The organism is Bacteroides sp. HPS0048, from assembly GCF_964240755.1.
GTDB lineage: Bacteria > Bacteroidota > Bacteroidia > Bacteroidales > Bacteroidaceae > Bacteroides > Bacteroides nordii.
Genome location: NZ_CAXSVC010000016.1, coordinates 1 through 57,671, shown reverse-complemented (window position 1 = coordinate 57,671; position 57,671 = coordinate 1). Strand labels below are relative to the sequence as shown.

The 57,671-nt window shown below is 40.9% G+C and carries 52 protein-coding genes and 1 tRNA gene (1 of these 53 running past the window's edge); 28 read left to right on the top strand and 25 right to left on the bottom strand.

Annotated features, from left to right (window positions below; genetic code table 11):
* Positions 1–397 carry the 3' portion of a Crp/Fnr family transcriptional regulator gene (locus ACESQI_RS13720; RefSeq protein WP_373126369.1) on the top strand. The gene continues 287 nt to the left of window position 1, outside the view, so the window shows 397 of its 684 coding nt (coding positions 288–684); its start codon lies off the left edge, out of view; it ends in the stop codon at positions 395–397.
* Between the two features lie 68 nt (positions 398–465).
* Here the strand turns inward: ACESQI_RS13720 and guaA are convergent, their stop codons facing one another.
* Positions 466–1,989 carry a glutamine-hydrolyzing GMP synthase gene (gene guaA / locus ACESQI_RS13715; RefSeq protein ID WP_196039916.1) on the bottom strand — a complete coding sequence of 508 codons (1,524 nt, stop codon included), beginning with the start codon at positions 1,987–1,989 and terminating at the stop codon, positions 466–468.
* Positions 1,990–2,064: 75 nt separating this feature from the next.
* Positions 2,065–2,508, bottom strand: coding sequence for a large-conductance mechanosensitive channel protein MscL (gene mscL / locus ACESQI_RS13710; protein WP_196039915.1), 444 nt, complete (start codon positions 2,506–2,508; stop codon positions 2,065–2,067).
* Positions 2,509–2,645: 137 nt separating this feature from the next.
* Here mscL and gap point away from each other — a divergent pair, with 137 nt between their 5' ends.
* The 7 genes from gap to ACESQI_RS13675 all read left to right on the top strand — a co-directional run bounded on the left by gap (position 2,646) and on the right by ACESQI_RS13675 (position 10,233).
* Positions 2,646–3,647: a type I glyceraldehyde-3-phosphate dehydrogenase gene (gap, locus tag ACESQI_RS13705; protein ID WP_002559487.1), complete on the top strand. Its 1,002-nt coding sequence runs from the start codon at positions 2,646–2,648 to the stop codon at positions 3,645–3,647.
* Positions 3,648–4,084: 437 nt separating this feature from the next.
* Positions 4,085–6,211, top strand: a complete 2,127-nt coding sequence (locus ACESQI_RS13700) for a M3 family metallopeptidase (protein ID WP_373126336.1) — start codon at positions 4,085–4,087, stop codon at positions 6,209–6,211.
* An 8-nt stretch (positions 6,212–6,219) separates the two neighbouring features.
* On the top strand, positions 6,220–6,729 hold the full coding sequence (locus ACESQI_RS13695; RefSeq protein WP_025866498.1) for a DUF4847 family protein: 510 nt from the start codon (positions 6,220–6,222) through the stop codon (positions 6,727–6,729).
* 13 nt (positions 6,730–6,742) lie between these two features.
* The gene (locus tag ACESQI_RS13690) at positions 6,743–7,168 is read left to right on the top strand and encodes a dCMP deaminase family protein (RefSeq protein WP_007484284.1); all 426 of its coding nucleotides are present in this window, start codon (positions 6,743–6,745) and stop codon (positions 7,166–7,168) included.
* 89 nt (positions 7,169–7,257) lie between these two features.
* Positions 7,258–9,003 carry a S41 family peptidase gene (locus ACESQI_RS13685; RefSeq protein ID WP_007484283.1) on the top strand — a complete coding sequence of 582 codons (1,746 nt, stop codon included), beginning with the start codon at positions 7,258–7,260 and terminating at the stop codon, positions 9,001–9,003.
* Entirely contained in the window at positions 8,915–9,448 is a 534-nt protein-coding gene (locus tag ACESQI_RS13680) for a 5-formyltetrahydrofolate cyclo-ligase (protein ID WP_373126334.1), read from the top strand. Before ACESQI_RS13685 ends, ACESQI_RS13680 begins: the two co-directional genes overlap by 89 nt.
* The gene (locus tag ACESQI_RS13675; protein ID WP_278599288.1) at positions 9,445–10,233 is read left to right on the top strand and encodes a histidinol-phosphatase; all 789 of its coding nucleotides are present in this window, start codon (positions 9,445–9,447) and stop codon (positions 10,231–10,233) included. The genes ACESQI_RS13680 and ACESQI_RS13675 overlap by 4 nt, the downstream gene beginning before the upstream one ends.
* Before the next feature lie 237 nt (positions 10,234–10,470).
* On the opposite strand, the gene ACESQI_RS13670 is transcribed toward ACESQI_RS13675, so the two are convergent.
* Positions 10,471–10,869 (bottom strand): response regulator, encoded by a 399-nt coding sequence (locus tag ACESQI_RS13670; protein WP_007484281.1) that lies wholly within the window; start codon positions 10,867–10,869, stop codon positions 10,471–10,473.
* 210 nt (positions 10,870–11,079) lie between these two features.
* Between ACESQI_RS13670 and ACESQI_RS13665 the strand changes: the two genes are divergently transcribed.
* From ACESQI_RS13665 to ACESQI_RS13640, 6 genes are all read left to right on the top strand, one after another.
* The gene (locus tag ACESQI_RS13665) at positions 11,080–12,717 is read left to right on the top strand and encodes an ABC-F family ATP-binding cassette domain-containing protein (RefSeq protein WP_373126331.1); all 1,638 of its coding nucleotides are present in this window, start codon (positions 11,080–11,082) and stop codon (positions 12,715–12,717) included.
* 274 nt (positions 12,718–12,991) lie between these two features.
* Entirely contained in the window at positions 12,992–13,396 is a 405-nt protein-coding gene (locus ACESQI_RS13660) for a DUF6769 family protein (RefSeq protein WP_182416590.1), read from the top strand.
* A gap of 121 nt (positions 13,397–13,517) precedes the next feature.
* On the top strand, positions 13,518–14,750 hold the full coding sequence (locus ACESQI_RS13655; RefSeq protein WP_044094898.1) for an efflux RND transporter periplasmic adaptor subunit: 1,233 nt from the start codon (positions 13,518–13,520) through the stop codon (positions 14,748–14,750).
* Between the two features lie 175 nt (positions 14,751–14,925).
* Complete coding sequence (locus ACESQI_RS13650; RefSeq protein ID WP_373126329.1) at positions 14,926–18,072, top strand: efflux RND transporter permease subunit; 3,147 nt, start codon at positions 14,926–14,928, stop codon at positions 18,070–18,072.
* A gap of 9 nt (positions 18,073–18,081) precedes the next feature.
* Complete coding sequence (locus ACESQI_RS13645) at positions 18,082–19,260, top strand: TolC family protein (protein ID WP_195660982.1); 1,179 nt, start codon at positions 18,082–18,084, stop codon at positions 19,258–19,260.
* Positions 19,261–19,353: 93 nt separating this feature from the next.
* Positions 19,354–20,169, top strand: coding sequence for a hypothetical protein (locus ACESQI_RS13640; protein ID WP_002559474.1), 816 nt, complete (start codon positions 19,354–19,356; stop codon positions 20,167–20,169).
* 39 nt (positions 20,170–20,208) lie between these two features.
* On the opposite strand, the gene ACESQI_RS13635 is transcribed toward ACESQI_RS13640, so the two are convergent.
* On the bottom strand, positions 20,209–21,723 hold the full coding sequence (locus tag ACESQI_RS13635) for an rRNA cytosine-C5-methyltransferase (protein ID WP_195660983.1): 1,515 nt from the start codon (positions 21,721–21,723) through the stop codon (positions 20,209–20,211).
* A 5-nt stretch (positions 21,724–21,728) separates the two neighbouring features.
* Positions 21,729–22,295 (bottom strand): ORF6N domain-containing protein, encoded by a 567-nt coding sequence (locus tag ACESQI_RS13630; protein WP_122200907.1) that lies wholly within the window; start codon positions 22,293–22,295, stop codon positions 21,729–21,731.
* Between the two features lie 109 nt (positions 22,296–22,404).
* On the opposite strand from ACESQI_RS13630, the gene ACESQI_RS13625 reads away from it, so the two are divergent.
* The 6 genes from ACESQI_RS13625 to ACESQI_RS13600 all read left to right on the top strand — a co-directional run bounded on the left by ACESQI_RS13625 (position 22,405) and on the right by ACESQI_RS13600 (position 27,070).
* Entirely contained in the window at positions 22,405–23,040 is a 636-nt protein-coding gene (locus ACESQI_RS13625; protein WP_025866503.1) for a DUF6249 domain-containing protein, read from the top strand.
* Positions 23,037–23,585 carry an RNA polymerase sigma factor gene (locus ACESQI_RS13620; RefSeq protein WP_025866504.1) on the top strand — a complete coding sequence of 183 codons (549 nt, stop codon included), beginning with the start codon at positions 23,037–23,039 and terminating at the stop codon, positions 23,583–23,585. The genes ACESQI_RS13625 and ACESQI_RS13620 overlap by 4 nt, the downstream gene beginning before the upstream one ends.
* Entirely contained in the window at positions 23,569–23,898 is a 330-nt protein-coding gene (locus tag ACESQI_RS13615) for a DUF5056 domain-containing protein (protein WP_002559469.1), read from the top strand. The genes ACESQI_RS13620 and ACESQI_RS13615 overlap by 17 nt, the downstream gene beginning before the upstream one ends.
* A gap of 427 nt (positions 23,899–24,325) precedes the next feature.
* Positions 24,326–25,600, top strand: coding sequence for a cardiolipin synthase (gene cls / locus ACESQI_RS13610; RefSeq protein WP_002559467.1), 1,275 nt, complete (start codon positions 24,326–24,328; stop codon positions 25,598–25,600).
* Positions 25,601–25,661: 61 nt separating this feature from the next.
* A complete protein-coding gene (locus ACESQI_RS13605) occupies positions 25,662–26,456 on the top strand; it encodes a thymidylate synthase (protein WP_373126326.1) in 795 nt (264 codons plus the stop codon).
* 122 nt (positions 26,457–26,578) lie between these two features.
* On the top strand, positions 26,579–27,070 hold the full coding sequence (locus tag ACESQI_RS13600; protein WP_278511588.1) for a dihydrofolate reductase: 492 nt from the start codon (positions 26,579–26,581) through the stop codon (positions 27,068–27,070).
* An 18-nt stretch (positions 27,071–27,088) separates the two neighbouring features.
* Here ACESQI_RS13600 and ACESQI_RS13595 read toward each other — a convergent pair whose 3' ends face one another.
* The gene (locus tag ACESQI_RS13595) at positions 27,089–27,568 is read right to left on the bottom strand and encodes an Lrp/AsnC family transcriptional regulator (RefSeq protein ID WP_007484264.1); all 480 of its coding nucleotides are present in this window, start codon (positions 27,566–27,568) and stop codon (positions 27,089–27,091) included.
* 150 nt (positions 27,569–27,718) lie between these two features.
* Here ACESQI_RS13595 and ACESQI_RS13590 point away from each other — a divergent pair, with 150 nt between their 5' ends.
* Together ACESQI_RS13590 and ACESQI_RS13585 are read left to right on the top strand one after the other, a co-directional pair.
* Positions 27,719–29,002 carry an IgA Peptidase M64 gene (locus ACESQI_RS13590; protein ID WP_373126324.1) on the top strand — a complete coding sequence of 428 codons (1,284 nt, stop codon included), beginning with the start codon at positions 27,719–27,721 and terminating at the stop codon, positions 29,000–29,002.
* A gap of 25 nt (positions 29,003–29,027) precedes the next feature.
* Positions 29,028–29,570 carry a GNAT family N-acetyltransferase gene (locus ACESQI_RS13585; RefSeq protein WP_025866508.1) on the top strand — a complete coding sequence of 181 codons (543 nt, stop codon included), beginning with the start codon at positions 29,028–29,030 and terminating at the stop codon, positions 29,568–29,570.
* Positions 29,571–29,659: 89 nt separating this feature from the next.
* Here ACESQI_RS13585 and ACESQI_RS13580 read toward each other — a convergent pair whose 3' ends face one another.
* The 9 genes from ACESQI_RS13580 to ACESQI_RS13540 form a co-directional block, all read right to left on the bottom strand.
* Positions 29,660–30,124 (bottom strand): biopolymer transporter ExbD, encoded by a 465-nt coding sequence (locus ACESQI_RS13580; protein ID WP_002559461.1) that lies wholly within the window; start codon positions 30,122–30,124, stop codon positions 29,660–29,662.
* The gene (locus tag ACESQI_RS13575) at positions 30,124–30,717 is read right to left on the bottom strand and encodes a biopolymer transporter ExbD (protein ID WP_002559460.1); all 594 of its coding nucleotides are present in this window, start codon (positions 30,715–30,717) and stop codon (positions 30,124–30,126) included. Before ACESQI_RS13575 ends, ACESQI_RS13580 begins: the two co-directional genes overlap by 1 nt.
* Before the next feature lie 36 nt (positions 30,718–30,753).
* Positions 30,754–31,239, bottom strand: coding sequence for a hypothetical protein (locus tag ACESQI_RS13570; protein WP_002559459.1), 486 nt, complete (start codon positions 31,237–31,239; stop codon positions 30,754–30,756).
* 6 nt (positions 31,240–31,245) lie between these two features.
* On the bottom strand, positions 31,246–32,052 hold the full coding sequence (locus ACESQI_RS13565; protein ID WP_002559458.1) for a MotA/TolQ/ExbB proton channel family protein: 807 nt from the start codon (positions 32,050–32,052) through the stop codon (positions 31,246–31,248).
* An 85-nt stretch (positions 32,053–32,137) separates the two neighbouring features.
* Positions 32,138–32,225, bottom strand: a tRNA-Ser gene (locus ACESQI_RS13560).
* Between the two features lie 121 nt (positions 32,226–32,346).
* Entirely contained in the window at positions 32,347–33,123 is a 777-nt protein-coding gene (locus tag ACESQI_RS13555; protein ID WP_002559457.1) for a TatD family hydrolase, read from the bottom strand.
* Between the two features lie 12 nt (positions 33,124–33,135).
* The gene (locus tag ACESQI_RS13550) at positions 33,136–33,837 is read right to left on the bottom strand and encodes a hypothetical protein (RefSeq protein WP_025866509.1); all 702 of its coding nucleotides are present in this window, start codon (positions 33,835–33,837) and stop codon (positions 33,136–33,138) included.
* Positions 33,838–33,853: 16 nt separating this feature from the next.
* Entirely contained in the window at positions 33,854–34,828 is a 975-nt protein-coding gene (locus ACESQI_RS13545; protein ID WP_025866510.1) for a polyprenyl synthetase family protein, read from the bottom strand.
* A gap of 86 nt (positions 34,829–34,914) precedes the next feature.
* Positions 34,915–35,601, bottom strand: coding sequence for an energy transducer TonB (locus ACESQI_RS13540; protein ID WP_002559454.1), 687 nt, complete (start codon positions 35,599–35,601; stop codon positions 34,915–34,917).
* Positions 35,602–35,743: 142 nt separating this feature from the next.
* Between ACESQI_RS13540 and porQ the strand changes: the two genes are divergently transcribed.
* The 4 genes from porQ to pfkA all read left to right on the top strand — a co-directional run bounded on the left by porQ (position 35,744) and on the right by pfkA (position 39,439).
* A complete protein-coding gene (porQ, locus tag ACESQI_RS13535; protein WP_002559453.1) occupies positions 35,744–36,682 on the top strand; it encodes a type IX secretion system protein PorQ in 939 nt (312 codons plus the stop codon).
* Between the two features lie 16 nt (positions 36,683–36,698).
* The gene (cmk, locus tag ACESQI_RS13530; RefSeq protein ID WP_195348487.1) at positions 36,699–37,388 is read left to right on the top strand and encodes a (d)CMP kinase; all 690 of its coding nucleotides are present in this window, start codon (positions 36,699–36,701) and stop codon (positions 37,386–37,388) included.
* Between the two features lie 93 nt (positions 37,389–37,481).
* Complete coding sequence (locus tag ACESQI_RS13525) at positions 37,482–38,360, top strand: 4-hydroxy-3-methylbut-2-enyl diphosphate reductase (RefSeq protein ID WP_234130764.1); 879 nt, start codon at positions 37,482–37,484, stop codon at positions 38,358–38,360.
* Positions 38,361–38,458: 98 nt separating this feature from the next.
* The gene (gene pfkA / locus ACESQI_RS13520; RefSeq protein ID WP_002559450.1) at positions 38,459–39,439 is read left to right on the top strand and encodes a 6-phosphofructokinase; all 981 of its coding nucleotides are present in this window, start codon (positions 38,459–38,461) and stop codon (positions 39,437–39,439) included.
* 174 nt (positions 39,440–39,613) lie between these two features.
* Here pfkA and ACESQI_RS13515 read toward each other — a convergent pair whose 3' ends face one another.
* The 3 genes from ACESQI_RS13515 to ACESQI_RS13505 form a co-directional block, all read right to left on the bottom strand.
* Complete coding sequence (locus tag ACESQI_RS13515) at positions 39,614–40,957, bottom strand: citrate/2-methylcitrate synthase (protein WP_234130763.1); 1,344 nt, start codon at positions 40,955–40,957, stop codon at positions 39,614–39,616.
* A 22-nt stretch (positions 40,958–40,979) separates the two neighbouring features.
* Positions 40,980–42,176 carry an NADP-dependent isocitrate dehydrogenase gene (gene icd / locus ACESQI_RS13510; protein ID WP_002559448.1) on the bottom strand — a complete coding sequence of 399 codons (1,197 nt, stop codon included), beginning with the start codon at positions 42,174–42,176 and terminating at the stop codon, positions 40,980–40,982.
* A 63-nt stretch (positions 42,177–42,239) separates the two neighbouring features.
* Positions 42,240–44,495: an aconitate hydratase gene (locus ACESQI_RS13505; protein WP_234130762.1), complete on the bottom strand. Its 2,256-nt coding sequence runs from the start codon at positions 44,493–44,495 to the stop codon at positions 42,240–42,242.
* 217 nt (positions 44,496–44,712) lie between these two features.
* Between ACESQI_RS13505 and ACESQI_RS13500 the strand changes: the two genes are divergently transcribed.
* On the top strand, positions 44,713–46,620 hold the full coding sequence (locus tag ACESQI_RS13500; protein ID WP_373126317.1) for an AAA domain-containing protein: 1,908 nt from the start codon (positions 44,713–44,715) through the stop codon (positions 46,618–46,620).
* 78 nt (positions 46,621–46,698) lie between these two features.
* Here ACESQI_RS13500 and ACESQI_RS13495 read toward each other — a convergent pair whose 3' ends face one another.
* The 6 genes from ACESQI_RS13495 to ilvD form a co-directional block, all read right to left on the bottom strand.
* Positions 46,699–48,552, bottom strand: coding sequence for an LruC domain-containing protein (locus ACESQI_RS13495; RefSeq protein WP_278508841.1), 1,854 nt, complete (start codon positions 48,550–48,552; stop codon positions 46,699–46,701).
* Between the two features lie 258 nt (positions 48,553–48,810).
* Positions 48,811–49,857 (bottom strand): ketol-acid reductoisomerase, encoded by a 1,047-nt coding sequence (gene ilvC, locus ACESQI_RS13490; RefSeq protein WP_002559445.1) that lies wholly within the window; start codon positions 49,855–49,857, stop codon positions 48,811–48,813.
* 64 nt (positions 49,858–49,921) lie between these two features.
* Positions 49,922–50,665, bottom strand: coding sequence for an acyl-[acyl-carrier-protein] thioesterase (locus ACESQI_RS13485; protein WP_278508833.1), 744 nt, complete (start codon positions 50,663–50,665; stop codon positions 49,922–49,924).
* Complete coding sequence (ilvN, locus tag ACESQI_RS13480) at positions 50,658–51,227, bottom strand: acetolactate synthase small subunit (protein WP_278508835.1); 570 nt, start codon at positions 51,225–51,227, stop codon at positions 50,658–50,660. Before ilvN ends, ACESQI_RS13485 begins: the two co-directional genes overlap by 8 nt.
* Before the next feature lie 120 nt (positions 51,228–51,347).
* The gene (gene ilvB, locus ACESQI_RS13475) at positions 51,348–53,042 is read right to left on the bottom strand and encodes a biosynthetic-type acetolactate synthase large subunit (protein WP_002559442.1); all 1,695 of its coding nucleotides are present in this window, start codon (positions 53,040–53,042) and stop codon (positions 51,348–51,350) included.
* 87 nt (positions 53,043–53,129) lie between these two features.
* On the bottom strand, positions 53,130–54,929 hold the full coding sequence (gene ilvD / locus ACESQI_RS13470) for a dihydroxy-acid dehydratase (RefSeq protein ID WP_368107651.1): 1,800 nt from the start codon (positions 54,927–54,929) through the stop codon (positions 53,130–53,132).
* A gap of 470 nt (positions 54,930–55,399) precedes the next feature.
* Between ilvD and ACESQI_RS13465 the strand changes: the two genes are divergently transcribed.
* Positions 55,400–55,975, top strand: a complete 576-nt coding sequence (locus ACESQI_RS13465) for a peptidylprolyl isomerase (protein WP_002559440.1) — start codon at positions 55,400–55,402, stop codon at positions 55,973–55,975.
* Positions 55,976–56,068: 93 nt separating this feature from the next.
* Here the strand turns inward: ACESQI_RS13465 and ACESQI_RS13460 are convergent, their stop codons facing one another.
* Positions 56,069–57,355: a serine dehydratase subunit alpha family protein gene (locus ACESQI_RS13460; RefSeq protein ID WP_002559439.1), complete on the bottom strand. Its 1,287-nt coding sequence runs from the start codon at positions 57,353–57,355 to the stop codon at positions 56,069–56,071.
* Between the last annotated feature and the right edge of the window lie 316 nt (positions 57,356–57,671).

Below are 57,671 nucleotides of genomic sequence, written 5' to 3'. Positions count from 1 at the left end.
TTCATCTTACATAGCTCATACGGAGTCACACACCATAAGCATCAGCAAAGCATTTGTTCTTTCCGGTCTGCTCAAATATGAAATATTCCGTCTCAACTACATGAATTTCATCAGCAACCGGGCTCAAAATCTCTACGGCCGTTTGTGGGATGAAGCATATACGGATATAGAAGATAAGATTATTCATTTCATACTAGTCCATGCGGAAAGGATGCAGGGAGAGAAAATCATGAAAATAAAAATGGATGATTTTGCCCGCTGTGTAGATGATACACGATTAAATGTATCCAGAGTTCTGAATTCCTTGCAGGAACAGAAGTTATTGGAACTGCATAGAAAAGAAATTATCATTCCGGATGCTGCATTATTGGCGGAATGGAATGAAAAAAGAAAATAACGGCTAAAAAAGTGGCCTCAACCTTTAAAAGTTGAGGCCACTTTTTTAGCACGGAGAAATTATTTTCATCACTCCCATTCTATAGTTGCCGGTGGTTTGGAACTGATATCATAAGTTACACGATTCACACCCTTCACCTTATTAATTATATCATTAGAAACTTTTCCTAAGAACTCATAAGGCAAATGTGCCCAATCAGCCGTCATTGCATCGGTAGATGTCACAGCACGCAGTGCAACAGCTCTTTCATAAGTACGTTCATCTCCCATTACACCTACAGACTGAACCGGAAGCAAGATAACACCTGCCTGCCATACCTGATCATACAATCCCCAATCTCTTAATCCTTGAATAAAGATATCATCGGCATCCTGCAAGATAGATACTTTTTCCGGAGTTATATCACCTAAAATACGCACAGCCAATCCAGGTCCGGGGAATGGATGGCGCGTAATCAAATGCTCAGGCATACCCAATTCGCGACCTACACGACGAACTTCATCCTTAAACAAAAGACGAAGCGGTTCACAGAGCTTTAAGTGCATTTTTTCAGGCAATCCACCTACATTGTGATGGCTCTTGATAACTGTACCTGTGATAGACAATGATTCGATGCAGTCCGGATAGATTGTACCCTGTGCCAGCCATTTCACATCTTTAATCTTATGTGCTTCTTCATCAAATACATCGATAAAGCCTTTACCTATGATCTTCCGTTTACCCTCCGGTTCAGTTACGCCCTCCAATTCTGCAAAGAACTTAGCACTGGCGTCCACACCAATCACATTAAGACCAAGGCATTCATAATCGTGCATTACGTTTTTAAATTCATTCTTACGAAGCATGCCGTGATCTACGAAGATACAAGTAAGGTTCTTACCGATCGCTCTATTCAATAATACGGCAGCTACTGACGAATCAACACCACCACTTAAGCCAAGCACTACCTTATCATCACCCAACTGAGCTTTCAGTTCGGCTACTGTACTTTCAATAAACGAAGCCGGAGACCAATCTTGCTTACAACCACAAACATCTACTACAAAGTTCTTCAGCATCTGTGTTCCATCTTCACTATGAAATACTTCCGGATGAAATTGTACACCCCATACCTGTTCTCCCTCAATCTGATAAGCAGCTATTTCTACTTTATCAGTAGAAGCTATTTTCTTGAAGTTGGAAGGAATAGCCGTAATGGTATCTCCATGGCTCATCCATACCTGAGTACCCTCTTTCACTCCTTTGAACAACACGTTGTCTTTGCAGAAAGAAGCCAGGTGGGCACGACCGTACTCACGCGTACCTGCCGGTTCTACTTTTCCGCCATTCGTATAAGCCATAAACTGTGCACCATAGCAAATGCCCAAAATAGGATATTTACCCCTTATCTCGCTCAGGTCTACCTTGAATGCATTTTCGTCATATACTGAGAAAGGGCTTCCGGAAAGGATAACACCTTTTACACTTTCATCTCCTTTGGGGAACTTGTTATAAGGAACAATTTCACAATACGTATCCAGCTCGCGTACACGACGGCCAATAAGCTGTGTAGTCTGCGATCCGAAATCAAGGATTATTATTTTTTCCTGCATATAAATGGTTGGATTTTGAATAAATGATCTGCAAAAGTATAAAAAACTATGCAACCTACTTGAACAATAGTCTATTTATTTTCCTTTTTGCTCCTTCAGCAAGTCACGTATTTCAGTCAGTAACACCTCTTCTTTTGTAGGAGCCGGCGGTGCAGGAGGCGTTGCAGGAGCAGCTGCTTCCTTCTTTGTGGTCAGTTTGGTCAATAACCGTATAAATAAGAATATAGAAAAAGCAATTATCAGAAAATCAAAAGTAGCCTGCAGGAAGTTTCCATAATTCAACGTCACAGCAGCAATTTCTTTTCCATCTACCATTTCGGCAGGCTTCATCACCCACTTCAAATCTGTAAAATTTACCCCACCAACCAATAATCCGAGGGGAGGCATTATGACATCAGCCACCACTGATGACACTATTTTACCAAACGCTCCACCGATGATAACACCGACGGCCATATCAATCACATTTCCCTTCATGGCGAAAGCCTTAAAGTCCTGTAAAAAAGTACTCTTTCCCATCTTTTTTTATATTTAATATTAATTTCATGTGCGAATATAAAAACATTTTCTTACTTTTGCACCGCATTTAGAAAAGAAATGCAAGTTCAGAAATATATTTGAACAAATATTATAAAACCCTTAAAAGTTTAAACAAAATGATTAAAGTAGGTATTAACGGTTTCGGCCGTATCGGACGTATGGTGTTCCGTGCTGCAGTTAAGAACTTTGGTAACGATATTCAAATCGTAGGTATCAATGACTTGTTGGATGCTGATTATTTGGCATACATGTTGAAGTATGACTCAGTACACGGTCGTTTTGATGGTACTGTAGCTGTAGAAAACGGTGCTTTGATTGTAAACGGTAACAAAATCCGTTTGACTGCAGAGATGGATCCTGCTAACTTGAAATGGAACGAAGTTGACGCTGACGTTGTTGTTGAATCAACAGGTTTCTTCCTGACTGACGAAACAGCTCGCAAACATATCCAGGCTGGTGCTAAGAAAGTAATCATGTCTGCTCCTTCTAAGGATGCTACTCCTATGTTCGTATATGGTGTTAACCACGATACTTATGCAGGTCAGGACATTATCTCTAACGCTTCTTGTACTACTAACTGCTTGGCTCCTATCGCTAAAGTATTGAACGACAAGTTCGGTATCGTTAAAGGTTTGATGACTACAGTTCACGCTGCTACTGCTACTCAGAAAACAGTAGACGGTCCTTCTAAGAAAGACTGGAGAGGTGGTCGTGGTATCCTTGAAAACATCATCCCTTCTTCAACAGGTGCTGCTAAAGCTGTAGGTAAAGTATTACCGGTATTGAACGGTAAACTGACTGGTATGGCATTCCGCGTTCCGACTTCTGACGTTTCTGTAGTTGACCTGACAGTAGTTCTGGAAAAACCTGCTACAGTAGAAGATATCAACGCTGCTATGAAAGAAGCTTCTGAAGGCGAATTGAAGGGTATCCTTGGCTATACTGACGATGCAGTTGTTTCAACTGACTTCCGTGGTTGCGCTATGACTTCAATCTTCGATTCTAAAGCTGGTATCTCTTTGGATTCTAACTTCGCTAAAGTTGTATCTTGGTATGACAACGAGTGGGGTTATTCAAACAAAGTTTGTGAAATGGCTCGCGTTATCGCTAAGAAATAATCATTCACAATATGATTCAAGTAAAGCTGTTTCGGTTTCCGAAGCAGCTTTTTTTTATATATTCATTTTTGATCCGAAATGAGCAAAACTCACCACAGAGTAACACAGAGTTCCACAGAGTAGTATTTATCTGATGAAACGCAGATTAAAAGGCTGTAGTTCTTTATCATACATTTGTTTCCCTTTACGAAAATCTGCGTTAATCTGTGTTTCAATAAAGATTTAAACTCTGTGGAACTCTGTGTTACTCTGTGGTGAAATCATTCAGAAAAAACTAAAACGCCCTCTATTAATTAACAAAATTATATTAATCTGCGAAATAATCCTTATTCACTAATACTTTGTTAAAAAGCAGATCATTCCTACTGTAAGTATCCACTATTTTAGTAATTTTGTAACTCATAAGTATAAACCAAATCATTCATAATCCGGCTTATATGAAGAGACTAAACGTAATATTGATTTTACTTTGCATTATTATTAATATGATGAACGCCCAAAACCCTTTTTTTGAAAAGTATACTACACCGTATGGAACTGTCCCATTCGATAAAATAAAAACAGAACATTACGAGCCTGCCATCCGTGAAGGAATCCGTCAGCAGGCAGCTGAGATAGATGCTATCGTTAATAACCCGGAAGTACCGACTTTTGCCAATACAATACTGGCATACGAAAAGTCAGGCGAACTATTGGATCGTGTAACAACTGTATTCGGTAATCTACGCAGTGCAGAGACGAACGATGATCTGCAAATACTGGCGCAGGAGATGATGCCACTTCTTAGTGAACACAGTAACAATATCAGTCTGAATGAAGAATTATTTAAACGTGTAAAAGCTGTCTATAACCAAAAAGAGCAATTAAACCTAACTCCGGAACAAACCAAGTTACTCGAAAACATATATGACGGTTTTATCCGCCGGGGAGCCAATCTGCAAGGAGAAGCCAAAAAGCAATACCGTCAATTAACAAAAGAATTGAGTAGCCTTACATTGCAGTTCAGCGAAAACAACCTGAAAGAGATAAATAATTATCAGCTTGTGCTTACAGACAAAGCACAACTTGCCGGACTCCCGGAAAGTGCCATAGAAGCAGCAGCTGAAACAGCCAAAGAAAAAGGTGTAGAAGGCTGGGTATTCACTCTACAGGCACCAAGTTACATCCCTTTCATGACTTACGCCGACAATCGTGATCTGCGCCATGAGCTTTATATGGCTTATAATACCAAATGTACCCACAACAATGAGTACAACAATATCGATATTGTAAAGAAGCTCGTTAATACCCGAATGGCTATCGCACAATTGCTGGGATATGAAAACTTTGCCCAATACACTTTGAAAAAGCGGATGGCAGAAGACAGCGATGCGGTTTACAACCTGCTCAACCAACTTTTAGAGGCGTATACTCCTACTGCAAAGAAAGAATACCAGGAAGTACAGGAGCTGGCACGCCAGGAACAAGGTGCAGAGTTCACCGTTATGCCTTGGGATTGGAGCTACTATTCTAATAAACTAAAGGATAAGAAGTTCAATATCAATGAAGAAATGTTGCGTCCTTATTTTGAACTGGAAAAAGTAAAAGAAGGAGTATTTGGCCTGGCAACCCGCCTGTATGGAATTACCTTCAAAAAAAATGCCGATATTCCGGTTTATCACAAGGATGTGGATGCCTATGAGGTACTTGACAAAGACAATAAAACGCTCGCTATACTTTATACAGACTTCCACCCACGTACAGGAAAACGTGCAGGTGCATGGATGACCGAATATAAAGGCCAATGGATAGACGATAAGACAGGAGAAAACAGCCGGCCGCATGTGTCTATCGTGATGAACTTTACAAAACCAACAGGAAACAAACCCGCCTTACTGACTTTTGACGAAGTGGAAACATTTCTCCACGAATTCGGGCACAGCCTGCATGGCATGTTTGCAAATTCTACTTACGAGAGCCTCAGCGGCACCAGTGTTTATTGGGACTTTGTAGAATTACCTTCACAAATTATGGAAAACTTTGCTATCGAAAAAGAGTTCCTCAATACGTTTGCCCAACACTATCAGACGGACGAAAAGTTACCCGAAGAACTGATAAAACGGTTGGTAGATGCCTCCAATTTCAATGCTGCCTATGCTTGTCTGCGTCAGGTTAGTTTCGGTTTGTTGGATATGGCATGGTATACCCGTAATACTCCTTTTGAAGGAGATGTGAAAGAGTACGAACAACAATCATGGGCCAAAGCACAAATATTACCGGTTGTGAAAGATGCCTGTATGAGTACACAGTTCTCACACATCTTTGCCGGAGGATACTCTGCCGGATATTACAGTTATAAATGGGCGGAGGTATTGGATGCGGATGCTTTCTCGTTGTTTAAACAGAAAGGTATATTTAACAGGGAAGTTGCCGAATCATTCCGCAACAATATTCTGTCAAAAGGTGGAACGGAACATCCAATGATACTCTATAAACGCTTCCGTGGACAAGAGCCTACAATTGACGCATTGCTCATCAGAAATGGCATTAAAGAAAACACTGGAAATAAAAAAACTGAAGATTAGAAACCAAGATGAAGAAACAAATATTGAAATATATCGGAATATTGTTTGCAATCATGCTGATTCCGGCTTTAAGCGGATGCAATGATACGGATGATGTGCAAAAGATATTCACAGGGAAAACATGGAAGATGACCTATATCACCAAAAAGGGTGAACATAGATGGTATACTTTTCCGGGAGTAGACGAAAAGAACTATTTGTCTTATGATCCAACCACCGGAACAAGGGCATTCCGGATAACTTTCACAGGCAGTACAAGTGAAAACAGAATCAATGGTGATTTCAACGGTTCCGGTTCTGTGGTTATGAACGGTACATGGGAAGCAAATGGCGAAAAACAAACTTTCCGAACAACTGTAAAAGATAAAAGGGTAACCGATTCGAATGACAAATTGGGGCAGTTCATCATCGAAGCAATAACCAAAGCAACCTCCTATGAAGGAGATGAATACAATTTGTACCTCTATTTTGAATATAATACAGAAACTCTGTGCATTACATTTGCACCCGAAAGATAAAACACATACGATAATGGATAAACAATCAGAATTAGATAAACGTTATATACGTATGGCCAGCATCTGGGCTGAAAATTCGTATTGCCAACGGCGTAAAGTAGGAGCATTGATTGTCAAGGACAAAATGATCATTTCCGACGGATATAACGGAACGCCTTCCGGCTTCGAGAATGTCTGTGAAGATGAAAACAATGTCACAAAGCCCTATGTGCTTCATGCTGAAGCAAACGCCATAACCAAAATAGCACGTTCTAACAACAGCAGTGATGGTGCTACCATGTACGTCACGGCCTCTCCTTGTATTGAATGTGCTAAACTCATCATTCAGGCAGGTATCAAACGAGTGGTTTACTCCGAGCATTATCGTCTGGAAGATGGAATTGAATTACTCAAACGGGCCGGAATAGAAGTCATATTTGTGACAACCGACCACGAGTAACAGCAACAAAAAAAGAAAAAACAGCAAACCACAGTTATAGCATAGCTCCCCGTAGCTTGCAACTACTAACTAATAACTAATAAAAAAGCATGAGTACAAAAAACTCTTCCCGTTTTACCCCTGTCATCATTGCTATCAGCGTAGTAATCGGAATCCTCATCGGAACGTTCTACGCCAAACATTTTGCAGGCAATCGCTTAGGCATTATCAACGGATCATCCAATAAGTTGAATGCTTTACTCCGTATTGTTGATGACCAATATGTAGATACGGTGAACATGACAGACCTTGTAGAAAAAGCAATGCCTCAGATTCTGGCTGAACTTGATCCGCATTCAACCTACATTCCAGCACAAAATCTGGAAGAAGTAAACTCTGAATTGGAAGGAAGTTTTAGTGGAATAGGTATCCAGTTTACAATACAATACGATACCATACATGTAAATGCCGTTATTCCCGGCGGACCTTCCGAAAAAGTAGGACTAATGGCAGGTGACCGTATTGTAACCGTAGATGATAGCCTCTTTGTTGGAAAAGAAGTTACCAACGAACGGGCCATGCGTAAACTGAAAGGACCGAAAGGCAGTCAGGTTAAATTAGGCATTAAGCGTGCAACCGAAAAAGACCTGATCAATTTCACGATTACCCGTGGCGATATCCCGCAGAACACAATAGATGCCGCATACATGCTGAACGATGATTTTGGATATATCCAAATCAGTAAATTCGGACGCACGTCGCACGTAGAATTATTAAATGCTCTCGCACAACTGAATCATAAGAATTGCAAAGGACTTATCATAGATCTTCGTGGAAACACCGGAGGATATATGGATGCTGCCACACGAATGGTAAATGAGTTTCTGCCGCAAGGAAAATTGATTGTTTATGCACAGGGACGTAAATACAAACGTCTGGATGAAGTTGCTAACGGAACAGGAAGTTGCCAGAATCTCCCATTGGTTGTTCTTGTGGATGAAGGATCGGCTTCTGCCAGCGAAATTTTCTCGGGTGCTATTCAGGATAACGACCGTGGAACCATCGTAGGACGTCGTTCATTCGGTAAAGGACTGGTACAGCAACCTATCGATTTCAGCGATGGTTCTGCTATTCGTCTAACAATTGCCCGTTACTACACCCCGTCAGGACGTTGTATACAGCGCCCATACGAAAATGGAAAAGACCGCAATTATGAAATGGATTTGTACAACCGTTATACACACGGAGAGTTTTTCTCACGTGACAGTATAAAACTGGACGAATCACAGCGCTACTCAACCGGGTTAGGACGCCCTGTATACGGTGGTGGCGGTATTATGCCAGACGTATTTGTGCCACAAGATACTACCGGTGTCACCTCCTACTTGTCTACTGTACTAAACAAGGGGTTAACTATCCTCTTTACATTCCAGTATACAGACAACAACCGCGAGAAACTGAGCAAATACGATACTGAAGAATCACTCGTAAACTACCTGCGTCAGCAAGGACTTGTTGAACAATTCGTTCGTTATGCCGAAACAAAAGGCGTTAAGAGAAGAAATATACTTATTCAGAAGTCATATAAACTACTGGAAAAGAATATCTTCGGAAACATCATTTACAATATGTTGGGAAAAGAAGCTTATATCAAATATTCCAACCTGACAGATCCGACTGTAAAGAAAGGATTGGATTTGCTGGAAAAAGGCGAAGCTTTTCCCAAAGCACCGGAAATAGTTGAAGAACCGGAAATCAAGAAAAACGATGAAGGAAAGAAAAAAAGAACTGCGCAAGCTGATAGCGCAAGAGAAAACCCGGTATTGCGACTCTACGCTGAAGGCACTCTCTGCTGATATTTTAGCTAACCTGGAAAGTCATCCGGTTTTCCAGGCAGCAAACACCATACTACTCTACCACTCCTTGAAGGATGAAGTCCAGACCCATTCCTTCATAGAGAAGTGGAGTGAAAGAAAAAGGATTATATTACCTGTCGTCGTTGGAGATTATCTGGAACTACGACTTTATACAAGCCCCCAGGACCTGATTATTGGTTCTTATGGTATTGCCGAACCTACCGGAAAATTGTTCACCGACTATGATTCCATTGAACTGGCAGTAATTCCCGGTGTTGCTTTTGACCAGACCGGACATCGGTTAGGAAGAGGTAAGGGTTATTACGACAAACTCCTCCCCCACGTTACAGCCACAAAACTTGGAATATGTTTTCCCTTTCAATTGCTTGAAGAGGTACCTGCAGAGCCGTTTGACATCTGCATGGATGAAATTATAACAAAATGAAAACTAATTACCACACCCATACTACCCGCTGCCACCATGCGACAGGGAGTGACGAAGAATTTGTTTTAAGTGCCATCAAAGGAGGTTATCAGATAGTAGGGTTCTCAGACCATAGTCCGTGGAAGTATCATACGGACTATGTATCAGATATCCGGATGACTCCTGAAGAATTCCCTGAATATGTAGAGAGTATCCGAAGCCTACAAGAAAAATATAAAGACCGGATAAAGATACATTTAGGATTGGAATGCGAATATTTTCCTGAATACATACATTGGCTGAAAGAACTGATAAAAGAATACAAGCTCGATTTTATCATCTTTGGCAATCATCATTTCCACACAGACGAAAAATTTCCCTACTTCGGACGTAACACTACCACACCAGACATGCTCGAACTCTACGAAGAGAGTGCAATCGAAGGAATGGAAAGTGGTCTGTTTGCTTACTTGGCCCACCCTGATCTTTTCATGCGTTCTTATCCGGAATTTGATTCCCACTGTAAATTAATTAGCCGGCACATTTGCCGCACAGCTGCCCGGCTTAATATCCCTTTGGAATATAATATAGGAATGATGGACCACAACCAGGCTTTTGGCACTCTGACCTATCCACACCCGGAGTTTTGGCATATTGCTGTTAACGAGGGTTGCACAGCCATTATTGGAGTAGATGCACACGACACTAAATCACTGGAATATTCAGGATATTACGATCAGGCTTGTGAAAACCTGAAACTATTGAAAATAAAAACAATTGATACACTTCCCTGCTTGAACGAATGAGTTATTCAGTGAAAAGAATACGTCCATAACTCTCTAATAATCAAGGCTTATAAGAATGTACATTTTTACATAACAAGAGAGTACATTCTTGTTATACCAAAGTGTACAATATTGTCATGCATAAGTGTACAATCTTATAAAACATGAGCTACAAGTGAATGCATACCATTCTACCTGTAGCTCATATTTATAATGCAAGTTATAAAATTCAGCTGCCTATAAGGCAAGTCATTTCAGTTACCACTTCAAATCCGGGAAATAACTCGTCAGGCAATTCCTCAAAATACTCAATGTAATGGGTTTCACCAATACCTCTGTTGCTCCACATTTCATTGCATTTTCTTTATCGGAACTGAATGCATATGCAGTCTGCATTATGATAGGTATTTTCTGATCCTCTTTACGAATAATCACTGTGGCATCCAAACCAGTCATTATCGGCATTTTAATATCCATAAGTATCGCTGCAGCTTTGCCACGATTCTCATTGAACAACTTCACTATTTCCTCTCCGTTCTTAGCCCACAGGATATCACATTTTTTTCCTATGATAGCCTTTATCAATTTGAAATTACTGTCATCGTCTTCTGCCACCAGTATTAGCGGACGGAAGTCTGTTGTTGATTCATTTTCCATTATAATGATTGTTATATTCGCGTGTACATATTAGTATATCGTAATTATATCATACGCATTCAGCGCGCAAGTTATAAAAAAAAATAATATAAATGATTATCTTTGCCAAAAAAGCGAAGATAAGCTGCACCTTGGCATAAAAAATGAACTCGTTCATTTTATTCTGCTCCCGGTTTGCATTATCTTTGCACCTCATTTTAACGAACATATATGATTTCAGTAGACGGAGTTGCCGTAGAATTCGGCGGAACCACCTTATTTAGTGATATTTCTTTTGTAATTAACGAAAAAGACCGTATTGCCCTGATGGGTAAAAACGGAGCAGGTAAAAGCACACTGCTTAAAATATTGGCAGGAGTCCGCCAACCGACCCGAGGGAATATTTCAGCTCCCAAAGAGTGTGTTATTGCTTATCTTCCACAGCATTTAATGACCGAAGACGGACGTACCGTATTTGAGGAAACAGCACAGGCATTCGCTCACTTGCATGAGATGGAGGCCGAAATAGAACAATTAAATAAAGAGCTGGAGACCCGCACTGATTACGAAAGTGACAGTTATATGGAACTGATTGAAAAGGTTTCGTCACTGAGTGAAAAGTTCTATTCGATTGATGCAACCAACTACGAAGAGGATGTAGAAAAAGCATTATTAGGACTCGGTTTCGTGCGTGAGGACTTCCATCGGCAGACAAGTGACTTCAGCGGTGGCTGGCGTATGCGCATCGAACTGGCAAAACTGTTACTGAAAAAGCCGGACGTATTGCTACTGGACGAGCCGACCAACCACCTGGATATTGAGTCTATACAATGGCTGGAAGATTTCCTCATCAACAATGGTAAAGCGGTAATCGTAATCAGCCATGACCGTAAATTCGTCGATAACATCACCACCCGTACCATCGAGGTGACGATGGGACGCATCTATGACTATAAAGTTAACTATTCCCAATATCTGCAATTACGCGCAGAACGTCGTGTGCAGCAGCAAAAACAGTATGACGAACAACAGAAATTCATTGCCGAAACCACTGAATTCATAGAACGGTTCAAAGGAACATACTCCAAAACCCTGCAAGTACAAAGCCGTGTGAAGATGCTCGAGAAACTGGTATTGCTGGAAGTGGACGAAGAAGATACATCGGCTTTACGCCTGAAATTTCCACCTTCTCCCCGCTCGGGTAGTTATCCGGTAATTATGGACAATGTAGGTAAAACCTATGGCAAACATACAGTATTCAAAAATGCTTCACTCACTATAGAACGCGGAGACAAGGTAGCATTTGTCGGAAAAAACGGTGAAGGTAAATCCACATTAGTGAAATGTATCATGAAAGAAATCGAACATGAGGGTACATTGACTCTGGGACACAACGTACAGATAGGATACTTCGCACAAAACCAGGCCTCACTGTTAGACGAGAACCTAACCGTATTCCAGACCATCGACGATGTGGCTAAAGGAGAAATCCGTAATAAGATACGCGATCTGTTAGGAGCTTTCATGTTTGGCGGACCGGAAGAATCAATGAAGAAGGTGAAAGTACTATCAGGAGGCGAGCGTACACGTTTAGCTATGATTAAGCTATTGCTCGAACCGGTAAACCTGCTGATTCTGGATGAGCCGACCAATCATCTTGACCTCAAAACAAAAGATATCCTGAAACAGGCTCTGATTGATTTTGACGGTACGTTGATTGTAGTTTCGCATGACCGTGACTTCCTGGATGGACTGGTAACAAAAGTATACGAATTCGGCAACAAGAAAGTAAAAGAGCACTTATGCGGCATCTACGAATTCCTTGAAAAGAAAAAGATGGACTCTCTGCAAGAATTAGAAAAAAAATAAGTGCTTCCCGCACGGGGAAGTACGCCAAGCGATGGGTATATTTTGAAACGCGGATTAACGCGAATTTGCGCAAATTAAAAGACTGTTATTCTATCTCGTCTTTCTTTGTGCAAATCCGCGTTAATCTGCGTTTTATTGAATAATAATACTCTGTGGAACTCTGTGAGCCTCTGTGGTGAAATCCCTCCAAATTATCTTTTTAATATTTTAAGTACTATAATTTGCTATTCGATAAGGTAAATCCTATCTTTGCCAACCGATTAAAGATTTAAATTTGAAGAACAAAAGGTACATATTCTATATTCTATTTGTCATCAGCATCATTATGCTGGCAGTACCCCTTGTTCCCCATCATCACCATGCCAATGGGATGATCTGCATGAAACATGATGTAACACCCGAAGAACAATGCCCTGTACACAATCATCACCGGGAAAATGACTCCTGCTGCAGTGACGAATGTCTGGCGCGTTTTTCATCTCCTGCACCCAGTGCGCAGGTAGAATTGGGACCACAACACATGTTTGTTGCTATCTTATTCACCGACTTTATAATTGAAAATCTACTCCGACCTCAGGAAAAACAATTCACTAATGAATATGTCTACCGAGAGTCTTTACACGGCACGAATATCACTCGTGCCTTCGGACTTCGTGCCCCTCCCTCTACATTCATCTAACTGAACAATGTAGCTATTACATTGTTTGCAAGACAGTTGCGCCCGCGAACTTCTACTTTTGCAGGGTGAATTGTGATGAATTTACAAAAACGAAATCATTAAGAATGTATATTATATAATCATGAAGAAACTTATCTTTATGGGAGTTCTGGGATTGTTTATTCTGGGCTCCTGCAACAGCAAACCGGGGAATAATCCCGAAGAACACAATCATGGTACCGAGGCTCATGACCATGACCACGAAGGACACGACCACGAAAATGAAGGACACAGTGCCACCAAAGAGTGCGAAGGGCATAATCACGGTAGCGAAGCTTCCGAAAGCGAACATAGCGATGAAATTATTCTTCCCAAAGCTAAGGCAGAAGCTGCCGGCGTGAAGGTGAGTACCATCGAACCGGGAACTTTTGAACAAGTGATAAAAACCAGCGGACAAGTGCTTGCCGCACAGGGAGACGAAAGCGTAGCCGTAGCTACGGTAGCCGGTGTTGTCAGCTTTCATGGTAAAGTTACCGAGGGCATGAGTGTAGGGAAAGGCAGTACCCTGCTAACCATCTCATCCAGTAATATAGCAGATGGTGACCCGGTGCAACGTGCCCGTATTGCCTATGAAATCTCAAAGAAAGAATACGAACGTATGAAAGCGTTGGTTAAAAACAAAATCGTATCCGACAAAGATTTCGCACAAGCCGAACAAAATTACGAGAATGCCCGTATCAGCTACGAAGCACTCGCCAAAGGAAATACCAAAGGCGGACAAGCCATATCTTCTCCTATCGGCGGATATGTGAAAAATATCTTAGTCAAAGAGGGAGATTATGTTAGCATCGGACAACCGTTGGTCAGCGTAACACAAAACCGTCGTCTTTTCCTTCGCGCAGAAGTTTCAGAAAAATACTACCCATATCTGCGCACTATTGGTTCGGCTAACTTCAAAACGCCGTATGATAATAAGGTGTATGCACTGAAAGAATTAAGCGGACGCCTCCTTTCGTTTGGCAAGTCTGCCGGAGATAATTCATTCTATGTTCCGGTAACATTTGAGTTTGACAACAAAGGAGATATTATTCCCGGTTCGTTTGTAGAGGTATATCTACTGTCAACCCCGATGGAAAATGTTATCTCGCTCCCTCGCACTGCACTGACAGAGGAGCAAGGATTATTCTTTGTCTATTTGCAACTGGATGAAGAAGGCTATAAAAAGCAGGAAGTGACGCTGGGTGCAGATAATGGGCAAAGCGTACAGATACTGACAGGTGTCAAAGCGGGCGATCCTGTTGTTGTCAACGGTGCCTACCAGGTGAAACTGGCTTCGGCAAGTAATGCGATACCGGCACATAGTCATGAACACTAAAAAAGATTTACGATTGGACGATTTACAATTTACGATTGATGAAAGAGATTGTAAATCAAAGTAATTTCAATCGTAAATCGTAAATTGTCCAATCGTAAATAATTGTAATTTCAATCGTAAATTGTAAATTGTCTAATTGTAAATCATTTCAAATCGTCTAATCGTAAATAATTTCATGTTAAATAAAATTATACATTTCTCTCTTCAGAACCGCATCCTGGTACTCGTGGCCTCGGTGTTGTTGCTGATTGGCGGTACGTATACCGCAATGCATACAGAAGTGGACGTATTTCCCGACCTCAATGCGCCGACAGTGGTCATCATGACTGAGGCCAATGGAATGGCAGCTGAAGAAGTGGAACAGCTCGTCACCTTTCCCGTAGAAACTTCTGTAAATGGTGCAACAGGCGTGCGTCGCGTACGCTCTTCTTCCACAAATGGATTTTCTGTAGTTTGGGTAGAATTTGACTGGGGAACGGATATTTATCTGGCCCGGCAGATTGTAAGCGAAAAGCTCGCAGTAGTCAATGAATCATTGCCCGCCAATGTGGGCAAACCAACACTTGGACCACAGTCTTCCATATTGGGTGAGATGCTGATTATCGGCCTTACCGCAGATTCAACATCTATGCTCGACCTGCGTACTATCGCCGACTGGACAATTCGTCCACGTCTGCTTTCAACAGGTGGTGTGGCACAAGTAGCCGTTTTGGGGGGCGACTTGAAAGAGTATCAAATACAACTCGACCCGGAACGGATGCGTCACTATGGGGTATCTATGAGTGAAGTAATGAACACTACCCGGGATATGAATCTCAACGCCAACGGTGGAGTACTTTATGAATACGGAAACGAATATATAGTACGCGGAGTACTCTCTACAGATAAGGCAGATCAGCTGGGAAAAGCCGTAGTAAAGAGTATCAATACCGTACCTGTACTATTGGAAGATATAGCAGACGTAGCCATCGGACCAAAAGCTCCGAAGTTGGGTACGGCCTCGGAACGGGGAAAACCTGCTGTATTGCTGACAGTTACCAAACAACCTTCTACCAGTACACTGGAACTGACGGATAAACTGGAAGCTTCTTTAAAGGATTTACAGAAGAACCTCCCTGCGGATGTAAAGGTTTCTACCGATATCTTCCGCCAAAGCCGTTTTATCGAAAGCTCCATCGGAAACGTGAAAAAGTCATTGTTGGAAGGGGGTATCTTCGTTGTGATCGTGCTCTTCCTGTTTCTGGCAAACGTACGAACCACAATTATTTCACTGGTAACACTGCCCATTTCACTGATTGTTTCCATTCTCACCCTTCACTATATGGGGATGACTATCAACACAATGAGTCTTGGCGGTATGGCAATTGCAATCGGTTCATTGGTGGACGATGCTATTGTAGATGTAGAAAACGTATATAAACGACTCCGTGAAAACCGGATGAAATCGGAGACTGAACGTCTCCCGGTACTCGACGTGGTATTCAATGCTTCCAAAGAGGTACGTATGCCTATTCTGAACTCTACACTGATCATTGTAGTGAGTTTCGTACCCCTCTTTTTCCTTACAGGTATGGAAGGACGTATGTTAGTACCACTGGGCGTTGCTTTTATTGTGGCACTGTTCGCTTCTACAATAGTGGCTTTAACGGTTACTCCGGTACTATGCTCTTACCTGTTAGGCAGAAACAAGAGTGACAAAATCCCCAAAGAAGCATTCGTAGCACGCTGGTTGAAAGGTGTTTATGAAAAAGCATTGAGATGGGTACTTAATCACAAACGAATCACGTTGGGAAGTACCATTGCTCTGTTTATTGTTGCTTTGGGATGTTTCTTCACGTTAGGACGCTCCTTCTTACCGCCTTTCAACGAAGGTTCATTTACCATCAATATATCTTCGCTGCCGGGTATCTCTCTGGAAGAGAGTAACAAAATGGGACACCGTGCGGAAATGTTGCTATTAACTATTCCTGAGATACAGACCGTGGCCCGTAAAACAGGTCGTGCCGAACTGGATGAACATGCCCTGGGAGTGAATACCTCGGAGATAGAAGCACCATTTGAACTGAAAGACCGTTCGCGCAGTGAGCTCATTGCAGATGTACGTGAGAAACTGGGTACAATCACCGGAGCAAATATCGAGATCGGCCAGCCTATCAGCCACCGTATCGACGCTATGCTATCCGGAACAAAAGCCAATATCGCTATTAAGCTTTTCGGAGATGACTTAAACAAAATGTTCTCTTTAGGTAATGAAATAAAAGGGGCTATTGAAGGTATTCCCGGTATTGCCGACCTGAATGTGGAACAACAGATTGAACGCCCACAGCTAAAAATCACTCCGAAACGTGAAATGCTTGCCAAATATGGTATCACCCTGCCGGAATTCTCAGAATATATCAATGTAGCATTGGCAGGTGAAGTCATTTCACAGGTTTACGAAAAGGGCAAGGCATTCGATCTCATTGTTAAAGTGAAAGATAACTTCCGTGATGAAGCCGAGAAGATACGTAACCTGATGGTAGATACATCGGACGGAAAGAAAGTACCCCTAAGCTACGTAGCTGATGTTGTTTCGTCTATGGGTCCCAATACCATTAACCGTGAAAACGTGAAACGTAAGATTGTGATTTCTGCAAACGTAGCCGACCGCGACCTTCGCAGCGTAGTAAATGATATACAGAAAAAGATAGATACCTCCGTAAAGCTCCCGGAAGGGTACCATATTGAATATGGAGGGCAATTTGAAAGCGAACAGGCAGCAAGCCGCACGCTGGCCTTGACTTCCTTCATGAGTATCGTTATAATCTTCTTACTGCTGTACCATGAGTTCCGGAGTGTAAAAGAGTCCGGAGTGATTCTGCTGAACTTGCCGTTGGCGCTGATTGGTGGCGTATTTGCGCTACTCATCACCACAGGTGAAGTCAGTATCCCGGCCATCATCGGATTTATCTCTCTGTTTGGTATCGCTACACGTAATGGTATGTTACTTATCAGCCATTACAATCACCTGCAACAGGAAGAGGGTATGGGAGTATACGATAGTGTAATTCATGGCTCACTGGACCGGTTGAATCCTATCTTGATGACAGCACTTTCCAGTGCTCTGGCGCTGATACCACTGGCGCTGAGTGGCGACCTGCCGGGTAACGAGATACAAAGTCCAATGGCAAAAGTAATCTTAGGAGGTCTTTTAACATCGACTTTCCTGAACGGATTTATCATTCCCATTGTTTACCTGATGATGCATCGCCGCTCCCCACAGAAGGAGGAGATACGCCAAACGACAGATGGTGGGAATATCTCTAATGAAAAGAATAAATAATAGAATGAAATGAAAAAAATAACGATATTTACTGCCACACTCCTTGCCATTGCAGGAGTGCAGGCACAAAGTAACATAGAACAGGTGCTTCGGAATATCGAAGCGAACAATAAGGAGTTGCAGGCAAACGCCCAGCTTATCTCTTCACAGAAACTGGAAGCAAAGACTGATAATAACCTTGCAGATCCCAGTCTCTCTTATGCACACCTCTGGGGCGCAAAAGACAAAAATGAGACAATCGGAGAGCTTGTTGTTTCTCAAAGCTTCGACTTTCCCAGCCTCTACGCCAGCCGTGCAAAACTGAACCGTCTGAAAACAAGCTCTTTCGACGGACAGGCAAGTATCTTCCGGCAAGGTATCCTGCTACAGGCCAAGGAAGTATGTCTGGACATTATCATGCTTCGCCAGCAAAAGCAGATCTTACAAGAACGTTTACGTAATGCGGAAGAGCTTTCGGCAATGTACAAGAAACGCTTGCAAACAGGCGATGCCAACATTATTGAAACGAACAAGATCAACCTGGAACTGCTAAACGTCAAAACAGAGGCTTCGCTAAACGAAACAGCCTTGCGTAACAAGCTTCAGGAACTGAATACCCTGAATGGAAATATTCCTGTAGTATTTGAAGGAAATACATATCCGGCGGTTATCTTCCCTTCGGACTATCAGATGCTTAAAGCGGAAGTACTCGCTGCAGATCCAACCCTGCAGACACTTGCCAGTGAGAGTGCAGCTGCCCGTAAGCAGATTGGTGTCAACAAACAAGGCTGGTTGCCGAAACTGGAGTTAGGATATCGCCGGAATACCGAATCGGGTACTCCTTTCAATGGTGTAGTGGTAGGTTTCTCTTTTCCGATCTTTGAAAACAAAAGTAAAGTAAAGATAGCGAAAGCACAAGCCATGAACACAGATTTCCTAAAGGAAAGTGCCATGTTACAGGCAGAATCACAAGTAGCACAACTTTATCAGGAGGCACAAACTTTGCGCAGTTCAATGGACGAGTACGAAAAAACCTTCCAGGCACAGCAAGACCTCGAAATGCTGAAACAAGCACTGACCGGTGGGCAGATCAGTATGATTGAGTACTTTGTAGAAGTTTCGGTAGTATACCAAAGCAAACAAAACTATCTGCAACTGGAAAACCAATATCAGAAAGCGATGGCGAAGATATATAAGAATCAATTGTAGAATCTATTCTACTTTGCCAGACATTGTTTGAAGATTTTTGTTGACGAAGATAGAAGAATACATTATATTTGCAGCAAACATAAAATACTGATTATGATACCTAAACATTTCTATCAGACAGCTTTGTGCTGTATCCTTACTCTGCTGAGCGCATGTAAGGACGACAACAACAGTCCGCTCCGCTTTTATAACGACACATACGAAGTCCCTATGGGAGGTATACGCTACCTGGGACTGGAAAGCGGAAACGGTGATTACTCATTAGAAGTAAAAGATCAACGCCTTGTCAGTGCACAAGTGGAACAGGGATGGTCGACTCCGGGTGGCAGTGCCATCTACGTCCGGGGAATCCTTACGGGAAAAACGACCTTGAAAGTCACAGACTATGCAACGCTGGAAAGTTGTCTTTTGACAATTAAAGTTGTGGATAATTACGAAACAATGCGGCTATCCCGTGGATATGGATCTTCATTGTCTGAGAATGGTACGGCAGAGATGCTGCCTGGTATTTCGGATATGTTTCTTATCAACAATCGTGCACGGGATGCATATTTCTTCAAACAAGGACCTCAAACAGCCTTTTCATCCGGGTTGGTACTGGTAGCAAAAGGAAATTATGTACTCGAACCGGGAATGGACGACCAGGCCAATATGACACTCACCTTTACAGAGAGTGTGGAGCACGCAGAAGCCTTGACCGGTTCACATAAGTTCATCCTTCACGGCAATCCGTATATACTCCACCGGTTGGACAAGAACCTGAATTTGAATTGGAACACTCCCCCAACAGGAGATACACGGACATCGCCAGAGCCTCCTCCTTCTTACATTTTGGAAGAAGAAGGAACAGGAAGGCAGTTGGGCTTTTCATTCACCGGACTGGAAATGCCGGAAGGAATATTGCCTTAACCGGAAAGAACACAGTCGGATCCGATGTCCGGTTCGTCATCACAGGATGCGTATCTCTTCAGGCAAATATCCGCTGCGAATACGCCACTCCTGCGGATAAAGGTTATTGGCACGATTGCCTATATTCTTCACAAAACCGAGGGGAACCGATCTATAAGTAAGCAATACATAACCACGAGGGGCCGTCTCTGATAAAGAGATGGCCTCTTTGCGTAAATAAGCAATGGCTTGTTCGTAACTGATTTCTTCTGTAGAGAAAATACCCGGTTGCAATGCCCGGCTCATGGCAAGTGCATGATCGGGAATAAGGTCTTTCCCCTTCACTTCCCCCACTGTAATACCCGCTTGTACTATGCGGAGAAACTGCTGTAAAATGGCAAGTTCACCGATGTATTCTTTAGGAAATGCAGTAATCGTGTTTCCATTCGCTGACAGTTCATACGCTTCAGGAACTGCAAGCCAGCTTTTTGCTGCCGTTAATTGTTCTTTACCAATCGCCGAAGGAGCTGCTTTACCTCGCATAACAGACACTTTTTTGCGGGTAGCCTTTCCATTGCCAGCTTCATAAGCAAATGACTCCGAACCTGCAGCACCGTACATTTCTTTCTCTCCTTCCGGTTTCCGAAGTGCGGCAAGAAAGAACCCCTCCCCTTTCGTTTTATGAGGCAAAAAACGGTAGACCGGAAAGTCCGTTCCTGCTAGCAGGTTTCCTGTGATGTTCCACTCCGAAGAGATATCCAGCGGAAGTACTTCTGCCCCAAACTCATCACAAATCCACCGTACATTTTCTTCGTCCTCCTTCGTGTTATAAGTACAAGTACTGTATATAAGTATACCACCCGGTTTAAGACATTGCCAGATATCAGCAATAATACGGCGTTGACGTTGCCAGCATATTTCAACGTTATCCGAACTCCACTCTTCAATTGCGCGGGGATCTTTTCGGAACATACCCTCACCGGAACAGGGTACATCGGTAAGTATTACATCAAAAAAAACTCCAAGACGTGAAAAATCTGCCGGATCATTGTTCGTCACTACAACCCCGGGATACCCCCACTTTGTCAGATTCTCTGCAAGTATCTGCGAACGATTGCGAATCACTTCATTTGCAACCAACAGACTTCCTGCCGGCAAAAGGCTACATGCATGGGTAGACTTTCCACCGGGAGCAGCGCAAAGATCAAGCATCACAACAGGCTCTTCGGATAGATACTGTTGCAGCACCTGACCAACAAACATAGACGAGGCTTCCTGCACATAATAACAACCGGCATGAAAAAGAGGATCAAAAGTAAACGTCAGACGCTGATCGAGATAATACCCCTCTTCGCACCAGGGAACTTGTTTTAGTTGAGAGTTGAAAGTTAAAAGTTGAGAGTTGGCTACGCTATCAGCCTGCATAGTCACTGTCAATTGTCCACTGTCAATTGTCAACTTATTAAGGCGAATACTGACAGGAGGCTCTTGCTCCAGGGCGGCAAATAACTTTTCATATTCTTCGTTGCCCAACAAGGCACGGGTATAGTCGATAAAAGAGACTGGCAAGTTCATAGGATTTACTTTTTGTATGTATTAAAGCCGATTGGATTACGGGGTTTACTGACATCTTTCTCTTTGGTCTGTAACTCCGCAAGAGTCCGATTTATCAATTCTATCTGCATACGCGTATCATCATTTATATCGTTATAACCGGTAAAGACTTCTTCGATATATCCTTTCAATTCCTGAATTTCAGATTGTAGCTTCGCCAGGTCATTAACCGGAGGATTAGATATCAATTGGCGTACAGCAACAAAAGCACGCATAATTGAGATATTGACCTCAATAGCTACATCGCTATTCAGGACTGAAGAAAGCATAGCTACTCCTTGTTCTGTAAAAGCAAAAGGCATGTACCTCAATCCACCCCGCCCGTTTGAGGACGCAATTTGCGACCTCAAAAATTCAAACTCTTTCCGGTTCAACTCAAACATAAAGTCGACAGGAAAGCGCCTGAGATTTCTCCTCACCGCTTCTTTTAAACGTTTCGTTTCTATACCATAAAGCTCTGCCAAATCCCGATCCAGCATCACCTTCTGTCCACGTATCTCATATATTTTACTCTGAATAAACTGCAACTCCATTGATTTTCTTCTGTTAAATCCTGCAAATATCAAAAATATTTTGTCTCTTTGCAACTTTCCGGCAGGCTAACTACGTCTAACAACCAAAGAAACAAAAAAATTACAAGATATGAAAAGAATTCTAATTGCTCTGATGGTGGCAACCCTCTACTGCTCCATGTCATTTGCACAAAAGCAGAAAACCGTCTACAAAGATAGTACCGGACAGGTAACAATTACAGTCAGCAAAACCAATGACGATTCAGTATATACTCCCAAATACAAGGATACAGCAGAAGATGGAGTGACCGTAGAAAGCGAATCGACTGATTCTTATGACAGTACATATAGTTACACAGGTTTTAATGACGAAGATTTCTCTTTAGTCAAAGACTTTAGCGGAATGGCATCCAAAGGTATTGCTCTTGCATTCTTCATCCTGATATTAGTTTTCGGTTTCCCTATTTTTGTTATCTTCATTGCGTTTTACTTCCGCTACAAGAATAGGCGTGAACGTTACAAACTGGTAGAAAAAGCCATTGCTGCCGGACAGCCCATTCCGGAAGGTATCCTTAAAGAGAGCCTGAATACGGACACACGCTCCAAGGGGATTAAAAACATGTGCCTCGGCACCGGATTGTTCATCTTCCTTTGGGCTATAACAGACAGCTTTGCTCTGGGGTGTATAGGCCTGCTGATAATGTTCACCGGCCTCGGACAATGGTTGGTTGCCCGTAATCAACATCCTACTGACGAACAAAAATGAGTCAGATCAACGACATATCGTTAGTCGCACAGGTCGTGGTGTTTAAAAACACCAGGGCCTTCAACCAATTGGTTCAGAAGTATCAATCGCCTATCCGGCGCTTCTTCCTCAACCTGACGTGCGGCGACAGCGATTTGAGCGACGATCTGGCACAAGATACATTCATCAAAGCATATACAAGTATAGCAACCTTTAAAAATCTTTCAAATTTCTCAACATGGCTTTATCGTATTGCTTATAATGTATTTTATGATTATATTCGCAGTCGGAAGGAAACAACCGAGCTGGACTCCAGAGAAGTAGATGCTACCAATAGTGTTGAACAGGAAAACGTGGGGCAACGCATGGACATTTACCAATCACTTGAAAAGCTAAAAGAAGTGGAACGAACCTGCATCACTTTGTTCTATATAGAAGATGTAAGTATAGACAAAATTGCGGGAATTGTGGGTATACCGGCAGGAACAGTAAAAAGTCACCTGTCGCGTGGTAAAGAGAAATTGGCAATGTATTTAAAACAAAACGGTTATGATGGAAACAGATGATAAACTAATACGGGAATTCTTTGCAAAACAAAAACAAGAAATACCCGATAATGGCTTTAGTCGCCGTGTAATGCACCATCTGCCCTACCGTACAGGACTGCTGGTGAAAATATGGAGCGTATTTATTACACTTGTAGCTGTGGTGCTGTTTTTTGCTTACGACGGACTTCAGGCAGTAGCAGGTACTGCACGTGATATATTCGTATCGATGGTGCAAAGCGGAGCCGCAACAGGCATTGATCTCAAATCACTGATTATCGCCGCAGCGGTACTTATGTTTCTGGGAGTACGCAAAGCATGGTCTATGGCATAAGAAAAAACAAAGCAAAAAGTTTGCTTTTGGATTTGTAATGTAGTATATTTGTAAACGTATTACAATCATATATTCAATTTAATAAATAAAAGAGGGAAGCTCATGCTTTCCTCTTTTTTATTTATACAAACAAGGATATTTTAATCAATAGGTTCCAATATACCCTGTAAACAGGGTACATCGGTCTTGTTTGCAACCAGCATATCAACAATATCCCGATTATAAACAATCCGTTTGATACCGGCAAACTTTTTTTTCATCAGTAGATAATAATTTATCTCTTAATCTGGTGAGACGTAACATCAAATGATAGGAAAACAGCTTTTAAATTGTTAAACTATGATAAATCTACTCTTGACAGAAAAGAGCTCCGAACAGAGAAGTTGTATCTTTGTTTCCTTAGTAAACTAAATAAAGACTACAAGTTTTGAGACTACATATATTTTTTATTTTGTTGCTTTTGACGACAAGCAACATTAAAGCAGATGAAATAGACAGTTTATGGGTACAGCGACAAGACACTACCGAATTACCCAGCGACCAGATGGTACTCAATTTCCTCCAAGAATCGGGTATCCCTATTACGCATGGTAATAAAGTAAAGTTGCTCAAAAGCGGACGCGAGAAATTTGAGGATCTCTTTGAAGCTATCCGCGGTGCTAAACACCATATACATTTGGAATACTTTAACTTCCGGAATGATTCTATTGCCAACGCACTTTTCGATCTATTGGCCGAAAAAGTAAAGGAAGGAGTAGAAGTACGCGCCTTATTCGATGCTTTCGGCAACTGGTCTAATAATAAGCCACTGAAGAAGCGTCATCTCAAAGCAATCCGCGAACGGGGCATCGAAATAGTCAAATTCGATCCGTTTAAGTTTCCCTATATCAACCACGCAGCACACCGGGATCATCGGAAAATAGTTGTTATCGACGGAAAAATAGGCTATACCGGAGGAATGAATATAGCAGATTATTACATCAACGGACTCCCCAAAATTGGTACATGGCGTGATATGCATATCCGCATTGAAGGCCCGGCAGTAGACATTCTGCAAGAAATATTTCTCACAATATGGAATAAAACAACCAAGCAGGATATCACCGGAGAGGCCTACTTTCCCGAATTTCCGGCTCCGGCAGATAGTATTGACGGAATTACCGTTGCCATCGTCGATCGTACACCGAAAAAGAATACCCGCATGCTCAGCCATACTTATGCCATGTCTATCTATGCGGCAAAAGAAAATGTACGAATAGTGAATCCTTACTTCGTGCCCACCTCTTCGATTCGGAAAGCACTAAACTACGCACTTGAGAAAGGTACAAAGGTAGAGATTATGATCTCCTCCAAGGCAGATATACCTTTCACGCCGGATGCATCGCTCTATAAAGTACACAAACTAATGAAACGGGGCGCAGATATATATCTGTATAATGGCGGATTTCACCACTCGAAGATCATGATGGTGGACGAGACCTTTTGTACGGTAGGCACCGCCAACCTTAACAGTCGAAGCCTGCGCTACGACTATGAGACAAATGCTTTTATCTTTGACAAGGAGTTCACAGCACAACTTGACAGTGTATTCGAGGCTGATACCCAACACTGTACTAAGCTCACCCCCGAAATATGGAAAAAGCGTTCACCGTGGAAGAAGTTTGTCGGGTGGTTTGCCAACCTATTCACTCCCTTTTTATAATCTGCATAGATTCTAACTACTTACTACTGGATTCTAACTACTTTTTTTCTACCTTTGCAGTATGAAACAGTATTTAGATTTACTCAGCCGTGTACTTGCCGAAGGTGCTGAAAAGAGTGACCGCACCGGTACTGGTACAATCAGTGTTTTCGGACATCAGATGCGCTTCAATCTCGACGAGGGATTCCCTTGCCTGACGACTAAGAAATTGCACCTGAAATCTATTATATATGAGCTATTATGGTTCTTGCAGGGAGATACAAATGTAAAATACCTGCAAGATAACGGTGTTCGTATCTGGAATGAATGGGCAGACGAAAAAGGAGAACTGGGACATATCTATGGTTATCAGTGGCGTTCATGGCCTGACTATAAAGGTGGTTTTATCGATCAGATCAGTGAAGTGGTAGATACAATCAAACACAACCCTGACTCCCGACGAATCATCGTAAGTGCCTGGAATGTAGGAGACCTTGATAATATGAACCTACCGCCATGTCATGCTTTCTTTCAGTTCTATGTAGCAAATGGCCGTCTGAGCCTGCAACTCTATCAACGGAGTGCAGATATTTTCCTGGGAGTTCCGTTCAATATCGTCTCTTATGCCTTGTTATTACAGATGATGGCACAAGTGACCGGATTGAAAGCCGGAGATTTCGTACATACATTGGGAGATGCGCATATCTACCTGAACCATATGGAACAGGTAAAGCTGCAATTAACCCGTGAACCACGTCCGCTACCCCAAATGAAGATAAATCCGGATATAAAAAATATCTTCGACTTCAAATTTGAAGATTTTGAATTAATAAACTATGATCCGCATCCACATATTGCGGGAAAAGTTTCGGTATAAATCAGTAGCTAAAATTTAGTAGTTGGTAATTAGAAGCTATGCAGCATGATCGTATTTTTATGTTCTAACGACATATTGCATAGATTCCAACTGCTAATAACTACCAAATTCCAATAAACATTATGAGTAAAATCAGCATTATAGCCGCTGTAGATCGCCATATGGCTATCGGCTTCAAAAATAAGCTTTTGTTCTGGCTGCCCAATGACCTCAAACGTTTTAAAGCACTCACCACAGGAAATACAATTATAATGGGCCGAAAAACATTCGAGTCACTTCCTAAAGGTGCACTTCCCAACCGTCGCAATATTGTTCTTTCTTCCAATCCGGCAAATAGCTTTCCCGGTGCCGAGGTTTTCACTTCTTTGGAAGCTGCTTTGCAAAATTGCCGCGAAGATGAGCATGTTTACGTCATCGGCGGAGAAACTGTATACCGCCAGGCTATTGTCCTAGCTGACGAACTCTGCTTGACTGAAATAGATGATGAAGCCCTGGAAGCCGATGCTTTCTTCCCTTCAGTAGACCTTACAGTATGGCACGAAAAAAGCAGAGAAGTCCATCCTGCGGATGAAAAACATCTCTGCTCCTATGCGTTCGTTGATTATACCAGATAGTTACAGACAGAAAACGAATCACTCCTGATCGTCTGTGTCTACTATAATCGGCATCTGCCGTTTAATAGCTTCATGGAAAGAGATAAGCGTCTCAGTACGTGCCAACCCCAACGGCTGCAGCTTATCATGAATGACACTCAACAGATGGTGATTATTCTTTGCGTAAATCTTGATGAACATATCATATTTACCTGTAGTGAAATGACATTCCACCACCTCTGGTATAGCTTCCAAAGCTTTTGTCACAGAATCAAATGATTCCGGGTCCTTCAGGTAAATTCCAATATAAGCACACGTCTCGTACCCGATTTTTTCAGGGTCGATGACAAACTCCGAACCCTTCAATATCCCCAGATTAGTCAGCTTCTGTATACGCTGGTGGATAGCTGCACCCGAAACATTACATGCCCGTGCTACTTCCAGAAAAGGAATACGCGCATTATCTGCTATCAGCTTCAGAATCTGCTCATCTAAAGTATCCAATTGATGATGTCCCATTTTAGATCAATTTGTTTTAATACATGAATGTTATTGCAAAGTTAGATAATTTTTTGGCAATAAATACTATGATTTATTACTTTTATTTCTAAATATGGGATAAGTCAGCAATTGTTCGTACCTTTGTAAAAACATAAATATACGCTAAATATGAAACGAAATACCACCCTCATACTATGCCTGTTGATGGTAATAAACATACACGCACAGGAGTTTACAGACTTTTTCAAAGACAAAACATTACGAGTAGATTATATTTTCACCGGTGATGCCAAACACCAATCGATCTATCTGGATGAACTTTCGCACCTACCTTCATGGGCAGGGCGCAGACATCATCTCTCCGAACTTCCTTTAGAGGGTAACGGTCAGATCACAATGACTGATCTCACCACTCGAAAATGTATCTATAAAACCTCCTTTTCCTCTCTTTTTCAAGAGTGGCTTTCTACAGACGAGGCTCAGAAAACAGCAAAAGGATTTGAAAATACTTTTCTGCTTCCTTATCCGCAACACCCGGTAGAGATAGAGATCACACTACTCAACTCATCACGAAAAGTAATGGCTCATTTAAAACATATTATACATCCCGATGATATACTGATTCATAAACGGGGTATCTCACATATAACGCCACATAAATACCTTCTGAAAAGTGGTAGTGAAGCAGATTGTATCGATGTAGCCATCCTGGCTGAAGGGTATACTGAAGCTGAGATGGATCTATTCTACAAAGATGCTGAAAAAACATGCGAAAGTCTTTTCTTTTATGAACCATTCAAATCAATGAAAAGCCGGTTCAATATTGTTGCTGTTGCCAGCCCGTCAAAAGATAGTGGTGTCAGTGTACCACGAAAAAACGATTGGAGACAAACGGCATTTAACTCTCATTTTGATACTTTCTATTCCGACCGCTATCTGACTACCAGTCGTGTAAAGTCAATACACAACGCGTTATCAGGTATTCCTTACGAGCATATTATCATCATCGTCAATACCGAAGAATACGGTGGTGGAGGTATTTACAACTCCTATACACTGACTGCTGCCCACCATCCTACCTTCAAGCCTGTGGTAGTACACGAATTCGGGCATAGTTTTGGAGGTTTAGGCGACGAATACTTCTATGAAGAAGATGTAATGGCAGACACTTATCCGCTCGATGTGGAACCTTGGGAGCCGAATATCTCTACCCGTATAGATTTCTCCTCCAAATGGAAAGATATGCTTCCGGCAGGAGTTCCTGTTCCTACTCCTCCGCAAATGAATAAACAGTACCCGGTAGGTGTTTATGAAGGTGGTGGATATTCAGCAAAAGGTATCTACCGTCCCTCCTTTGATTGCCGCATGCGAACAAATGAATATCCGACCTTCTGTCCGGTGTGCCAACGTTCTATTCGTAGAATTATCGAATTTTATACCAACAAGAAATAAAGTAATAATCAAAACCCAGACCTTTATGATTAGACTCCAACCTATCAGTACGTCTGACGTACAACATTACCAATTTATGGAGGATCTGCTTATTGCAGCCTTTCCACCGGAAGAATACCGTGAACTGAAAGATTTGCGCGAATATACCAACCGTATTGGTAACTTCCATAATAATATCATTTTTGATGATAATACCCCTGTGGGATTCATTACCTACTGGGATTTCGACCATTTTTATTATGTAGAACACTTTGCTATTAACCCGACATTACGAAATAGTGGCTATGGCAAAAAGGTATTAGACTTCTTATGTAAAGAGTTAAACCTCCCCATCGTTCTGGAAGTTGAAATGCCTCTGGAAGAAATGGCACAACGTCGCATAAACTTCTACAAACGACAAGGATTTGTTCTTTGGGAGAAAGAGTACCAACAACCCCCATACAAGAACGGAGACCCTTTCTTACCGATGTATCTGATGGTATATGGCAGTTTACAATGCAAACAGGATTTCGACACAGTAAAGAAAAAAATTCACAAGGAAGTCTATAATGTGAAAATGAATTCCTAAACATTCTCGTCATTTCATTCCAAAGGAAAAGGGTGCTTAACTATTTATTTTTAGTTAAGCACCCTTTTCAAATATATTCAATCAACCTTTTATTCGCGATGTTGCGAAGAGTAGTTAATTTTCAGAGCATAAGCTTGACGAAGCGCATTCTTGATATCAGTTACGATACCCATCTTCGTATCCTTATCGATCTTCAGAGATACAGTCATCATTGCCTGATCAGACTCTTTCATGCTTGATCTTTCTGCAATAATATAATCCTGAATTTCCGAAACTTCGGCGAAAGCATCATTCAATTGGATACGGCTCTCAGAACCCATCTTCTGACGAAACTCTCTCATTGGTTTTCCTACATACACAAACGTAACCAATGATTTCTTTTCAAGCTTTTCTAATTCTGTTGCTTGCGGAATCTTAAATTCAACCTTCAACGTTACCTCACGCATCGTTGTTACAATCATAAAGAAGAATAACAGCGTAAAGATAAGGTCAGGCAGAGAAGAAGTATTCAACGCAGGCATTTCACGTTTACCTGTTTTATTAAATTTTCCCATTACTTCTTTTCTCCATATTTTTTAGGTTCAGCTTCAGAAATCTTCTGAGGATAAATTTCACGAACAGCTTTCTGCTGATCTTCATTTAACTCTGAATAATTCTTTCCCCACTTTTCCTGAGATAGTTCATCTCTCAGTTCATTGTAAGCAGCAACCAATTCATTTTGTACGTCAATATATGCCTGATATGAAGAAGAACGGTCATTCTGTAAAGAGACTACATGCTTTTCAGTGACCATTGTCGGACCAAAGAAATCAACCTCCTTTGATGTTTTTTCCGGCAACGATTCATCATTATATTTATTAGCAACAAACTCTTTAGTCTTCGCTCTCAACTGCTGAACATTCATGATTTCACCATTAACCATCAACTGGTCATACATGTTCAGGTAAATCTGTAGAACGTTACGTTGCTTAACCTTGTCTTCATTCTTCTGCTCCTTATCATTTTCAGGCGGTGGTGGCAAACGTCTTGCCAAACCACGGTCCGTATCCATAGAAGTTGTAATCAAGAAGAAGATCAGCAACAAGAAAGCGATATCAGCCGTAGAACTTGAATTTATATCAGGAACTTTTCTTTTTCCTTTTGCCATAGTATTACTATATTTAATTGAGCAAGCTCAATTGGATTATGATAATTTCTTCTTAATGCTACTCAAGATGATAGCAACAACTGTTGCCCCCAAAAGGAAGTAGATTGAATAAAGGAACATATCAGTTAGCTTCAACCAAAAAGGAACATTGTCCGTTCCATCATATCCTGGTATTCTCAAAGTCTCTTCGCTACCCATAGCCCAAGAAACAACCAGTACAAGAACTAAAAGAATAAGACCGATCAATGATTTAATAGCGCTTACCGGATTATCTTTCAACGCTGAACCGAACTGGAATATAGCAGCAATAATAGTTGCAGCTACTGCAAGTCCGAAAAGTGCATACATCAAATACAATAATGCATCTGTATTTGCAGGTTGCCACATTTCCGGATCAACGCCTGCCAATGCAGCTGTTCCCTGAGCATCTCCCCCAAAATAAAAGAGACCTAATACCACCAGGATAAGAGCAAACATTGCGTACAGTACGTAGTACGATAATTTATATGATAACTTACTCATCTCAGATTATTTTTTGTATTTCAAGTTATATTTGATTACCATGTCAAGCAAAGAGATAGAAGAATCTTCCATTTCACTTGTAAGAGCTTCGATCTTAGAAAGTACATAGTTGTAGAATACCTGAAGAATCAAAGCAACGATCAAACCGAAGATAGTTGTAATCAAGGCTACTTTCATACCACCTGCAACAACCGTCGGAGAGATATCACCTACCTGCTGGATCTTATCAAATGCCTGCACCATACCGATTACAGTACCCAAGAATCCTAATGACGGAGCCATTGCGATAAACAGTGTAATCCAAGAACATCCTTTTTCAAGGTAACCTGCTTGCACACCACCATAAGATACAACTGATTTTTCTACTACATCAATACCTTGATCAATTCTCATCAAACCTTGATAGTAAATAGATGCAATAGGGCCTCTGGTGTTACGAGCGATGTCTTTTGCAGCTTCAACATCACCTTTTTCCAAAGCAGCTTCGATAGAAGCCATAAATTTCTTAGTATTGATTTCAGCCAAGCTCAAATAAATGATACGTTCAATACAGAATGCCAAACCGATAACCAATGCAATAGCTACCAAACTCATGAAAGATGCAGTACCTTCAATGAATTTTACTTTAATTTCTTTGTGAATACCACCTTCTTCAACGCCGGCAACAGAAGCATCAGCAGCAGCTGGTTCTACTGCAGCAGGTGCAGCCTGTTCAGTTTGTTCAGCAGCAGGAGCATCTTGAGCCTGAGCAAGTTGAGTTGAGCCAAATGTTAAGACTCCCATCACAGCAACAATTGCGAATAACTTTTTCATTGTGTGTCTAATTTTTAAGATTAATTAATTAAATTATTATTATTGTATTTATTTTAGTTGTTTCCAAATTCCATTTGCTCATCTGCGGAGAGAGCGGGATTCGAACCCGCGATACACTTTTGGCGTATACACGCTTTCCAGGCGTGCCTCTTCAACCACTCGAGCATCTCTCCCTAAACAGGTTTGAGCCTTTTCAGCTACAAATGTATCCTTTTTTTTCTTCTTCTAAAGCATTCTAGCTCTTTTATCTCAAAGAAATACTCCAAATTAATATATTTTAAAACCTTTAGAGGCTTATTTGAGCATTCCAAACACTTTTAAAGCGTTTTCAGATGTGGCTTCAGCAACCCGTTCCGGCATCTTTTCATAAACCTCTGCAACTTTTATTAAGGTATCTTTTATATAGGCACTTTCATTCCTCTTTCCGCGATTTGGAACGGGAGTCAGGTAAGGTGAATCAGTCTCTAAAACAATACGTGTCAAGGGAATACCTTTCAATACATCTGCTAACTGAGACTTCTTAAATGTTACGACCCCATTAATTCCCAACATAAAATCCGGAAACTCCAATAACTTCTCAGCCTCTTCGGAGGTACCGGTAAAACTGTGAAAAATCCCTTTTAATCCACTTTTTTTATAAGGTTCCAATACCTTATATATATACTCGAAAGCTTCTCTACAATGAACCACAATAGGCAGATGGTACTCTAAAGCCCATTCTATCTGTTTTTCAAAGACAATAAGTTGCTCTTTCAAAAAAGTTTTATCCCAATAAAGATCCAAACCTATTTCACCAATAGCCACATACTCATTGAAAGGAGCTAACTGATGTGCAACAATATCCAGTTCTTTTTCATAAGACTCATTAACAGAAGTAGGATGTAATCCTATCATCGGAAAACAAAACCCTTTATAGGTATTACATACCGAAAGTAATGGTCCAATTGTTGTACTGTCTATATTCGGCATAAAAATATGAGTTACACCTGCATCGTGAGCACGCTGCATTACTTGTGGAAGATCACCAGAAAATTCTTCCAAAAAAAGATGTGAATGAGAATCAACAAGCATAATTAAATAAATCTATTCAGGACGTTTTTCACCTGTTCGGTAGTAATAAATCACCCCATAGTCACGACATTTGTCTAAACGGAGTTCATTAGGAGATATATTCCGGAACTTTTCTTCTACCTGATTCCAAATGTCCAATATTAATTCATCAGCACGTGTACGCATTGTAGCCAACCCTTCCAAGCTGCGATTAGTCAATACCTGTAATGCTTTCTGTCTTTCATAACTGTCAACAAATATATCATAATGAACCTTCACCTTAGCAATAGTAGGGTTATAAATAGGTACTCCCCCCTGTGACGTTCTTTTCCTCTCACCTTCAATAATCCGTTTTCCCCATTCAACCATAGCGGCCTCAGATGTTAAATCCGGAACATTATAATTATCAATCGGCAAACAGTATAGTTTTTTATGAATAGGTTTCACTTCTGAACGAAGTACAGACAAGTTCAATACCTGGATAAAATGGGAAATATACAAACGAGCTGTTTTTACGTTTGACTGATGCTTTGGACTTTCCTTCACCTGGTTATCATAACATTGAGCATAATAGTTGTGAGCTATCTCAAATTTTGAAAGAAAATTCCTTGCTTCGGATAAAGTATTCAAGGATATCGCCAGTTCATTTACATTATACACATCACCCTTTCCGACCGCCGATTTCAGCGCTCGTATTCTGGCCTGGTCTGTATTTGGTAAACGTCTGTAAGGCATCGGACAACACTATTAATTACATTTCTCTGTACATCAGATGTTCCATCAAACTTTTTAATTCTTTTTTTCTTTCTTCAGCCACTGTTACTGCTGCTAAACTTTCCATAGCACGGGTATAATATTCACGCATCTTATTTTTGCAGATACCCTTTATGCCAATCTTATCATAAATCCCGGTTACAGCAACGATCTTTTGCTCCGGAACAAAAGATTCAGCAGCAATCCAGGTATTCAGTTCGGCAAAACAATCCTTATCAGCATGCTCCAAAGCTTTAATCAACATATAAGTTTTCTTATTGCAGAGGATATCTCCCCCTATTTTCTTGCCAAAGACAACCGGATCACCATACACATCCAGCAAATCATCCTGCAACTGAAAAGCAACACCTATCTGAACACCAAAATCATAAAGACGTTCAGCATCTTCTCTGGATGCTCCTCCCAATATTGCACCTATCTTCAGGCTGGCAGCCAACAATACTGCTGTCTTCAAGCGGATCATTTCAATATATTCCTCTTCCTTAACGTCGCTACGTTGTTCAAACTCCATATCCATCTGCTGACCTTCACAAATTTCAAGAGCTGTAAGGCTAAAAAGCTTCATCACCTCTTTTAAATATTCCGTTGGACAGGCAGCCATATATTGATAAGCAAGCACCAACATTGCATCTCCTGACAATATGGCAGTATTATCATCCCAGACTTTGTGCACGGTAGATTTACCTCTACGCACATCTGCTCTGTCCATGAGATCATCATGAAGAAGAGTATAGTTATGATAAATTTCAATACCGGTAGCCGGATCATAAATTTGCTCCACATTTTCTTTATATAAGTTATAAGCCATCAACATCAATACAGGACGAATGCGCTTTCCACCTAACGACAAGACATATTTTACCGGATCATATAATCCTTTTGGAGAACGGGTAAACTGTAATTCGGAAACATGGGTATTTATTTTATCAAGCAATTGAGATGCAGTAAACATAGTCATTTGAATTAAAAAGACGAGAAATAATTACTAATGAAAAAGGCTGCTTTTATGGCAGCCTTTTCCCGTATATTACATAAATATTATTGCAATCTAAACATTACAGGTACCGTATACTTCACACGTACAGGTTTGTTTCTCTGCATACCAGGATTCCATTTAGGCATGGAATTGATCACACGAAGAGCTTCTTTATCCAGATATGGGTCAACACTACGTGCAACCTTTGCATCTACGATACTACCATCTTTATTTACAACAAACTGTACAATAACACGACCTTGTGTACCATTTTCCTGCGCAATTGTAGGATATTTGATATTCTTAGCCAAATAAGACATCAAGGCAGCATTTCCACCTGGGAACTCCGGCATTTTTTCTACAACATCGAAGATTTCCTGTTCTTCCGGTTCTTCTTCAACAACCTGTACAGGCACATATTTCACTTCAACTTTCTGACCGGTTTCCTCACTTGATGCTATAATTGTTTCTTCTACATCAGCGTCATCATCTACAATATCCAAGATTTCTGCTGCTGCAGGTACTTCAGGTGGAGGTGGAACCTCAATTTTCTGTTCTTGTTCCGTAATAGGAACCATTTCCTCTTCAAACACTAAATCGGATAAAGCCTGGCTTGTATCAATCTTTATGTCTCGCTCAGTCCATTCGAACGCCACGAACATAAAAGCTAATACAACCACGTATCCGATAAGCAACCATGTAGACTTTTTGCCTTCCAGGTCTGCTTTAGGTGATTTTTTAACTTCCATAAATTATAATATAAATATTAATAATACGTTCTTTTAATCAGATGTGTTTCTCAGTGCTTTTGAGTCTCACGTGCTTTTCTGCCACAAATATAACGCAGATATTTGAGAAATAAAGTATATTTGAACAGTTTTTTCTGCCAAAATGTTAAAAAAGAATATATTCATAGTAGTATTACTCCTTTTTTGGGTCCGGATACAGGCTCAGGAAGATAATAGCGTGTTCCAATTCCTCAAAATCCCTTTTTCTTCTCATGCAGCAGCATTAGGCGGGGAAAATATATCCATTATAGAGGATGATCTCACAATGGCGGTCCATAATCCTGCGTTGTTGTCATGCGTAGCGGATAAAACACTTAACCTGAACTATATGTTATATATAGCCGGAGTTAACGCCGCCAGTGCAGCTTTCTCACGTGTTGCCGGAGAACGCTCAACATGGGCAGTAACAGCTCAGTTTGTGAACTATGGAACAATGAAAGAAACAACCAGTGAAAATGTAATAATAGGAACCTTTTCAGCCAAAGATATGGCATTTTCAGGAATCTACTCTTATGACTTAAGTGACTACTGGAGTGGTGGAGTAAAAGCAAATCTCATTTATTCCAATTACGAGAAATTTTCTTCATTTGCTATCGGAGTAGATTTGGGATTGAATTATTATCATCAAAACAGTGACTTTTCCTTTTCTCTTGTTGCTCGTAATTTAGGAGGACAAATTGTAGCCTTTGAGGATAAACATGAAAAGCTTCCGGTAGATGTACAAGTAGGCATCACAAAGAGATTGTCACATGCTCCTTTCCGGGTATCAGCAACTTTATACAATCTGACCGATTGGAAAAATTCCAACTTCTTTGATCACACCGTGTTAGGTATCGACTTTCTGCCAACAGATAATTTCTATATTTCGTTAGGATACAATTTCCGCAGGAAAAACGAGATGAAAATAGCTGACTCCAGCCATTGGGCAGGTCTCACAGCCGGAGCCGGTATACAAATTAAGCGTTTTAAATTAGGAGCTGCCTATGCAAAATATCATCTCAGCTCTTCTTCTTTATTATTCAATCTCTCAATGACATTATAGTACAATTACAAATAAAATGAAAAAAATCACCATAGCAATCGATGGCTTTTCCTCTTGTGGTAAAAGCACAATGGCCAAAGATCTGGCTCGCGAAATAGGATATATTTATATAGACAGTGGAGCTATGTACCGCGCAGTCACTCTTTATAGTATAGAAAACGGCATCTTTAAAGGAGATACGATTAACACTGAAGAACTTAAAAAACGAATGAACGACATCCATATTTCTTTCCGGATTGATCCGGAAACCGGTCGTCCCAATACTTATTTAAATGGTGTGAATGTAGAGAACAAAATTCGCACGATGGAGGTTTCTTCTAAGGTGAGTCCTATTAGCACACTTGACTTCGTACGTTCTGCTATGGTCCGACAGCAACAGGCCATGGGCAATGAAAAAGGAATTGTTATGGATGGACGTGACATTGGTACTACAGTATTCCCTAATGCCGAGTTGAAAATATTTGTTACAGCAACTCCTGAAATACGTGCTCAAAGGCGTTACGATGAACTAAAAGCGAAAGGGCAAAAAGCCAGCTTTGATGAGATATTAGAAAATGTAAAACAACGCGATTATATTGATCAGCATCGCGAAGTGAGTCCATTACGAAAGGCAGATGATGCGCTATTGTTGGACAATACAGAATTGACAATTCAGCAGCAGAAAGAATGGTTATTTAATCAATATAACCAGAGAACAAAAGCGTAAGCAGTCTCACATCATTCTAATCTCATTAAAAGTAGAGAATATTAAACAAGTACGTAGAATCATCTGAAAAAATCTACAAACGTAAAACCCAAAATGATCAAAGTAGAAATAGACGAAGGTTCAGGTTTCTGTTTTGGAGTGGTAACCGCTATTCATAAGGCAGAAGAAGAACTGGCAAAAGGAGTTACCCTTTATTGCTTGGGGGATATTGTTCACAATAGCAGGGAGGTAGAACGGTTAAAAGCAATGGGGCTCATTACTATCAATCATGAAGAGTTCAAGCAACTACATAATGCCAAAGTATTACTTCGTGCTCATGGTGAACCTCCCGAAACATATACAATCGCCCGGGAAAATAATATTGAAATTATTGATGCTACCTGTCCGGTAGTGCTCCGATTGCAAAAACGTATCAAGCAAGAATATCAGGAGAAAGATGCAGAAGAAAAACAAATTGTTATTTATGGGCAGAATGGACATGCCGAAGTTTTAGGATTAGTAGGTCAAACTACCGGAAAAGCAATCGTTATAGAAAAATTAGAAGAAGCTAAAGAGCTCGATTTTAGCAAAAGTATCCGTCTTTATTCGCAAACCACCAAATCGTTGGATGAATTCTGGGAAATAGTTGACTACATCAAAGACCACATTTCTCCTTCTGCTACATTTGAATACTATGATACCATTTGTCGTCAAGTAGCCAATCGCATGCCTAACCTACGTACGTTTGCAGCTTCACATGATCTTATCTTTTTTGTCAGTGGTAAAAAAAGTTCTAATGGGAAAATGTTATTCAGTGAATGTCTAAAGGTCAACCCTAATTCTCATTTAATAGATAATGCAGAAGAAATAGATGACTCTCTATTTCATGGAATTAGTTCTATTGGAGTATGCGGAGCTACTTCAACCCCTAAATGGTTGATGGAACAGATTTATACAGAAATCAAAGCACGCCTCGACAAAAAAATCATTTAACGTTATTTATTAATGCCACCGTCAGTTTGACACGAATGCAACTTATTTCCTAACACTTTTTGTTATCTTTGCAGCGTCAAATATAAAATAAGATTGTAATGGGAACAGTTAAGTGTGTAGGTATTTTAACCTCCGGAGGAGATGCTCCGGGAATGAATGCTGCAATTCGTGCAGTGACACGTGCAGCTATCTATAACGGACTGCAAGTTAAGGGTATATACAGAGGATATAGAGGTCTGGTAACAGGAGAAATCAGCGAATTCAAGAGCCAGAATGTCAGTAATATCATTCAATTAGGTGGTACTATATTAAAAACAGCACGTTGCAAGGAATTTACTACTCCTGAGGGACGCCAGCTCGCATACGATAATATGAAAAAAGAGGGAATTGACGCCCTTGTTGTTATCGGTGGTGATGGTTCATTGACCGGTGCACGTATTTTTGCACAAGAGTTTGATGTACCTTGTATCGGACTACCCGGTACAATTGATAACGACTTGTATGGTACAGATACAACTATTGGATATGACACAGCATTGAATACAATTCTGGATGCAGTCGATAAAATACGCGATACAGCGACTTCACATGAGCGCCTTTTTTTCGTAGAAGTAATGGGGCGTGATGCCGGTTTTCTTGCACTGAATGGTGCTATTGCTTCAGGAGCCGAAGCCGCTATTATCCCAGAATTTAGTACAGAGGTAGACCAATTGGAAGAGTTTATCAAAAGCGGTTTCCGAAAATCCAAAAATAGCAGTATCGTATTAGTAGCCGAAAGTGAACTGACTGGTGGTGCCATGCATTACGCAGAGCGTGTAAAAAATGAATATCCGGAATACGATGTACGCGTCACTATATTAGGTCATTTACAACGTGGTGGTAGCCCTACCGCTCATGACCGTATCATTGCGAGCAGAATGGGTGCCGCTGCAATCGATGCATTAATGGAAGATCAACGAAATGTAATGATTGGTATCGAACATGACGAGATTGTATATGTACCATTCAGTAAAGCCATTAAGAATGACAAACCAATTCAAAGAGAACTGGTGAACGTACTGAGAGAACTCTCTATTTAAACGTTGTAGAGTTATAAAGTGGTAGAGTTATAGGATTATAGAACCAAGAAGCACAGTGCCATTATTTTTCCATTCAGATTTTCAATGAGATCTGCAGTGTAAAATTTTGAAATCCTGCACCCTATAACCCTATCACTTTATAATTCTATAACTTCATCACCCTATCGTTCTTTTTTATCGTTTATTCAGCGGAATATATTTACCAACATCCAGTACATTTTTATATGCAGGACGGATGATGCGCTTACCTTCAAAGTTAAGTTCTTCATTACGATGTGCACACCAGCCTACAATACGAGCCATTGCAAAAAGCGGCGTATAAATTTCTTGTGGCAGACCAATCATCTCATATACAAAACCGGAATAGAAATCAACATTACTTGATACAGTCTTACCGTTATTTTTTATTTTACCAAACATCGCAATTGCACGTTCTTCAAGTAATTCAAGAAAAGCAAACTCTTCTTCCTTTTTCTTCTCCTTTGCCAAATCCCGGGCGAGTTCTTTCAATAATAAAGCACGTGGATCAGAAATAGTGTATACAGCATGCCCAATACCATAAATCAATCCGGTTTTGTTATAAACCTCCTTATTCAACATACGGGTAAAATAAGTATCTATTTCATCTACATCCTTCCAATCCTGGATATTCTCCTGAAGATGATGGAACATATCAACTACCTGAATATTAGCACCTCCGTGAAGCGGACCTTTTAAGGAACCGATACCAGCTGCAATAGACGAATAAGTATCTGTCCCGGTAGAAGAAGTGACACGTACTGTAAAAGTAGAGTTATTACCACCACCATGCTCTGCTTGCAGCATGAGTAAAAGATCAAGGGTACGGGCTTCCAGCTGGGTATAATCCTTCTTAAGCATGTAGAGGAAATTTTCGGCTATAGAGAGTTTTTCCTGCGGATGACGAATATGAAGCGAACGGCCAAAGGTAGCATGACGCAACATATTATAAGCATATGCAATAATAGTAGGAAACTTCGAAATCAGATCAATACTCTGTCTCATAAGATTATCCCGGGAGGTATCATCCGGATTGGGGTCAAAACGATACATTTCAAGAACACTACGAGCCAAAATATTCATAATGTTATTACCCTCCAGCTCTATAATATTCATTTTCGTTTTCTGTTCCAATGGCATATTGTCATTCACCAATTCACGAAAAGAAGCTAATTCTTCCTTATCGGGCAAATGACCGGATAGCAACAGATAAGCTACCTCTTCAAAGCCATAACGTTTTTCTTTCATTGCAGCATGTGCCAAATCTTCCAAATCGTATTGACGATAGAATAACTTACCGGGAATTGGCTTCAAACCACCACCCGGAATACGCTCATAACCAACTACATTACCGACCTTAGTCAACCCTACCAGTACACCAGTACCATCTTCATTACGCAAACCGCGTTTTACATCATATTTCGGAAATAAATCATTATCAATCCGGGTAGCATTCTTCATCTCCTCGGAGAGCTTATAAACTAAATATTCTTTCTTCATGGAATTATTTCTCTTTTAATCATTAATTTATATTTTCTATTCTTTCAATAATCTCCCGCGTAAAAGCAGAAGTAGACAGAGCTTTCCCCCCCGGCATAAACCGGGCCAGATCAGCTGTAGCACGACCATCCTCAAAGCTATGTTCCAGTGCTCTCACAATCAGATCGGCAGCTTCCTGCCAACCCAAATACTCAAGCATCATTACAGCAGAAAGAACAAGCGAACAAGGATTCACAATATCCTTTCCAGCAATGTTAGGTGCAGTTCCGTGTGTTGCTTCAAAAATAGCATGCCCACTGTCATAATTGATATTAGCACCAGGAGCTATACCAATACCTCCTACCATAGCTGCCAACTGATCAGAGATATAATCACCATTCAGATTAAGGGTGGCAACCACCGAGTACTCTTCAGGCATTAACAAGGTATTTTGCAAAAAAGCATCTGCAATACAGTCCTTAACAATAAATCGTCCCTCTGCCAATGCATCACCAAATTCACGCTGTGCCAGCTCATATCCCCATTTTTTGAAACCACCTTCAGTAAATTTCATAATATTTCCTTTATGTACCAATGTCACAGAAGGTAAATGATGATCTAACGCATACTGACAAGCTGCCCTTACCAAACGCTCAGTACCTTCACGCGAAACCGGCTTTACACCAAAAGAAGACGTCTCCGGAAACCGTACTTTAGTTACTCCCATTTCATCACGTAAAAAATGATAAAACTTCTTCGCTTCAGGAGTACCCGCTTCCCATTCTATTCCTGCATAAATATCTTCTGTATTTTCACGGAAGATATGCATGTTTACCTTCTCCGGTGCAATAACAGGCGAATGAACACCTATGAACCAGCGAACAGGACGAAGACATACATACAAATCAAGAGTTTGGCGCAAAGCCACATTCAATGAGCGTATGCCACCGCCCACCGGTGTAGTCAAGGGTCCTTTAATGCCTATCAGATACTCTTTAAACTTCTCCATAGTCTCTTCAGGAAGCCACGAACCGGTAACATTATATGCACGTTCCCCAGCCAGAACTTCTACCCAGTCTATTTTACGCTTTTCACCGTAAGCTTCTTTTACGGCAACGTCCACAATGCTTTGCATGGCAGGAGTAATCTCCTCACCTACCCCGTCTCCTGTTATGAAAGGAACTGTAGGGATATCAGGTACTAATAATGTACCATCTGTTTGCTTAGTAATTTTGCTCATAATAAATAATGTGCCAATATGCCAATATTTAAAGGTATCAATTGGCTGGCGCGTGTTAATTGGTTAATTTTTTAATCCATTATTATTCAAGGCAGAACCGGCACGAAACCAGGATATCTGTTGTTCATTGTAAGTATGTTGTACTGCAAAACGTTCTTTTGTACCATCTTCATGATGGACAACCACTTCAAGATCACGTCCCGGAGCAAAATTCTGTAAACCTATGACAGAAATTAAGTCATGTTCCTGTATCCGATTATAATCAGCCTTATCCTTGAAAGTGATAGCAAGCATACCTTGCTTTTTAAGATTTGTTTCATGGATACGGGCAAAACTCTTGGCAAGAATTACTTTCACATTGAGGAAACGAGGTTCCATAGCGGCATGCTCCCTGCTGGAACCTTCGCCATAGTTTTCTTCAGCAACCACAATCGAAGAAATTCCTTCAGATTTATACATCTTTGCCGTACCAGAAACCGGCCCATACATGTTTGTCAAACGATTCCAGACACAGTTCGTTTCACCATTAAAAGCATTCACAGCTCCCATCAGCATATTGTCTGAAATATTTTCCAGATGCCCTCGAAAACGCAACCAGGGACCTGCCATAGAGATATGGTCGGTAGTACATTTCCCCTGAGCCTTAATCAAAAGAGGCATATTCAGTAAATCATTTCCATCCCATGCAGGAAAAGGAGTCAATAATTGTAAACGCGTTGAATGTGGATCCACCTTTATTTCAACCTGTGATCCTGCCGGAGCAAGATAGCCGTCAGAAGCCGAAGTGAAACCATGTACAGGCAATTCATCGCCTACCGGCTCGTTTAACTTTACTTTCTCACCATCATGAGTGAGCAAACGGTCTTTCAGCGGATTGAAACAAAGGTCGCCGGCAATAGTCAACGCCATAACAATCTCAGGTGAGGCAACAAAAGCAAAGGTATTCGGATTTCCATCAGCACGCTTAGCAAAGTTACGATTGAAAGAAGTTACTATAGAATTCTTACGCATAGGATCATCCGTATGTCTTTTCCACTGCCCGATACAGGGACCACAAGCATTAGCCATAATCGTAGCACCAATTTGCTGAAAAAGAGTTATCATTCCATCGCGTTCAGCAGTAGCATAAATCTGCTCACTACCCGGATTTACAATTAGTGGTGAAGAGATAGCAACATCTTTCTCCAGTGCCTGCCGGGCAACAGAAGCAGCGCGACTGATATCCTGATAAGAAGAATTTGTACATGACCCAATAAGCCCTACCTCCATCTTACGAGGATATCCATTCAGCAATACTTTTTCTGCAAATTCCGAAATAGGAGTAGCAGCATCAGGAGTAAAAGGCCCGTTAATATAAGGTTCTAATTCAGATAGGTCTATTTCAATTATACGATCATAAAAATTCTCAGGAAGTGCCATTACTTCATCATCCGGACGAAGATCGGCAGCTACAGCTTCAGCCAACATTACAACCTCTTCGCGGCCAGTAGCACGTAGGTAAGCAGCCATACGCTCATCATAAGGAAATAGTGAAGTAGTAGCACCTACTTCCGCCCCCATATTACAAATAGTAGCTTTTCCTGTAGCAGAAATAGATTCCGTACCGGGACCAAAATATTCAATAATGGCATTTGTTCCCCCTTTCACGGTCAATATACCTGCCAGTTTCAGAATAACGTCTTTCGGAGCAGTCCAACCATTAAGTTCACCTGTCAAACGAACTCCAATCAATTTAGGCATCTTAAGCTCCCATTCCATGCCCGTCATCACATCTACTGCATCAGCACCTCCCACACCTATTGCAACCATACCTAAGCCACCAGCATTAGGAGTATGAGAGTCCGTCCCCACCATCATACCGCCAGGAAAAGCATAATTCTCCAATACTACCTGATGGATAATGCCAGCTCCCGGTTTCCAAAAACCAATACCATAGCGGGAAGAAACGTCACGCAGAAAATCATACACTTCTTCGTTTGTCTTGGTGGCAGTGGCAATATCTTCGCGTGCCCCTTTATAAGCTTGTATCAAATGATCACAATGTACAGTAGAAGGAACTGCAGCCTGCTCCTTTCCTGCATTCATAAACTGCAATAAAGCCATCTGTGCTGTAGCATCCTGCATTGCTACGCGGTCCGGACGGAAATTCACATAATCTTCCCCACGTTTATAATCTTTAAAAACAGTCTCATCAAAAAGATGAGTATACAAGACTTTTTCCGCCAATGTAAGCGGACGCTTCAATACTGCCCGCACATGCTCCATCTTCTCTTTATAAGCCGAATAGAAGCTCTTTATCATGTCTATATCATACACCATATGCATTAATATTTTTAAACTGTATATATAATATTAACGAATGAGAGTCAGATAAGGTTTAACAAAATGAAATAAATATTCGAGACTGCAAAGAGAAGTGTTACCTTTGCGAAAAGATAAATTATAATCTGAATTATTTTCTCTGCTTAAAAAAGGATCACGCTTTACAACATAGATTTGTTTTTTGAGCAATAGTGAATATTCTTTAGCAGACAGCATGGTTGAAAATAAAATAAATCCAGGTTCTCCACTCCTTTCTCTCCAAAAGCAACAACTCCTGTTGCGTATGGAATATGAATGTGAGAAAGAAGAATTTAAGCGTCAGACAGAAACAATGGGAATCACCCGAAAGATAAAACGCGGGCTCTGCTGGTATCCTCTACTTGTTGGACGTAGTTATTATAATTCTTTAAATCAACTGGTAGTAGAAGTGATACGAACCGAAGATAAGGATATCGAGCATGCTTTTGAGTTCGGACGTCCTGTTTGTTTCTTCCAGCAGAAATATGATGGAAAAATCCATTATATGAATTTTACTGCAACAGTAAGTTATGCTGATGAGGAACGAATGGTTATCGTTCTACCCAATGCAGGTGCACTACTCGAAATACAAGGAACCGATCGGTTGGGGGTACAACTTTATTTTGACGAGACCTCCTACCATACCATGTTTGAAGCATTAGAAGATGTAATCCGCGCCAAAAATAACCGACTGGCAGAACTGCGTGATACACTCTTAGGAACTCTTCCTGTACATCAACGCGAACTCTATCCTGTCCGTTTCCCATGGTTAAACTCTACTCAGGAGGAAGCTGTAAATAAGGTACTTTGTACTAAAGACGTAGCCATAGTCCATGGACCTCCCGGAACAGGAAAAACCACTACACTCGTTGAAGCTATTTACGAAACACTACACCGTGAAAATCAAGTACTCGTTTGCGCACAAAGTAACACTGCTGTAGACTGGATTTCAGAAAAGCTTGTAGACCGTGGTGTACCCGTACTTCGCATCGGCAATCCAACGCGTGTTAATGATAAGATGCTCTCGTTCACGTATGAACGCCGCTTTGAGAGTCATCCGGCCTATACCGAGTTATGGGGGATACGTAAATCTATCCGGGAAATGAACGGACGTATACGTAAAGGCAGTCATATCGAAAGAGAAAATATGCGCAACCGTATCAGCCACCTGCGTGATCGTGCCACAGAGTTGGAAATACTTATCAATGAAGCTCTGTTCTCTTCAACCCGGGTGGTTGCATCTACTCTTGTCAGTAGTAACCACCGGATTCTTAATGGACGTCGTTTCAGTACACTGTTCATTGATGAAGCTGCACAAGCATTAGAAGCAGCATGCTGGATTGCTATCCGCAAAGCAGATCGCGTGATCTTTGCCGGTGATCATTGCCAGTTACCTCCTACAATCAAATGCATTGAAGCTGCCCGTGGTGGTTTGGATCACACATTGATGGAAAAAGTAGTAGCTAATAAGCCAATCTCCGTTTCTTTATTAAAGGTACAATACCGTATGAACGAGTCCATCATGCGTTTTCCTTCAGAATGGTTTTATAACAATCAGTTAGAATCTGCTCCTGAAATACGTCAACGCGGCATTCTTGATTTCGATACCCCTATGATCTGGATCGATACTTCAGAAATGGAATGCCACGAAGAGTTTGTTGGTGAAAGCTTCGGACGTATTAATAAACCGGAAGCAAACTTGTTACTACAAGAGCTGGAAAGTTATATTCAAAAAATAGGAGAAAACCGGGTATTAGACGAACAAATTGATTTTGGGCTCATTTCTCCGTACAAAGCACAAGTACAATATTTACGAAACAAAATAAAGAGTAATAGTTTTTTCAGGCGCTTCCGGCCATTAATTACCGTTAATACAGTAGATGGCTTCCAAGGTCAGGAAAGAGATGTTATTTTTATCAGTCTCGTACGTGCCAACGAAAGCGGGCAGATTGGTTTCCTTAATGATTTACGAAGAATGAATGTTGCTATTACCCGGGCACGAATGAAATTAGTAATATTAGGAAATGCTACGACCCTGACTAAACATACTTTTTATCACAAATTAATGGAATATATCCAAAAAGAGACAGCTATACGCTTATAAACCATCCTACCTATAAAAACAACCGGGTGATATTATTCAAAGATAATACCACCCAGCTATCACATTAATGTGTATCTATTACTTGTACCAATCTTTATTAGTTGTACCATTCGACTTAGCCCAATCCGCAAAGCGAGGATAAGACTTGTCTACTGATATCTTTTCTTCTGTACTGAATTTTTCAGCATCTATCATATGGATAGCATATGGGTAATTGTTAGCAGAAACATAATATATACTTTTATCTACCTCAGAAAGATCAGCACCTGTATGGAATAATGTCATATCCGCTTTCTCCGTCGGTTTATGGTTTACCAGATGAACTTCAATGCGCCCCTTATCCATATTCTTATGAATAAAAATAAACGGATTGTATGGAGCAACACCAAACTGGCTATGATCGACCGGTTTTTTGAAAGAATTCCTGACTTTATAAACAGAAGTATAAGTGTTATTCCCCGTTACTTCAATGGCATCATTAAACAATGATATAGTAGCCATATTTATATCCTTGTCAAGCCCCTGATTACTCCAGCCAGAAGTGCCTTCTACAACTTCACATTCCACATTAGAACGTTCAGTATTCATCTGATAGGCAAATCCATTATGATAAAGTGCCCCTGCCCAAAGAGCGGTAAAAGTATCTTCTGTGGAAAGAACTTCATTCTTTGTGTTATAGTACATTACAGAGTTATACTTCAGAATCATATCATTCAAATCATAATCACCCTTATCAGGCCAGTTATCCTCAAAAGCCAGAATCCCTTTATAAACTATGCTATAAGCTATCGAACTGTCATCTTCCGGTTCCGTAGGTTTTACTTCGGGTAATTCAGGTGTCACAATCGCCTCTATCGGATTAGACCATACATTGAACTGTACATCATTGTAATCCGCGTCTGTCCAATCTTCAAACGAAAGTACTATGAAATCATTTATTCTAAAGGCTACAGTGTGTGTGCGTCCATCAGAGTTCAAACTGGTCGTGGAATAGAATTCTTTATATCTGGTAGCAACTGTACCTTTTCTGAAAGCATCATTATTGATAAACCAGCCAATTTTTGTTCCATTCGGAAAATCTGTTCCCTGATCTATTCCATTTTCGTCAATATAATGTAATTTTACACATTCTCCACCTTTAATACCAACACCTGTTTTTGTGTTAGGGAACACAACATACTTTTTGGCCTTTCTAATAGCTGCGTCCGAATCTCCTTCTTTATAACAATAATATCCAAAAGTACTCGCAGCAGCACTTGTTCCTCCAATAAAACGTACTTTAACCTCTGATTTTCTTCCTTTCGGATCATTTAACACAAAATCAGCAGACTGACGATACTTGAAAGGACAAGTTCCTCCTTCCGGAATAGTCTTATTGATTGTACTTAATATAGACTTAGACAAACTGAGCTGCCCTTCACTGTCCAAATAATTTGGACGCCCCTTTACATCCCATGTCCCTAATACATTATAATTAGAAGGTACATTCCCAAATTCTCCATCGGCACGTGTCTGTGGAATAGCATCAGCCATTGTATCCCAATTGATGTCAGCATCAATCACCTCCCCCTTAAATGAAGCCTTATACAACATAGGTACCCCGATATAGGAAGTATAAATATAAACATCACTACCATGATCCGATGAAATCGTTTCTAAAGAACGATATTCACCTTTTTCATCTGTCATACGCTTAACTACGGGTTCAATATCCGTACGTTTTATAACTTGTCCTTCGGCATCAGTAATAAACGGATTTTCAGTATAAACCTCAAAAAGAACTTTATATCCTTCAGGCACATCATAATTCACATTCAACTGAACAGACTCAGTAGTAGCAAAATCAAAGGTGTTGGGAATGTCGGAATTAACTTCCCCAGGTACAGAAAGGTCAGTATCATTATTAATACAACCTACAAAAATAGAAGTCATCAGCAAGCAAAATATTGCTCCTGAATACACAAAGGAGATACACTTCTTGACCATATTAGTTATTCGTTTTGTTTGTTTCTAATTAATCGCTACAAATATACATATAAACTTGTAATATTTATCCACATTATATACTATTTTTTCATACAGAAATCAAACTTTTAACTAATATCAGGTTTAGCACTCTATTATACAGCAAAATAAAAGGAGGAAAATCAAGATTCTCCTCCTTTCTAAAAGTTGTATATTCTATCCGAATTAGTTGTTTTCCGGACGAAGTTTACGAACAACTGCACCAGCTTGCCACATTTCACTTTCACGTAATGCTTTCAGCTCAGCATCCAAACCTTCACGATAATCAGGTTTAGAGTTTGTATCAATAGAGCGTTGTGCTTCGTTACCACATTTTACTTCACTATACAGCTTTTCAAATACTGGTTTTGTAGCATCGTGGAACGGTCCCATCCAATCGAGAGCACCACGCTGAGCAGTAGTAGAACAGTTTGCATACATCCAATCCATACCATTCTTTGCAAATAATGGCATCAACGACTGAGTCAATTCTTCAACAGTTTCGTTGAAAGCCTCAGAAGGAGTATGACCATTTTCACGCAACACTTCATATTGAGCCAGCAACAATCCCTGAATGGCTCCCATCAATGTACCACGCTCACCTGTCAGGTCAGAATAAACTTCACGTTTGAAAGTAGTTTCAAACAAATAACCAGAACCAACACCGATACCCAGTGCAATCACTCTATCCCATGCTTTACCTGTTGCATCCTGGAAGATAGCAAAAGAAGAATTCAACCCACGACCTTCGAGGAACATAGTACGAAGAGACGTACCCGACCCCTTGGGAGCTACAAGAATTACATCTACATCAGCAGGAGGAACAATACCTGTGCGTTCTTTGTAAGTAATACCGAAACCGTGAGAGAAGTAAAGTGCTTTACCCGGAGTCAGATTTTTCTTCACAGTAGGCCATACTTCGATTTGAGCTGCATCAGAGAGCAGGTATTGAATAATGGTTCCACGCTGGCATGCTTCGTCAATATCAAACAATGTCTCGCCAGGTACCCAACCGTCAGCAACTGCTTTTTCCCAGGTTTTGCCACCTTTACGCTGTCCTACGATTACATTAAACCCATTGTCACGCAAATTTAATGACTGGCCAGGACCCTGTACACCGTAACCGATAACAGCGATTGTTTCGTTTTTCAATACTTCACGAGCTTTCTCCAACGGAAATTCTTCACGGGTTACTACATTTTCAGTAACACCGCCAAAATTCATTTGTGCCATTTTTGTTTTCAGTTTTAAATGGTGGCATAGCCACCTGTTCATTATTTATAATCTAATTTTTTTTCTATTCAAACAGTACTTTAGAACGACAAACGACCTCGTTTCCATTCTTTTTTACCTCTACATGATATTCATTTTCATTCACCTCTTCCTGAAAGAAAGAGAGTTCATCACCGTAATAACTTTCGGCAACATAAGCCATTTCAAAACGGCGAATATGCTTCGTCTTATACAATTCTATCGGAAACAAATCCAGAATATGCTCAATATAACGAATACTGTTTACATGCCCGTTAATATCGATATCACTATATTTAGCTGTAAGCGTAGCCACAGGGTCTGTAGCGGTCACCTTAATACGTGAAGGCTTTTCTATCGGACAAGGTTCATCACAAACATAATCCACAATACTTCCCCCATGTAGCGTAAGCAAGTCGGTCGGTTTACGGGTATTCAGATTTATCATAGCCCATACAGAACGGGCGTATCCGATTTTCTTTCCGTCTTTGTTGATCACTGCAAAATTACGATCCGTAAAAAGACGATATACATTTTCCACCCATGTCTGAACACCGAATTCCTCATACTGGTAAGGCATTTCATCCAATTCAATAGCCAAGCGGGAAAGCACCCAAGTGTAGTTGTCCTCATTCAAAGTTGCGATTCCAAACCCACGGTCGCTGGCATGAAAACCTGCACAGTTAAGCAGATGATTTCCCAGCACGCCCATCGTCAGACGCCCGTTAAAATCCACATGAAACGGCTCTGCTACAAATTTATAGCTTCCTATCTTATTATTTTCACTCATTTTCCGGTTGATTCTTATTTAGATTGTATCTTGCCTCCCGATCTGCCAGAAATTCATTCACTCGTTCAAAGCAGCTGGTAGTAATAGCTACACGCCCTGAACGTACAAATTGCAATACACAACCCAATGTGCGTAGTTCATCATAAAGAGCTGTGATATCTTCCCCCCGTCCATTCTTCTCAACAATAGCAAATACAGGATTTACCTCCACAATACGCGCATTGTATTTTCTGATTACCCGGGAAGCATCCGGATTGGACTGAAATTCCGGAATAGATACTTTATACAAAGCAATCTCATGAAAATATATCTCATCATCAGTAAAATAATGTGCTTGTAGCACATCTATCTTCTTTTCAATCTGCTTGACTACCTTCTCTATTGTATCCTTATCCGTCCAGGCAGTAATTGTATACTTATGTACCCCTCTAATGGAAGAAGCAGACACATTTAAGCTCTCGATATTAATCTGACGGCGTGTAAATACAGCCGTTATCTGATTTAACAAACCTGCAATATTCTCCGAATGAACAATCAGCGTATATAATGTCTTATCACTCATAATCTTATTTAGTTAATTGAAAATTGAAAGTTGAAAATTGAAAGTTTTTAGTTTTTAGTTAAAAGTGAGATTACGCTATCAGACTGCATAGCCATTTTCAACTTTCAATTTTCAACTAATTCAGCACTCTAATAGCATCTGATTCACCGAACCACCCGGAGGGGTCATTGGCAATACATTTCCCTCTTCAATCACACAAGCTTCCAACAGATACGGACCATCGGTTGCAATCATTTCTTCGATAGCCTCTGCCAGTTCTTCACGCGTCATTACCCGCCGGGATGGAATATCATAAGCAGAAGCAATTTTCATGTAATCCGGATTCAACATCGGAGTAAAAGAGTATTTACGATTGAAAAACATTGCCTGCCACTGGCGCACATTTCCCAAAAAGTTATTATTCAATACGATAATCTTTACCGGTGCTTTCTGTTCCATGATAGTGCCCAATTCCTGAATATTCATTTGAAGGCCACCATCTCCCATAAAAACACAAACCGTACGGTCCGGACGTCCAAAGGTAGCGCCAATAGCTGCCGGAAGACCAAATCCCATCGTTCCTAATCCTCCGGAAGTAATAATACTACGCTCTTTCGTATATTTAAAATACCGGGCAGACATCATTTGATTCTGGCCAACATCGGTCACGAGGATTGCTTCATTATTGGTAGCTTCGCTCACCGCACGTACCACTTCACCCATAGAGAGTGTGTCATTCATAGGATGAAGTTCCGGACGAATTACTTTTTCCTCTTCCACGCGTTCATAATCAGTGAAACTTTCCAGCCATTCCGTGTGTGTATTGGGCTGAAGCAGTTCTGTTACTGCAACCAGCGTTTCTTTACAATCGCCTAATACAGCTACATCCGCATATACGTTTTTATTAACTTCAGCCGGATCAATATCGAAATGAATCACTTTTGCCTGCTTGGCATAAGTAGCAAGATTACCTGTTACGCGGTCATCAAAACGCATTCCCACAGCAATAAGTACATCGCATTTATTGGTATTAATATTAGGCCCCAGATTTCCATGCATACCTAACATCCCTTTATTCAGAGGGTGTTCAGTGGGCAAAGCAGACAATCCGAGCAACGTACATCCGGCAGGTATCCCGGCCTTTTCGATAAAAGTGCGCAATTCCTGTTGAGCGTTTCCTAACTCCACGCCTTGTCCAACAAGCACCAACGGACGCTCTGCCTTATTAATCAAATCAGCAGCCATCTTCACAGATTCCGGATCGGTATCAGGAACAGGAACATAACTACGAATATAATCCAATTTAGCAGAAGTATATTCCGCCTTTTCTACCTGTGCATTTTTGGCAAAGTCAAGAACTACAGGACCGGGACGACCACTTTTTGCAATATAAAAAGCGCGTGCCACAGCCCATGGAACATCCTCTGCACGACGAATCTGATAGCTCCATTTGGTTATAGGCTGGGTAATACCAACAAGGTCTACCTCCTGAAAAGCATCTGTTCCCAAAAATGCAGTTCCTACCTGACCGGCTATCACAACAACAGGAGTACTATCAATCATGGCATCGGCAATACCGGTTATAGTATTGGTAGCACCAGGACCACTGGTTACCAGGCAGACCCCTACTTCACCCGACGAGCGTGCAAAACCTTGTGCTGCATGGGCAGCCCCCTGTTCGTGTCGAACCAAAATATGGTTCAATGTTTCTCTATGATCATACAGAGCGTCAAACACCGGCATAATAGAACCTCCCGGATAACCAAAAATGGTTTTCACTCCCTGATACTCAAGAGAACGCATCAATGCCTCTGAGCCTGATATTAGTTCTTTCATCTATATATTTACGATTAGACAATTTACTATTTACGATTGAAATTACTTCAACTCTCAATCCTAAATCCTAAATCTAAATTCATACTTCTAAATCATTCTTACAGCTCCCTTATCAGCGGAGCTTACCATACTGGCATAAGCCTTCAAACTTTTCGGAACATTACGTTCGCGGGTCACAGGAGTCATCGGACGAGCTGCCAGTTCCTCATCGGTCAGTTTCACATTGATAGTACGTTCCGGGATATTTATTTCAATAATATCTCCATCCTGAATTTTTCCAATATTTCCTCCGGCGGCAGCTTCGGGAGAGATATGACCGATACTCAGTCCGGATGTACCACCACTGAAACGACCGTCCGTAATCAAAGCACATTCTTTTCCAAGATGACGGGATTTAATATAAGAGGTAGGATACAGCATTTCCTGCATACCTGGGCCACCTTTGGGACCTTCATTCGTAATGACCACTACATCACCACTCACCACCTTGCCTCCGAGGATACCCTCACAAGCTGCCTCTTGCGAATCAAACACTTTAGCCGGTCCCGAAAACTTCCAGATACTTGCATCCACGCCTGCTGTTTTCACGACACAGCCATCCTGAGCTATATTTCCTTTCAGTACTGCCAAACCACCATCTTTACTATAAGCATGTTCCAAGTCACGGATACACCCTTCGGCACGATCTGTATCAAGCTCTTTATAAAATGCATGCTGAGACCCAAGTACAAGATTAAATTTACCGGCTGCAGCACTTGAATATTTTTTTATCGCTTCATCACAAACGTCAGGACTGGTTATACTGTATTTATCAATAGCCTCAGCCAACGTCATTCCATCTACACGCAGAACGGTTGTGTCTACCAATCCGCCCTTAGCCAATTCATCCATTATAGCAATGATACCTCCGGCGCGATTCACATCCTGTATATGATATTTCTGTGTATTAGGAGCTACCTTACAAAGACATGGGCTCTTACGGGACAACATATCAATATCATCCATTTTAAAGTCTACCTCTGCCTCATGGGCAACAGCAAGCAGATGGAGTATTGTATTAGTAGATCCCCCCATAGCAATATCCAGCGTCATTGCATTCAAAAAAGCTTCACGCGTTGCTATACTTCGCGGCAATACACTTTCATCACCTTTTTCATAATATTTAAAGGCATTCTCTACTATCAATTTTGCTGCATCTTTAAAGAGTTGCTTACGGTTCTCATGTGTAGCCACAATGGTACCATTACCTGGTAGTGCCAGACCAATCGCCTCATTCAGACAGTTCATCGAATTGGCCGTAAACATACCCGAACAACAACCACAGGTAGGACAAGCATGCTGTTCTATTTTAGCTACTTCATTATCGCTTACACTCTCATCGGCCGATTTAATCATAGCATCAATCAAGTCAAGATGCTGACCATTCCATTCACCAGCTTCCATCGGCCCCCCCGATACAAAAACAGTGGGAATATTCAATCGCATAGCAGCCATAAGCATACCCGGAGTGATTTTGTCACAATTGCTAATACAAATCATTGCATCTGCCTTGTGAGCATTCACCATATACTCAACACTATCAGCTATAATATCACGGGAAGGAAGTGAATAAAGCATACCATCATGTCCCATTGCAATACCATCATCAATAGCAATTGTGTTGAATTCCGCAGCAAAGCATCCCAACTTCTCAATTTCAGTTTTCACCTGTTGTCCTATTTCATGCAAATGCACATGCCCCGGGACAAATTGTGTAAACGAATTGACAATAGCTATAATGGGCTTTCCCATTTGTTCTTTCTTCATGCCATTGGCTGCCCATAAAGCGCGGGCACCCGCCATACGGCGACCTTGTGTACTGGATGAACTGCGTAACTGCTTTTTCATTTCCTGTTTTCCTTTTAATTAAAGAGCCTTCCTCACTGTTGTGAGAAAGGCTCTAATATTATCTTTTATGGTACGAATACATACACAACCTTCCTCACGCTCTTGATGGGACCACCACGACGCGAATAATATGCAGGACTGTCAGGTTTATAGATGTATGGATATTCATATCTTAATTTTCTCTATTGATTGTGCTGCAAAGGTAAGGGCTTTTTTATTATCTCCAAACAAATTGAAGAAAAAAATCACCCAAAAACGAACAATCGTAAGAAAAAAAAGGAATAATATCCTTTTTTATCACTTAAATCACGCTTTTCACCACAGAGTAACACTGAGTTTCACAGAGAATTAACTATTAAATTCATCTATAAACAATAAACTCTGTGAAACTCTGTGCTACTCTGTGGTGAAATTCGTATCTTTGCAGCTACGCGGATTATGCGTAAGTACTAACTATATACTAAAAACAAATGGAAACAGTAGAAAACAAGTACATCACTGTAGCGTACAAACTGTACACAATAGAAGATGGAGAAAAAGATTTAGTAGAAGAAGCAAAAGCAGAAAATCCATTCCAATTCATTTCCGGTTTGGGTACTACGCTCGAAGCTTTCGAAAGCCAGATAGCATCACTCAACAAAGGAGATAAATTTGAATTCATCATTCCGTCACAAGAAGCTTACGGTGAGTATAACGAAGAACATGTACTGGATTTACCGAGACACATCTTTGAGATTGATGGTAAATTCGACAGTGAACGTATCTACGAAGGTAGTGTAGTACCTTTGATGGATGCCGAAGGTCATCGTATGAACGGAACAGTAGTAGAGGTAAAGCCTGATACAGTAGTAGTTGACATGAACCACCCATTGGCAGGAGCTGATTTAAACTTCGTGGGTGAAGTTACAGAAAGTCGTCCGGCTACAAACGAAGAAATACAGGAAGTTGTAAATATGATGGGTGGTGGCGGCTGTAGCTGCGGTTGTGGAGACTGTGGTAGCGACTGCGGTGACCATGGATGTGGAGATGGTTGCGGATGCCATTAATTTAGTTGAAAATTGAAAGTTGAAAATTGAAAGTTACTATGCAGTGTGATAGCGCAGCCAGTTTTCAATTTTCAACTTTCAATTTTCAATTCCCTAACAGTTCTTATGTGTCATTATGTCCAATACCACTCTATCCGTTTCATTCATTCCCTGCGAACCAATACGGGTTAGGTTGCGAATACTTTGATCCACATCTTCGTCAATAATACCCTCCACGGACGTCACACAACGATTCTCCATTGCCATCACAGCAGATAAAACAGCAGTAGAAACTCCCGTTGTCACTTTTAAAGCACAACTGGGTTTTGCACCATCACAAATCATTCCGGTTAAATTGGCAATCATATTTTGTACAGCGAAAGCTACTTGCTCATAACTTCCTCCCATCAGCCATGTGATCCCACAACTGGAACCTGTAGCAGCTACTACACAACCGCAAAGAGCTGATAAACGCCCCAGACTTTGTTTTATATAAATCACCGTGAGATGACTCATCATCAAGGCTCTGATTAATTCCTCTTCTGATTTTCCATTCTCTTCTGCAAAGACAAGCACAGGTAAAGTAGCCGAAATGCCCTGATTACCACTTCCCGAATTACTCATTACAGGAATCATAGCTCCTGCCATACGGGCATCACAAGCTGCCGAAGTATAAGAAAGAATGTGAGAAAATACACTATCGCCCATAATCTGATGTTCATACCTCCCCCGGAGCATTCTTCCCAATGCATGCCCATACTCTCCATGAAAAGATTGCTCGGCAGCAGCCTTATTTAGGCGGGCAGTCTCAAGGATAAAACGAATTTCATCCAACGGAGCTTCCAAAGCAAAATCATACACCTTTCTCAGATTTAGTTCCAAAGGTTCTTGTTCGTCTTCTTCTGTTCCGGATTGTTGTTTATCAAGCAATACTTCTTCACCACGCGCTATATATATAAAGGTAGTATGTCCACCGGCAATAATTGCCGTAGCTTTTTTATCTCCCGCTTCACAAATAACTTCAATATAAAGTTTTTCCGCTATATCCTCTTTTAAGGAAATACAAATACGTTTCTCATCAATAAACCGCTTACCTCGTTCTACTGCTTCCGGCGTACTATCTCTCAACACTTCAAGCTGATATTCTGATTTTCCGACAATAGCCCCCAAAGCCACTGCGATAGGAAGCCCGATCATGCCTGTCCCCGGGATGCCTACTCCCATTGCATTCTTTAAAATATTAGCACTCAAAAGAACTCTTATATTTTCAGGGATTGTGCCAAGTGTCTCCGCTGCCTTCGATACACATAATGCTACCGCAATAGGCTCTGTGCAGCCAATAGCCGGAATAACTTCGCGTTGTACTAAATCTATTATTTGTTTCCTTTCTGACTCAATCATGAATTTTCTCTTTTTTAAATTTCTACAAAAGTAAAGAATATACTTATAAACATGAATTATATTTTCAAGTTTTACACAAAATATCGAGATATTATATACCTATCCCCCCTTAATTTCTTTCTTATTCAACTGCTTTCTTGCTAACAATGAAAAGCTATAAGATACAAAATAAACTTAGATGTAATATAATGCGAATCAGTAGTTAAAAACCGGACCTAACTTAATCGTATATATTTGTCCAAAACAAGGCGATATAAACTACCTTTTATCAGGAAGAAAACTACTATTCTCTCTTTTATAATCTATAACCAAAACT

Excerpts from the sequence above, each read along its gene's own strand:
- guaA (WP_196039916.1), bottom strand. The coding sequence starts at position 1,989 with ATGCAGGAAAAAATAATAATCCTTGATTTCGGATCGCAGACTACACAG.
- mscL (WP_196039915.1), bottom strand. The coding sequence starts at position 2,508 with ATGGGAAAGAGTACTTTTTTACAGGACTTTAAGGCTTTCGCCATGAAG.
- gap (WP_002559487.1), top strand. The coding sequence starts at position 2,646 with ATGATTAAAGTAGGTATTAACGGTTTCGGCCGTATCGGACGTATGGTG.
- ACESQI_RS13700 (WP_373126336.1), top strand. The coding sequence starts at position 4,085 with ATGAAGAGACTAAACGTAATATTGATTTTACTTTGCATTATTATTAAT.
- ACESQI_RS13695 (WP_025866498.1), top strand. The coding sequence starts at position 6,220 with ATGAAGAAACAAATATTGAAATATATCGGAATATTGTTTGCAATCATG.
- ACESQI_RS13690 (WP_007484284.1), top strand. The coding sequence starts at position 6,743 with ATGGATAAACAATCAGAATTAGATAAACGTTATATACGTATGGCCAGC.
- ACESQI_RS13685 (WP_007484283.1), top strand. The coding sequence starts at position 7,258 with ATGAGTACAAAAAACTCTTCCCGTTTTACCCCTGTCATCATTGCTATC.
- ACESQI_RS13680 (WP_373126334.1), top strand. The coding sequence starts at position 8,915 with ATGAAGGAAAGAAAAAAAGAACTGCGCAAGCTGATAGCGCAAGAGAAA.
- ACESQI_RS13675 (WP_278599288.1), top strand. The coding sequence starts at position 9,445 with ATGAAAACTAATTACCACACCCATACTACCCGCTGCCACCATGCGACA.
- ACESQI_RS13670 (WP_007484281.1), bottom strand. The coding sequence starts at position 10,869 with ATGGAAAATGAATCAACAACAGACTTCCGTCCGCTAATACTGGTGGCA.
- ACESQI_RS13665 (WP_373126331.1), top strand. The coding sequence starts at position 11,080 with ATGATTTCAGTAGACGGAGTTGCCGTAGAATTCGGCGGAACCACCTTA.
- ACESQI_RS13655 (WP_044094898.1), top strand. The coding sequence starts at position 13,518 with ATGAAGAAACTTATCTTTATGGGAGTTCTGGGATTGTTTATTCTGGGC.
- ACESQI_RS13650 (WP_373126329.1), top strand. The coding sequence starts at position 14,926 with ATGTTAAATAAAATTATACATTTCTCTCTTCAGAACCGCATCCTGGTA.
- ACESQI_RS13645 (WP_195660982.1), top strand. The coding sequence starts at position 18,082 with ATGAAAAAAATAACGATATTTACTGCCACACTCCTTGCCATTGCAGGA.
- ACESQI_RS13640 (WP_002559474.1), top strand. The coding sequence starts at position 19,354 with ATGATACCTAAACATTTCTATCAGACAGCTTTGTGCTGTATCCTTACT.
- ACESQI_RS13635 (WP_195660983.1), bottom strand. The coding sequence starts at position 21,723 with ATGAACTTGCCAGTCTCTTTTATCGACTATACCCGTGCCTTGTTGGGC.
- ACESQI_RS13630 (WP_122200907.1), bottom strand. The coding sequence starts at position 22,295 with ATGGAGTTGCAGTTTATTCAGAGTAAAATATATGAGATACGTGGACAG.
- ACESQI_RS13625 (WP_025866503.1), top strand. The coding sequence starts at position 22,405 with ATGAAAAGAATTCTAATTGCTCTGATGGTGGCAACCCTCTACTGCTCC.
- ACESQI_RS13620 (WP_025866504.1), top strand. The coding sequence starts at position 23,037 with ATGAGTCAGATCAACGACATATCGTTAGTCGCACAGGTCGTGGTGTTT.
- ACESQI_RS13615 (WP_002559469.1), top strand. The coding sequence starts at position 23,569 with ATGATGGAAACAGATGATAAACTAATACGGGAATTCTTTGCAAAACAA.
- ACESQI_RS13605 (WP_373126326.1), top strand. The coding sequence starts at position 25,662 with ATGAAACAGTATTTAGATTTACTCAGCCGTGTACTTGCCGAAGGTGCT.
- ACESQI_RS13600 (WP_278511588.1), top strand. The coding sequence starts at position 26,579 with ATGAGTAAAATCAGCATTATAGCCGCTGTAGATCGCCATATGGCTATC.
- ACESQI_RS13595 (WP_007484264.1), bottom strand. The coding sequence starts at position 27,568 with ATGGGACATCATCAATTGGATACTTTAGATGAGCAGATTCTGAAGCTG.
- ACESQI_RS13590 (WP_373126324.1), top strand. The coding sequence starts at position 27,719 with ATGAAACGAAATACCACCCTCATACTATGCCTGTTGATGGTAATAAAC.
- ACESQI_RS13585 (WP_025866508.1), top strand. The coding sequence starts at position 29,028 with ATGATTAGACTCCAACCTATCAGTACGTCTGACGTACAACATTACCAA.
- ACESQI_RS13580 (WP_002559461.1), bottom strand. The coding sequence starts at position 30,124 with ATGGGAAAATTTAATAAAACAGGTAAACGTGAAATGCCTGCGTTGAAT.
- ACESQI_RS13575 (WP_002559460.1), bottom strand. The coding sequence starts at position 30,717 with ATGGCAAAAGGAAAAAGAAAAGTTCCTGATATAAATTCAAGTTCTACG.
- ACESQI_RS13570 (WP_002559459.1), bottom strand. The coding sequence starts at position 31,239 with ATGAGTAAGTTATCATATAAATTATCGTACTACGTACTGTACGCAATG.
- ACESQI_RS13565 (WP_002559458.1), bottom strand. The coding sequence starts at position 32,052 with ATGAAAAAGTTATTCGCAATTGTTGCTGTGATGGGAGTCTTAACATTT.
- ACESQI_RS13555 (WP_002559457.1), bottom strand. The coding sequence starts at position 33,123 with ATGCTTGTTGATTCTCATTCACATCTTTTTTTGGAAGAATTTTCTGGT.
- ACESQI_RS13550 (WP_025866509.1), bottom strand. The coding sequence starts at position 33,837 with ATGCCTTACAGACGTTTACCAAATACAGACCAGGCCAGAATACGAGCG.
- ACESQI_RS13545 (WP_025866510.1), bottom strand. The coding sequence starts at position 34,828 with ATGTTTACTGCATCTCAATTGCTTGATAAAATAAATACCCATGTTTCC.
- ACESQI_RS13540 (WP_002559454.1), bottom strand. The coding sequence starts at position 35,601 with ATGGAAGTTAAAAAATCACCTAAAGCAGACCTGGAAGGCAAAAAGTCT.
- porQ (WP_002559453.1), top strand. The coding sequence starts at position 35,744 with ATGTTAAAAAAGAATATATTCATAGTAGTATTACTCCTTTTTTGGGTC.
- cmk (WP_195348487.1), top strand. The coding sequence starts at position 36,699 with ATGAAAAAAATCACCATAGCAATCGATGGCTTTTCCTCTTGTGGTAAA.
- ACESQI_RS13525 (WP_234130764.1), top strand. The coding sequence starts at position 37,482 with ATGATCAAAGTAGAAATAGACGAAGGTTCAGGTTTCTGTTTTGGAGTG.
- pfkA (WP_002559450.1), top strand. The coding sequence starts at position 38,459 with ATGGGAACAGTTAAGTGTGTAGGTATTTTAACCTCCGGAGGAGATGCT.
- ACESQI_RS13515 (WP_234130763.1), bottom strand. The coding sequence starts at position 40,957 with ATGAAGAAAGAATATTTAGTTTATAAGCTCTCCGAGGAGATGAAGAAT.
- icd (WP_002559448.1), bottom strand. The coding sequence starts at position 42,176 with ATGAGCAAAATTACTAAGCAAACAGATGGTACATTATTAGTACCTGAT.
- ACESQI_RS13505 (WP_234130762.1), bottom strand. The coding sequence starts at position 44,495 with ATGGTGTATGATATAGACATGATAAAGAGCTTCTATTCGGCTTATAAA.
- ACESQI_RS13500 (WP_373126317.1), top strand. The coding sequence starts at position 44,713 with ATGGTTGAAAATAAAATAAATCCAGGTTCTCCACTCCTTTCTCTCCAA.
- ACESQI_RS13495 (WP_278508841.1), bottom strand. The coding sequence starts at position 48,552 with ATGACTTCTATTTTTGTAGGTTGTATTAATAATGATACTGACCTTTCT.
- ilvC (WP_002559445.1), bottom strand. The coding sequence starts at position 49,857 with ATGGCACAAATGAATTTTGGCGGTGTTACTGAAAATGTAGTAACCCGT.
- ACESQI_RS13485 (WP_278508833.1), bottom strand. The coding sequence starts at position 50,665 with ATGAGTGAAAATAATAAGATAGGAAGCTATAAATTTGTAGCAGAGCCG.
- ilvN (WP_278508835.1), bottom strand. The coding sequence starts at position 51,227 with ATGAGTGATAAGACATTATATACGCTGATTGTTCATTCGGAGAATATT.
- ilvB (WP_002559442.1), bottom strand. The coding sequence starts at position 53,042 with ATGAAAGAACTAATATCAGGCTCAGAGGCATTGATGCGTTCTCTTGAG.
- ilvD (WP_368107651.1), bottom strand. The coding sequence starts at position 54,929 with ATGAAAAAGCAGTTACGCAGTTCATCCAGTACACAAGGTCGCCGTATG.
- ACESQI_RS13465 (WP_002559440.1), top strand. The coding sequence starts at position 55,400 with ATGGAAACAGTAGAAAACAAGTACATCACTGTAGCGTACAAACTGTAC.
- ACESQI_RS13460 (WP_002559439.1), bottom strand. The coding sequence starts at position 57,355 with ATGATTGAGTCAGAAAGGAAACAAATAATAGATTTAGTACAACGCGAA.